Raw genomic sequence first — 57,671 nt, forward strand, 5'->3', positions numbered from 1 at the left:
AAAAATTATAAATGACCTGCTCTAATCTGAATTTATCCCCCTTGAAGTTTACAGCATCCGATTTGTGCAGGATAAAATGATGATTTGGCGCGATATGCTGCATACTGAGTACTGCTTCTTCCAGCATCTGTTCAAAAGCAAACTCAGTATAATCATAACTTAACTTTCCAGCATTGATTTTTGATACATCCAGTAAATTGGCAATCAGCGTTTCAAGTCTCAGTATATTGTTATTAGCTCTTTCCAGGAAATGATAGATTTTATCATCAGGAGTTATACTTCTGCCTATCAATTGAAAAAGCGCCTTAATACTTGTCAGCGGGGTTTTCAGTTCATGGCTTGCAATGCTCAGGAACTCATCTTTACGATCGGATAATTCCTGAACAGCTATCGTAGAATTCTCCTGATCTGTGATATCAATAATACTCCCGATATAGCCCATAAATGTGGTACCGGTATGATAGGCATTTGCCCTGGCCATTACCCAGCGGAGTTCTCCGGATACATTTTTGATCCGGAACTTTATTTCATAAGGCTGATGTCCTTTGATCATCTTCCACCACTCCTGTCTCCTGTGCTCGTTTTCCGGAATAGCCATTGGTTTTGCAAACCCAAAGCCCAGACTATCCTGATAGCTCATCCCTGTAAATTGTATCCACTTTTTATTGACGTAAATACATCTGCCATCCGGATCGGAACGCCAGACCATAAATGGGATCTGATCGGCGATAGTGATAAAGCCATTTTCATTTTCAGCAGCCTTGCTGACCACCTGCTCAACTCTATTGCCCGCTTGCTGTTCAACTACGCTACCCGCTTCCTGTTCAACTATACTGCCCGCTTGCTGTTCAATTGCAGCCAGTTTTTTAATTTTGTCTTCTTCGTTAACCTTTCCTTTGTTTTTCTCTTTCTCCTGAGCAGGAAAAACTACAAATAAAATCAGAACCGTAATTAGCAGAATAAGATGCAGGATTAAAATCACCTGTGTTGACAGGAAGTTAAACACGCCAGAAAGAATAACCAATAAAAGGAGCAGCAAAAGAAGGTATAGACACTTCTTAGCAGTTACATAGGTAGTGAATAATTTCATCAGCAGTATATCAAACGATATAATAGATACTTTGAATATAGGTAAAAAATTAATTTACTCAAAGAATTGACGAATTCATTACGTAAAGTCGCTTAGGCTATAACGTTGCTGAAGGATGCTCCATTTGTATTTCCCAGGTTTGTTCTGGAACATTGAATTCGGCACTTCTTAACTGCCTTCTTCTGGTCACTATATCATTTACGTTTACAAAACCATCAAACGGGACGTAGCTGTATTCATCCTGATTTTGTGATAACTCCTCAGAGTTTTGAGTGGGTTGAGGTTGCATGGGTTAATAATAATTTGGCTAGGGAATTTAAATATAAATATAGAATAATTATTAACCAAACACCTAAAGATGAATTAAATAAGTAAAAAATAATTGAAATAAAAAGATATGGCCCCGGGAACCACACCGAGGCCACTATCAACTTAAATCTGACTTTTGAAAAAATTTGGAGATTGTTCTTTCAGGTGAACAGATCTTATGCTTATAAACACCCGTTACAAGTGTATCCTTTCTTTTCTCTGATGGTGATCTTTTAATAGTTTAACTGCCGTTTTAAGTTTTGAAATATCTTTCATCACTATTGTGGCTTGTTTCAGATCTTTTCTCATCAGGTCTTCTTTTTTCAGAAACGCCGACTTATTTCTGATTTCATTTTCGAGTACGGTAATTGCTACTTCCATAATTTGTAAGTAAATACTATCAATAATATAAATGGTGAATTAGACATCACCTGTGTATTTAACGCAGTCCTGCTTTAAATCGCATAATATGCTGCTTTGCTTTTACAGAAAACGACAGCCAGACCTCTTGTTTAATACCAGTTATTTCACATTTCAACATTTAGACCTATTTAAATTATTAAATATGGTAATACAAATATACATAATTAGTTATATCAAATTCAATAGAGTAAGTAATATTTATTTACTTTTGTGCCGGAGAAGCTATAAAATGAAGAAAACCTATTCTGAGGAAAACTATCTGAAAACGATTTATCACATCAGTAAAAGTGAAAACAAGGTCAGTCTTAAGGCCATAGCTGATGCGCTGGAAAACAATCCTGCTTCAGTAATTGATATGCTGAGAAAATTAAAAGAGAAAGAATTAATTACTTATGATAAAACTCAGGGAGCAATTCTAACTGTTGCCGGAGAAACTGTTGCCCTTGATATTATCCGTAAACATAGATTATGGGAAGTCTTTTTAGTAGAAAAACTAAATTATGACTGGCACGAGGTTCATCATATCGCAGAACAGCTGGAGCATATCCATGATGAACAACTGGCAAAAAAATTAGATGATTTTTTAGGGAACCCGGCATTTGATCCGCATGGAGATCCTATTCCTGCTTCCAATGGCAAAATGCCAGTCTATGCAAATAAACGCCTAAGCGAGTTGGAGATTAACCAGGCAGGTAAAGTGGGTAGTGTAAGAGATACCTCCACTCCATTTTTGAAATACCTGAAACAGCTTAACTTAGGGCTGGGTTCGAAAATAGAAGTTGTGGATAAATTAGATTTCGATCAGTCTATGGTGATTGTCATTGATGGCAGTGCCCCAAAAACAGTATCCAGCAAGATGACTGATAATATCCTGCTGATTATTGATTAATAAAAATGATAAATTGATCAGAAGACTTATTAAATGAATCTCCTGATCAATTTAATATTACTTTTTCTCTCTTATTGCTTTAAATTCAGAACCATTTTTCCATTTCGGATAAGTTGTTTCATTACTTAGGCGATAGCCCATATCAAATAATAAACGCGCATCTTCCACCATTCCACTTCTGTCTGTAATCGCGTCAAAGTTATCACCAGGTGCATGGTATCGTGACTTCGTATATTCAGCTACCTGTTTTAATCCCCATGCCCTTCCATGCTGTATGTTATCTACTCCCGAACCTGTAAATAAGGACGGGATCCCCACTTTAGCGAAGTTAAAATGGTCAGAACGGTAATACAAACCAGATGAAGGAACAGGATCTTTTACAATCACCCTGCCTTGTTTCTTCGCAGACACTTCTGCATAGTCTTCTAAATCTGATTGTCCATAACCATAAACAACGATATCCTTTGTTTTCCCGGCAATTCCCATCATATCCATATTGATATCAGCAACCGTCTGGCTAACCGGATAAACCGGATGTTTAGCATAATATTCTGAACCGATCAAACCTTGTTCTTCTCCGGTAAAAGAGACAAATACAATAGAACGTTCAGGTTTGTGTGGTGACTTTTGAAAAGCTGACGCAATTTCCAGTAAAGCTGCCACACCTGTGGCATTATCGACCGCTCCGTTATAAATAGAATCACCATTCACTTTCTCACCAATACCTAAATGATCCCAGTGTGCAGAATAAATGATATTTTCCTTTGGTCTTTTAGTACCAGGAATGATAGCCACTACATTATTTGATATCGATTTTTTAATCGTATTCTTAATCGTCAATGAAGTACTCAATTTCAAATCTACCGCTGTAAAACCTGGCTTACCTGCTGCTTTAAAGATAGCTTCGGACTGTCCACCAAGCTTCAGTAAAGATTTGGCAATATCCATACTGATCCAGCCTTCCACAATAGCTCTTGACATATTGTTATCTTTTTCTTCTGCCTGCAACTTGGATTTTGACCAGCCACTACGCACTACAGACCATGGATAAGCCGCCGGCTCAGTATCATGAATAATCAATATACCCGCCGCTCCCTGACGGGCAGCTTCTTCAAATTTGTAAGTCCAGCGACCATAATAAGTCATGTTTTTTCCTCTGAACTGTGTTGAATCTGCAAATCCAGGATCATTGATCATCACGACTACAGTTTTCCCTTTCACATCCAGGCCTGCATAATCGTTCCATTTATACTCAGGGGCAACAATTCCATAACCTGCAAATACAAGACTTGAATTCGTCAGTTTTACTTCTGGCTGTACCCTTTTGGTCGCGGCAACGAAACCAGTCAGGTAATCTGCCGTCACTTCACCTCCTGCCCCCTTGAATACCATTTTACTTTCAGGAGCAGATTTAATCTCTACCATCGGTACTTCCTGAAAATAACTATCCTCGTTACCAGGTTTAAGTCCCAGCAAACTGAATTGTTCTTTCAGGTAATTGATAGATTTCGTTTCTCCGACAGTGAATGGCTTACGTCCCTGGAACTCATCCGAGGCTAAAACACGAATATGGGTGGCAAAGCTGGAATCATTAATCATTTTAATGGCTACAGAATCTGGAGAGGCTGATGCCTGGCTATTTTCACCTGATTTACAGGCAGCAAAGCAGGAACCGGCAACGGCTAAATAAAGGATAGTTTTCTTCATGCTGACAAATTTTGCTCAATTTATTACAAATAATCAAAATTGCAGCAAGCCATCCTGCATTATTCAGACCAGGGTGAACATAAAATACAGTCACAAAAGTTCTTCCGCTGGAAGTTTGGAATCATATAAGCACATACATCTGCTTTAATATTACCAAAAGTAGTTTCCGTTTTATGTTCAAAACCAGAGAAGAAAGCCGGAATGATTTTCTTTTTGAAGTCTGTTCTTGGAAAGACCGAAATGATCTCCTCTCTATGGGCAGTACTTAATTGTTCATACCCCTCGCCCATCACATCTAAACCAACACCAGAATACATCAAAGCAACTTCTGGCTCTTTGTATTCAGCAATGCCGATAGTGGTATGAAAAGCAATAGTATCCCAGACTAGTTGTAAAGAATCTTCCGGCAAACCATGGCCTTTCAGGAAATCACGTGCTGCATTCGCACCATCTACCTCAAAACGCTTATCCGCACTTGAATATTTTTTAGTCAGGCCCAGATCATGAAAAACAGAGCTCACATATAATAGCTCAGGATCATAGACAAATCTTTCTCTATTTCCTTTTAAAGCAGAGAAAAGAAAAACTCTTAAGGAATGGTTGTAGATAAATTCAGTACCATATTCACGAAGTAATCCGGTAGCCTGAGTTGCAATTTTACTGTCGGGAATCACAATTCCGGCAACAGATTTTGGTTGAATAACTGACATAAATGCTATTTTTTATACCTCCAAAATTAAGGGCTGCATCAACGGTATAAAATGTCAGAATGCGTAGATCACATGCCAAAACCGGTCACTTGTTTCCGGTACCTTTCTGGTGGGAAAGAAGTGTTTTTCTTAAAAAAGTGACTAAACTGGTAAGGATTGGAGAAATTCAGCATTGCAGCTATCTCCTTGATTGATCTGGAGCTGAATTGTAAAAATCGTTTTGCTTCTACAACCAATTGCAGTTGAATAATCTCTTTTGCTCCTTTATCAGCATGTTTCCTGCACAAAGCAGTCAGTTTTCTGTTGGAAATATTGAGTTTATCAGCAAAGAAAGTCACATCATGTGATACCTGGTAATTAGCAGCCAGCAACTCTATAAAATGCTGGTAAATTTTATGATCGTTCTGATCGGTAATCTTCGCCAGCAGCGCATGCAGATTAGCGGCCTTAATCATCAGAATTTTAAGAAAAGCAGCAAGGACATCTCCTTTATTTGTATAATCTGCCGATTCAAATTCCACCAGAATATCATTAAATAACCTGAAAAGATCTGCAGCATCTTCTTTTTGCAGTTGCAAAAATTGATGCGCTGAGGCATCATTGAATAAAGTGGCCTTACAATTATTTGCGCTGACCGGTGTTTTCTCCCAGAAACAATCTCCAAAACAAAGGCTATATGCTGCTAACCCCTGATTAGCCTGAAAAGAATAAACTTGATTTTTAGCCACCAAAATCAGGCTGTTCGCAGCAATGGTAAAATCTTCTCCGTCGATCTCTATTTTGCCTCTTCCCTTTTTAAAAAAAAGGAACTGATTGAAACTAATCTTGTAATCCTGATACAGCTCAAAAGATTCTGCAGGTAAATAAGCAGCCGAAAAAGAATCCGCTAAAGAAATATCAATATCTTTTGTAATTACAGTTGAATTTGTCATCTCTACCCCCTCAAATAAATTTTATCCTTTTAACTGATAAAACGCAATCGCATTTCCTCCAAAAAAAAGCTGTTGTTCTGCGGCAGAAAAAGAACTAAAATACGATTTCACCAATTCCAGCACCGCTTTATAATTTCCTGCAGCTAAACAGACCGGCCAATCTGACCCATACATGATCCTGTCTTTACCAAAAGCATTTACAACTACATCCAGGTAAGGAATAAAGTCTTCTTTTGTCCATGCTTTCAGATCTGCCTCTGTAACCAGGCCAGAAATTTTACAGGAAACATTCTCCTGCAAAGCAACCAATTCTATATCCTTTTTCCAATTCCTGATGTCTTTTTCTTTAATGCCCGGTTTTGCGATATGATCAATTACAAAACGCTGATCTGGAAAACGGGCTACAAATGCTGGAATAAATGGCAACTGATCCTGATGAATCAGAATATCATAAGTGAACCCATAGGGTGCCAATAAAGCAATTCCATCCTGAAAAGATTTTTCAAGACAAAGATCGCGCTGTTTTTCCCCCTGCAAAATATGTCTGAAGCCTTTCAGTTTTTTAAACTGACTATAATATTCAAGACTCGTTTGCAAATCGGCTGCCCGAAAATCAACCCAGCCAACTATTCCCTTGATAAAATCATGCGAAGCAGCTAACTGCAGCAAAAATTCCGTTTCTTCAACCGATTGATCTGCCTGAACAGCGATACATCCGTCTATGTCATTTTCCTGAAGTACACCAGCAAGATGCTCAGGTAAAAAGTCACGACGGATCACAGCCATTTCATCACTGATCCAGTCATGTTTCAGGGTATCATATTTCCAGAAATGCTGGTGTGCATCAATCTTCATCCTTTTCAACTTTAATGCGTAATAATCAAATTTTAATGTGTAATGGTTAAGTTTTCCGGTACAGTGTCGAAATCCCCTGTTACATTGGCCAAATTTTCTGGTACGGTAGTCAAGTTTTCTGGTACAGTAGTCAGACTTTAATGTGCTGTGCTCAACTTGATTTTCTTTACTTTAAGGTTAGTCAGTGCAAAATAGAAAACAACGGCAAAACACGCAGCTGGTACAATATAAGCGGTATGGATATTTGTCATGTCTGATACTTTACCCATAATCACAGGAAATACTGCCCCACCAACAATAGCCATAATAACTAAAGAAGAACCTTCTTTCATTCTGGAACCCAACCCACGGATACTTAATGAAAAGATAGTCGGGAACATAATAGACATAAAAAACTCCACTCCCAATAAGGAGTATACTGCGGTCATACCAGTAGTGGTTACCGCAGCAAAAATCAATGCTATGTTAATCACACTATAAATTGCCAGCAATTTAGAAGGAAAAATATACTGCATTAAGAAAGTTCCTATAAATCTGCCGGCCATAAATCCAAGTAAAGCCCCCGAAAGATACATTGCTGCAGATTTCTCTGCAATGCCGGCTACTTGTGAGGAGAACCTGATAAAAAAGCTTGCCACACACACCTGCGCTCCTACGTAGAAAAACTGGGCAGTTACCCCAAGCATCAAATTTTTCTCCTTCAATAAAGACCCTTCACTAGCTGAATCTCCCTCACGGTCTTCGATTTCGGGCAAGGGGGTTCTGATCAAAAAAACAGCAACCAGTAAAACCACGGCCCCTATAATTAAAAAAGGTATTTTAACAGAAGAAGCTTCATGGTTTAAATAAATATTCAGCTGTTCCGGACTCATGGCAGCTTCTGCTTTTGCATCCAGCGTTTGGCCAGACAGAATAAACATTCCTCCTAAAAATGGCGCCAGCGTAGACGCAAGTCCGTTGAAAGACTGCGCGAAGTTTAAGCGCTGAGTTGCTCCTTTTTCATCTCCCAGTACAGTGATATATGGATTGGCAGCAGTTTCCAGGAAAGCGAGCCCGCTGGCTATAATAAAAAGTGCAATTAAAAAGAAGACATAAGACCTGGTTACTGCTGCGGGATAAAAAAGAAAAGCCCCGGTAGCAAATAGCAATAAGCCCAATACAATCCCCCCTTTATAGCCAAACCTTTTCATGAATTTACCAGCAGGAATAGCCAGCAGGAAATAAGCGATATAAGAAGCTGAGTCTATAAATGCAGATTGTGTATCAGAAAGCTGGCACGCTTTCTTTAAATGAGGAATAAGGATAGGATTTAAATTGAGTGCAAAGCCCCACAAAAAAAACAGGGAGATGATCAGCACTACAGCAAATTGATTCTTTCTCATTCTTATCGTTTTATACGTTTTTAGTTTATATTGGTTAGGCTAAAGAAAGGATGTTTTCACCAAAAAAAGCAATACCTGTTTATCCAGTTATTAAGCTATTTTAACATCTGCATCAATCTGAAGGTAATAGTCTGAATTGATAAAGCTCATTCTGCTGAGTTAGTCCTGTTTCTAAATATAAAAAGAAAAGCCCCGGTATTTAAAATACCAGGGCCAGGAAAAAGCACTAATGAAAATTTTTATTGATTTTTGGAATCAGGGTTGTTCACCAGGTAAGGAAATAAAGATTCCAGTAACTGCACGTAAATATCCATGCCTTCTTTAATCTCTTCCAGGTAAATAAACTCATCTGCTGTATGAGAACGGGCAGATTCCCCAGGCCCCATTTTTACAGAAGGCATATCCAGCCAGCCTTGATCAGAACTTGTTGGAGAAATATAAGCTGCTCTTCCAATGGAAAGTCCGGTTTTAACAATCGGGTGCAGTTGATTGATACAAGAAGGTTTCAATACTCCCGGACGAACCGTAAACTCACAAAAGGTATGGTTCTGGATAATATGTAAAAGCTCTTTTTCAGTATAAGCATCCGTTAACCGGACATCTACGGTGAACTTACACTCTGCAGGCACAATATTATGTTGTATACCAGCATTCACCTCGGTTACGGTCATCTTAACAGGTCCCATCACCCTGGATTCAATAGGAAATACATAAGAAGAAAACCACTGAATATCTTTTAGGGCCCTGTAAATGGCATTATCACCCTCCTCACGTGCCGCATGTCCGGAGCGTCCAAAAGCTGTACAATCCAAAACCATTGAACCTTTCTCTGCAATGGCCATTTGCATATTGGTCGGTTCTCCAACAATCGCAAAAGAAACAGGCAACAGATCATCTAATATGGATTTAAGCCCTTTTTCACCAGAATTCTCTTCTTCGGCCGTTGCCGCTAAACAAATATTAAAAGGCAAATCTCTCCTTTTAAAGAAATGAAGAAAGGTTGCGATCAGTGACACCAATGCCCCGCCTGCATCATTACTTCCCAAACCATAAAGTTTACCATCACAAACCACCGGTTCAAAAGGGTTTTTCGTATAAGCAGCTGTAGGGCGAACCGTATCATGGTGCGAGTTCAGCAAAATGGTAGGCTTGGTATGGTCAAAATGAAGATTATAACACCATATATTATTGTGCTTTCTTAAAGTAAATACATAGTTATCCTGGAGAAATGATTCAATTAAATTTGCAGTCATTTCCTCCTGCCCGCTAAAGGAAGGTGCTGAAATTAATTTTTTTAATAATTCAAAGGATTCCACCTGATATGGAAAGAAAGAATCCTGATCAGTTTGATATTCAAAATCTGTTTTCATAAATACAAAGTTTAATTAGCTTCTGAAAAAATACATGGGAAAATGCCTTAACATTTCGGCAGGAGTAGTATCTGCCTGATCTTTCTCGGGATCGAACAACATCGCCGTACACAAACAGTTACATTTTTTCTTACCCTGTAAAATATCATAGTTGACGCAGCTTTTACAGCCTTCCCAAAAGAATTCATCGTGGGTAATTTCAGCGAAAGTAACTGGTTCAAAACCCAGGGCAGAATTCATTTTCATAATTGCTGCACCTGAGGTAATACTGATAATTTTCGCCTCCGGATACATTCTTCGGGATAGCTTAAACACTCTTTCTTTAATTGCTTTGGCTACCCCCGAGTTCCTGAATGCAGGAGAGACAATCAAACCAGAGTTAGAAACGAATTTATTGTTTTCATAGGATTGAAAATAAGCGAAACCTACCCATTGTCCACTGCTGGTCACCGCAATCACGGCTTTGCCATCACGCATTTTTTGTGCTATAGATTCAGGAGTACGTTTCGCAATTCCTGATCCCCTTACAATTGCTGAGGCTTCGGTCTCTTTAACTATTTCATCGGCATATCTGATATCATTTAATGTGGCAACACGCACAAATATCATTTGATTCTCCATTTTAGTCTAAATTTTTTAGAAACCTAAACCCAAATGATATGCCCGGCCGGACGATTTCAGATAAATACTTTTTAAAGCAATTTAAAGCAGGATTATATTTTTCGGGCTGAAGAAAGCAGTCCCCTTACCCTTCCGAAATGGAAAGGTTCATTTTCATTTTAACAAGGTAAAATCCCGCAGCAGACTATAATTTCCTTAACAATAAACCAAAAGGGATTTTCGGTTCTATCCAGGTAGATTTTGGAGGAAGAACAATACCTTGCTGGGCAATATCCATTAACTGATCTGCATTCATCACTGCCAGTGTAAAAGCAATAGCTGCAGGATTTTCTGCTACAATCTGCTGAATCTCACTCAAAGCATCAGCACCACCTATCGCAATTAACTGTTCATCGGTTTCCGGATTTTCAATATTAAATAAAGGTTCAAATACCTTTTGCTGTAACAGACAAGCATCCGGCATTACATTTTTATCAGCAAGTTTATAAACCATCCGGTACCATTTATCTTCCATAAACAACCCAAATTCACGTGGCACTGAAGGAATTACAGGTTCATTACGCGGTGATTTAGTGACCGAAAAGAGCTTTTTCAAAGATCTGAAAACCTGATCGATATAAACATCATCAGCAGGAATAATAACCCGGTGAGATCCTTTTATACTTAATTGATCGCTGGAAAGATAAAAAGAAGAGATATAATTAAAATTCCTTGTTTCCTGCGAAGTTTTAGATTCAATATTCCTGCATTTAGCGGCTGCAACCAGGCGATGATGCCCATCTGCAAGATAAACATGCTGCAATGCTGAAAAACATAAACTCAGCTCGCGGATTGCCTTTAGATCGTATACACGCCATATTCTGTGAAAAATCTTATTGGAATAATAAACAGAACTGGCTTCGGCCTGCTTAATTTGATTTAACAGTAAACTGATTGGCCGGTTTGGCCGGTACATTAACAGTAAAGGATCTCCTTCCAGCCCTACTTCATTCCGGTAGTTCATTAAACTATAGGAATTACAATTCATCGTAGATTCGTGAGTCTTGATATGTCCGCGGTCAAAATCATCCAGATCAGTTACCGCCCAAACCCCTGTTTGAGTATGGGTACCCTTTGTGATTTCATAAATAAAAATACAAGGATGCTCTTCCTGGTAAAAGTCACCTTTAAGCATCATTTTTTTCAGGTTCGCCAGCAAATGCGCGTTGGTCAGTTCTTTATTTTCAGGATGTCCATTATCCAGCAGCCTGGCAATGAACCCATTGCTTCCCCCATTACTGGGAGAAGCTTTGAGGGTTAACATTTTATCTAAATAAACTTCCTGTGGCCTTAAAGCGACGAAAGGTCTAATTGTTGCCATAGTTCTGTTTCTCGTAATCTTGCATACAAGCTACCAGTGCCTTTACAGAGTCCAGCCTCAACGCATTATAAAGCGAAGCTCTGAAACCTCCGGCTGTCCGGTAGCCTTTGATTCCTACCATTCCTCTTTCTGCGGCAAAAGACAGAAAGTCTTCTTCCTTAGCCTGGTCATGCATTTTAAAACAAACATTGACCCTGGAACGATGTTCCTGATCTGCCATCCCAAAAAACAGCGGATTTCTTTCTATCTCTGCATATAGCAAAGCAGCTTTAGCGATATTTTCTTTTTCAATCTCTGCAACCCCGCCATTAGCTTTTAACCATTGAAGATTTAACATCGCCACATAAATAGAATAAACAGGCGGTGTATTGAACATACTTTGGTTGTCGCGGTAAATGCGGTAATCAGACATCGAAGGAACCGGATGTTCCACCGTATCCAGCAATTCATTTTTCACCAAAACCAAGGTCATTCCCGCAGGGCCCATATTTTTCTGTGCACCGGCATAAACCAGATCAAACTGGCTGATCGGAATTACCCTGCTAAAAATATCTGAAGACATGTCACAGATCAGCGGTATACCTAAATCCGGAAAGCCGAACATTTCTGTGCCCTCAATAGTATTGTTGGACGTACAATGAAAATACGCAGTATCTTTGCTTACAGCTCCGATTTCGGGCACTCTTGAATAACTAGCACCGGCCGAAGAGCCAACAATATCTACTTCACCAAAATACTTTGCTTCTTTAATAGATTTATGTCCGAATAAGCCGGCATCCAGGTAAGCTGCTTTTTGATGTTTCTGTAAGAAATTTTGTGGGATCATCGAGAATTGCGTGCTTGCACCACCTTGTAAAAACAGGACTGCATAATCTTCTGGTACCTCCAGGAGTTCTCTTACCAATTCTTCTGTTTTGCGCATTACTTCTTCAAATTTTGGAGAGCGGTGAGAAACTTCAAGGATAGACAGGCCACTGTTATCCCAGTTTTTTACTGCTTCAGCAGCTTGTTCCAATACGCTGGCAGGAAGGATGCAGGGCCCCGCCCCAAAATTATGTTTAATCTGGATCGTCATCTTTAATTTATATTTGGTTAAGAAACTCATAAAGATGCAATAAAGATTGCCAGATATTGCGCATGAAGCACATTAAAGACAAATAAACTGATTAAAGGCAAATTTTCAGAATAATCAATTGCAAATTGGCAAAACGGCCTTTATACAACAGAATAATGTTTTATATACGATGGATATAGATTTAACAAAATAATAATAAACAAAGAATTGTATATTCAAGAATTAACGGTTGTTTTGTTCCAAATATAAGAATGGGTTAATGGTCACTTATGATTCGCTTTCAGACGATGAATTACTTGCGCTTTTAAAAGATCGCGATCATCATGCCTATGCCGAAATCTACAAAAGATACTGGAGCCTGTTGTACCGCTATTCCCGGAAAATCCTGCAAAATGAAGAAGAAGCCAGGGATGTCATTCAGGACGTCTTTGTGATGGTCTGGTCAAAATCCGGCACGCTGGACTTACACACTTCCTTATCCGCTTTCTTGTACGCATCAGTCAGGAACAGTATGCTTAAATTATTTGAGCGTGGAAAGGTAAAGGAGAAATATATGAATTCGCTGGAAAAATTCATTGATGAAGGCACAAATATTACAGACCACCTGGTGCGTAACCGCGAACTGGCAAATCATATTGAAAAGGAAATTGCAAAACTACCGGCTAAAATGCGGGAAGTCTTTGAATTAAGCCGGAAAGTAAATTTATCCCATAAAGAGATCGCCTTCCGAATGGACATCTCAGATAAAACAGTAAAAAAGCAGATGAACAACGCGATTAAAATTCTGCGTTTAAAATTAGGCACACTCACCGCGCTGCTGCTGTTTTTCCACTTTTAAGAGTTCGCTAAATTATTTTTTCATTTCCTCTACTACCTAGCTTTGAGCAAACGTTCTTAACCCTATATGAGCTGTTAAACCAGCGATACCATGGAAAACGAAAGAGCGAAAAAATTAATAGCGAAATACCTGAAGGGCGATTGTACAGCGGAAGAAAAAGCCCTTGTAGAAAGCTGGTATCTGAACGAGACTGCAAATGCGCAAGAAGAAATTGAAGAACCAGATTATCAGGAAATAGAACAGCATCTCTGGGCGGATATTACCAAAGAGAATCATAAAAAGCGCTTGTCCAGACAGCGCATCTGCAGTTATGCCGCTGCTGCAATCCTTATCCTGACTACTGCGCTATATTTTGGAACCAGATCAACCAGTTCTATATCACAAAATGGAACTGCAGATTTTGCCAAAACAGATATTAACCCCGGCAGTAACAAAGCGCTTTTAACCTTAGCAGACGGTTCAAAAATCGTACTGGATGATGCAGTTAATGGAGAGATTGCTAAACAATCAGGCTGCGTGATTACCAAGACTACCACTGGTCAGCTCATTTATACCATACAGGGCAGCCAGGTGGCAGCACTTAAAACGCAGTCTCTTTTGAATACAATTGAAACTCCTAAAGGCGGCCAGTACCAGGTTAATTTGCCTGATGGAACCAAGGTATGGCTCAATGCCGCTTCTTCTTTAAGTTTCCCGGCCAGATTCAGCGGTCTTCAACGTCAGGTAGTATTGAAAGGCGAAGCTTATTTCGAGGTTGCTAAAAACAAACATATGCCGTTTATCGTGAAAAGTGAACAGCAAAAAATAGAAGTGCTGGGTACTCATTTTAATGTCAGCGCCTACACAGATGAACACCAAATCAAAACAACACTCGCCGAGGGAAGTGTGAAAGTTACTTTATTGGCAAACCATCAGGAGCAGCTTTTAAAACCAGGTCAGCAAGCCATCACTACTAACCAAATTCAGGTAATCCCGGTAGATATAGAAGAAGCATTAGCCTGGAAAGACGGTCTTTTCATGTTTAATGATGAAAATCTCGAAAACATCATGAAGAAGGTAGAACGCTGGTATGACGTTGAGGTTGACTTTCAGCAGCAAGAACTGCGTCAAAAACACTTCAGTGGTACCGTATCCAGATTTGGGAAGGTTTCACAGGTTTTAAAAACATTGGAATTAACAGGATCAGTACACTTTAAAATAGAAGGGAGGAAGATTATAGCCGTTAGATAGACCACAACGAATATAATCTCAATTAAAAAAAAGTCAGTGATGCTGCAAACATCACTGACCGGAATGCGGCGTAAACCGCAGATTTATTGGGATTAATTAAATAAACCAGGATAGCGTATTCAAAACCCACAACAAACGATCAAATGTATACAATTTATACTATTTTTTTTCGCAGGTTAAGTCCCTGCATTGCCAAATTTTTACCAGTTAAGCTGCCCGGTATTCCCGGCCTTGACCAAGCGTTTAAAAGACAATTAATAATGAGCCTGAAACTTACTACAGTTTTAATGATTACGTTTCTGTTGCAGGCGGCAGCCAGCAGCAATGCCCAAAATCTCTCTTTAATACGAAAAAATGTGGCTATTAAGTATATTTTCAGGGAGATCCGGAAACAAACGGGCTACAATGTACTTTGGGAGCAAGACAAATTACAGGCTGATAAAATGATCAACGCAAGTTTTAAACAGGCTTCTATTGATGAGGTTATGAAAACTTGTCTTGCAGGTCAGCAATTGACCTATGCAATTGAAGCCAATACAATTGTGATTAAACCCCTATCAGTTTCCCTGATCAATAAGGTGATCAGTCTTTTTAAAGATATTGAGGTCAAAGGAAAGATCATAGATGAAAAAGGTTTGCCGTTACCCTCAGTTTCTATCCAGATCAAAGGCACAAAAACCTGGTATAAAACAGATGAAAATGGAAACTTCCAATTTAAGGTACCCAATGCAGATGCAACGCTGATTTTCACCTATTTAGGCTATAAATCTCAGGAAATGCCAGTGACGCAACCGGGCAGCATGAACATTACCTTATTGCCTGTACTGGCAGACTTAACCGAAGTCGTGGTGGTTGGTTATGGTAAGCAGAAAAAAGCAAACCTGACCGGAGCTGTAGACGCGATCACTTCTAAACAACTGGAAAACAGACCTATTGCCAATCTTGGACAAGGTTTACAAGGACTTATTCCCAACCTGAATATTTCCATTGCCAATGGAAAAGCAGGTACGGCACCCGAATTTAATATCAGGGGTTATACTTCTTTAAACGGAGGAAGTCCGCTGATCTTAGTAGACAATGTACCTTTCTCTGCTTCAGAACTCTTAATGCTAAATCCGTCTGATGTGGAAAGTATCTCTGTGTTGAAAGATGCAGCATCTGCGGCAATCTATGGTTCAAGAGCAGCATTTGGTGTCGTATTAATTACTACTAAATCGGCAAAAACCGGCAAACTGAATGTGAGCGTGAATAGCTATACAGGCATCAGAACAATCGGTAAATTACCTGAAGTAGTGACTGATCCTTATACTGTACTACAAATGAAAAATGAGGCCGCATTTCCATTATACAACCCAGCCTATAACGCAAAATTAGTTGAAGCAGCCCATTTGCGCTCCTTAGATCCTTCCTTACCTAATGTAATGCCCGATCCGGCAGACCCGACCAAATGGTTTTATATCGGCAATACAGACTGGTTAAGAGAAGGTTATAACAAAACTGCAGCTACCTATAATGCCGGAGTAACGATTTCTCAAAAAAACGACAAATTAAGTTACTACCTGTCTGCAGGTTACTTCAGCCAGAATGGAATCGCCCGTGATGCTAAAGAGAAAAACAACCTGTATAACATGCGCGGTAAAGTGGATATCAATGTTACGAAATGGCTGAACATTGCCAATAACACCCTATTTAGCGCAGGTACTTATCAAGCACCGACTATCCTGGACGATCAAACTTATTTCCAGGCGATTAACCGCAGCAATATTACGGACATTCCTAAAAACCCTGATGGCTCATGGACTTCTGCAGGAGCAGGTTCATTGGGTGCAGTCAAAGAAGGTGGCAGAAAAAACATTACCAACCACACTGTTCAAACAACTTTTTCTTTCGATGCTTCTTTAATTAAAGATATATGGAGTTTAAAAGGTGATGCAACCTTCAGAAGAGTGGATACCCTGGTGAGATCTTATGAGATTCCGGTGGCTTATAAAATAGGACCTGACTTAGCACCCCCGCTCAATTCTACTTCCAGTGCAGCCAACAGGAATATTAATATCAAATACGATGTAGTCAATTTATATACGGAAGCACATAAAAAACTGGGCAATCATTTCATTTCAGGTTTGGTCGGTTACAATCAGGAACATTATATCAACACCAATTTTTATGCTTCCCGGAAATTACTGATTTCCACTGCTATTCCTTCTGTAAATTTAGCTACTGGTGATCAAACCATTACCGAGAGAATCGGAGAATGGGCAGTACAGGGGATTTTTTACCGGCTGAATTATAATTTCAAAGAAAAATACCTGCTCGAATTTAATGGACGCTATGACGGCTCCTCCCGTTTTGCTCCTGGTCAAAGATGGGCTTTTGTGCCTTCTGCATCCGCAGGATGGTTAATTTCTGAAGAATCTTTTTTCAAACCAATAAAGGAGGCTATCGGGATGAATCAATTTAAAGTAAGAGGCTCTTACGGTGTATTGGGCAACCAGGCCTCTGTCAATGAATACGATTACCTGGCCTTAATGGAAAGCAAAAAGAACAGTCAGATCTTAGATGGCAAGCAACCTGATTATGTGAACCCGCCGGCAGCAATATCAAGTAATTTCACCTGGGAAAAGGTTTCGACTATTAACATCGGTGCAGATCTGAATTTTTTCAACAATAAATTGGAACTAAATCTGGATAAATATACCAGGTACACAAAAAACATGCTTGTTCCCGGAAAATTATTGCCAGGTGTGTTCGGTACAGCCTCCCCTACCGCTAACTCTGCAGATTTAAAGACCAAAGGCTGGGAGGTCAGGTTGAGCTGGAGAGATGCCGTGCAGGTTGGAGGCTCACCGTTTTCTTATAACGCGACCTTTGCCTTAAGTGATAGCCGCGCCTATATTACCCGCTTTGATAATCCAACTAAATCATTTGGAAAAAAAAGCGATGGTAAAAGTAATTATTATGAAGGAATGGAGATTGGTGAAATCTGGGGACTGGAGACTGAAGGATTCTTTCAGAATGCTGAAGAGTTGAAAAATCATGCAAACCAGACCGCTGTAGGTACAGACGATCAGCGCTATCAATATTTTGTAGGCGATATTAAATTCAAAGACCGCAATGGTGATGGAAAGGTAGATTTTGGAGATAAAACAGTGAATAATCCGGGGGATCTTTATAAGATTGGAAACAGCCAGATCCGTCTTCCTTATAGTGTTGACCTTTCCGCAGCATGGAAAGGATTTGATGTGAGAGTATTTATACAAGGCGTAGCCAAAAGAGATTGGTATGCTGAAGGAAGTAATATTTATTTCTGGGGTATTTATGCACAACCCTGGACAAATGTGACAACCCAGAATATGGATCACTGGTCACCTGAAACTCCAAACGCTTACTTCCCAAGAATCAAAGCTTATTCGGCCGAAGATACGGGCGAAGAATTGGGTATCCCTAACACCAGATATCTGCAGAACGCGGCTTATTTGAGAGTTAAAAACATAACTATTGGTTATACGCTTCCCAAAAGTATATTGAAGAAACTCAAATTAGACAATGTACATTTCTATGTGAGTGGAGAAAATCTTTTTGAATATTCTAAACTGAAGGTGAAACTGGATCCAGAAGGATTGCAGGGTAATATCTACCCTTTTCAGCGTACGTATTCGTTTGGTATGAACCTTAATTTTTAATCAGATGTTATCAAGATATTATACCCCGCTGGTTATTGCTGTACTTACAATAACTATACTCACAGGTTGTAAAAAGAACTTCCTGGAAAGAGAGCCGCAAACCTCTATTAACCCTAAGTATTTTTTCAAAACTACTGCCGATCTGGAAACCTATAGCAATGGTTTTTATGAAATGACTGGAATTACATCTCTGAATGATGTGATGGAGCGAAAAAACGATGTATTTTCAGACAACCTCTCCGTTTTCCTGGGAGGCAGTGAGATTGACAACATGATCAGAGGGAAAATCAGTGCAACCACAGTTGCCCCTAAATCCTGGGATTGGCAGAATCTGCGCAGAATAAACTATATGCTCAATAATCTTCAGGATGTTCAGGGAGATAAAGCAACCGTAGCACATTTTACTGGTATCGCCCGTTTTTACAGAGCTGATTTCTATTTTGAGATGTTGAAAAGATACGGTGATGTTCCTTATTACACGACCGTACTGGAAGCCACTGATGAAACTGCACTTTATAAAAAACAAGACCCGCGCGCACTCGTTGCAGATTCCATCCGTGCAGATCTTGAATATGCTGTTAGCCATGTGAAGGCTGACGGGACTAAATCAAGAGTTACGAAATGGGCTGCACTGGCTATGCTTTCCAGGTTTTGTCTTTACGAAGGTACTTTCCGGAAATACCATGACGAGCTCGGGCTTCAGGCTAGTGCAGCCCCATTTCTGGAAAGAGCGATAACTGCTTCCAAAGAAATCATGAATGGAGGATTTTCAATCTACAATACGGGTAAAAAAGGGGAAGATTATCAAAAGATATTTACCAGTGCAGATTTGAGTTCCAATAAGGAGATTCTTTTTTACCGCGATTTTGATCAGGCTTTGAACCGCGCTAACGAAACACATTATGTTTTTGACTGGCAGTGGTCTATTAGTAAATCGATGGCTGATACTTACCTGATGCTGGATGGTACGCCTTTTACTTCCAGTGCTGGATGGGACACCAAACCTTATACTGAAGTTTTCAAGAACCGTGATCCAAGAATGGCCGTGACGATCATGCCTCCAGGATTTTCTACAACTTTAGGCAGACCAAATCTGATCAGGCCTACTTTTGGGGGTTATCCGCAAATCAAATTCTATGCGATAGATCCTAATACCAAAGTATATACTGAGTATTCAGATTTACCAATTTTCAGGTATGCAGAAACCCTGCTGATCAATGCAGAAGCTAAAGCAGAATTGGGCACGATTACGCAAAGTGACCTGGACCAGACGATCAACCAGTTACGTAGCCGTGCTGGCATATCTCCTTTGAATATGAACCTGGCAAATGCAAACCCAGACCCCGTACTGGTGACCATGTATCCGCAGATTTCCAATGGAAATAAAGGCGTTTTACTGGAAATACGCCGTGAACGTAATGTGGAACTTGCTTGTGAAGGCTTTAGATATACTGATTTATTGAGATGGAAAGCTGGTCAGTTGTTAGCAAAACCTACCCAGGGAATTTATGTCGCCAAATTAGGTGCAATGGATGTTACTGGTGATGGTGTGGAAGACATTGCAATTCTGGAAACTCCGGAAAAAACGGATCCGCTTGCTGGTATTCCTGCTGCTGTGCGGGCAAATCTGGTGTTGTATTACTTGAACAGTAACAGTTTTTACCTGAGTAATCAGACTTCAGGTTTTATCATGTTTCCAGAAAACATCAGTACGCCAAGATCATTTAACGAGGCGAAGTATTACTATTTCCCTATCCCCTTCCAGCAAGTATTACTAAACCCAAAACTGGTACAACCTAAGGGCTGGTAATCATTTGACAACAATCATTATTATTTGACAACAATCATTTAAGATCATCGGGCCTGTTTAAGCTAAACAGGCCCCTATAAAAAATCACCAGATCATGAAAAGAAGAAGCTTACTAAAAACTATCCCGCTTGCTGCTTTGGGATTGGCTTTCGGAAAGGCTGCTGAAGCAGCCACCGCCACAATTGAAACCTCAAGTGCCCCAAAAAGAAAATTGGTATTGACTGTGGCACACATTACTGATGTACATATCAGGCAATTCGAAGACGCAACCAGCAGATTCGAAAAATGCCTTCAGGAAATCAAAAATTTAAAAGTAGATTTCTTCCTCAATGGTGGCGATAGTATACATGCTGCCGATTATGATAATATCAAACGTGAGCAAGTGATAGAACAGTGGGCAGTTTGGGATAAATGTATCAGTCAGATATCTGGTTACGAATTACATAGTTGTATTGGAAACCATGATACCTGGTGGGCAGCTCCATCCAAAGAAGATGAGATGTATGGAAAAGACTATGTGGTTAAAAGATTAAAAATTCCAAATCGATATTATAGTTTTTCCAAAAACGGATGGCATTTTATTATACTGGATGGCAACAATAAAAACACATCACTCGATGAACAACAGTTCAAATGGCTGGAAAATGAACTGGAACAACTTGCACCAAATACCCCGGTTTTATTGATGTCTCATTATCCGGTATTAACAGTGACCAATACCTGGGAAGGCGGACAGCACGGTGATCATAAAGAACTTAAAAAGTTATTTTACAAGTACAAAGATAAAGTTAAAGTATGCTTAAGCGGACATCAGCATTTGCTGGACAGAGCTTGGTATAATGGTGTCGAATACTATTGCAATGGTGCAATGAGTGGTTTCTGGTGGGGTAAAGGCGATGAAAAATCTGCACAACCTTATTATTATCAGGAAACGCCTCCGGGATATGCCATTATCAAGTTATATGATGACGGTACTTTGGAGAATAAATATATCACTACAAAGATCTAATTAAATGGTGTTGAATACGCAGTTGTTTAGTACCGGACAGCTGCGTATTTCCCGGGTTTTTTAGCCGGGAATAAACCGATATTCAAAGAGAAAGATACCCCTGCCGATTTTAAACTTGCATCTCCATACCCGATCCCTGTCAATGGCAATTTTGCAAAAGGTTGCACCCCTACACTAACCGATGGCGTGAGCTGATGGTCAAAACTAACTGACACATTTGCGATTCCGAAAAGATGCTGATTCTGATTGTCAATTTCCAGATTGGTCACCTTCTCTGCTGCTCCTTGTCCTGTTGTAAACTGATACTTTTCTTTCAGCATAAAATAACTGGAAAGTCCTGTATTTAAACTTACTGATAGTTTTTTCTGATTAAATATTTTATAATTTACATTCAATGGGATATCCAGTACATTACAATCTGCACTCACCTGCCAGTCTGAACCTGGTACATAACCAGTGTTGCCCCATGGTGCTCCCCCACCCGAATTATAGAATTTTCGTGAATAAATAGCACCTGATGTCATACTGAATTTAGTGCCAAAAGCATAAGTAGCCAGCACGCCCACATTAGAACTTACTTTAGATGGTTTACTGGATTTTGCAAAAGACATGTCAGGCGCAGCCATTGCACTTAATATTAAATCATTTTGTGGCTGTAAAGCTTTCTCCATTTTATTTTTCACACTACGTGCAATTTCTGAACCTTCCACTCTTTCAAATGGATCTTTACTATGCGCTAAAGCATTGGCCTTTCTGGCCAGGATAGCACTGTCAGTTTCCAAAGCTGGGACAGCTGATTTTGATTTAGTATTCGCTGCAATAGTCGTCGCAGACGTTATAACAGGAGAAATAGTCGTTATTACAGGGGAAACGGGGTTTAATAGAGGCGATACAGTTGTTAATCCAGGATTTAATACCGTTGATGAAACATTCAATATTGGAGCCGTTGTTCCATTAGAAGTCTTAATCCCCATAGGAGATCCAATCCTTAAAGGAGATCCAATTCCTGATTCAGCTAATGAAGAAGCAATTATCTGTTTGGTATTTTCAGCGATATATCCGTTTTGCACACCTGCAGACTTTCCAGCAGCTAATACACCTGAAATCGGTTCCTCCACATCTGGTTTTTTCATACCAGGCTTTTCCATACCTGGTACTTTCACACTTGTCTCTCCCGTACCTGTTACCTTCAATGAATCCTCAGTAGTTAAAGGAAAAACTTCTTTTCCTGGTTTCACCACGCGATTCGTAAGTGGATTCTTAACCTGCTGCTGATCTGAACTTACAGCAGCAAAGAAAATCCAGTATAAAGAAATCATCAATACAGCGGCAATACCACCCGCAGCATAGATCCACAGTGGAATTACTCTCTTTTTCTTCCCCCCGTCAAGCTTGCGCTCCATCTTTTCCCAATTCATTTCATCGAAAGGGATCTCAGGATCACTTAATCTATCTTTAAATAGCTGATCTATCTCGTTATCTTCATTCATCAGTATTTATTATTTTCTTTGCATTTCATTGTTAAAACCAGATTTATTTTCCATTATACCCAATGACCCTTCGCTCAACCTGTTGTAAATCGGCAGTTCCTTCTGCTGGCTTGTTTACATTCAAGACCATGAGTTTTTCTCTTAACTGTTGTCGTGCTTTAAATAGATTAGATTTAGATGTTCCTGTCGATATTTTTAAGAGACTGGCTATTTCTTCATGCGAATAACCATCAATAGCATATAAGTTAAATACAGTACGATAAGCCGGGGAAAGTGTTTGAACTAAAACCAGTAAATCTTTATAAGCCAGCTGTTCATAAATCGAAGCAGCCTGCCCTATTTCCTCATGATCATCTACATCATCGTGGTCTGAAAACTTCAGATTCATCCGGTAATGATCAATCGCTGTGTTTGTAATAATGCGCGCAAGCCATGGTTTAAAGGGTTTTTCAGGATCATATTTTCCAATATGAGTAAAAACCTTCAGAAACCCATCATTTAATACTTCGGCAGCATCAAAGTCATTTAAAGCGTACCGACGGCATATAGCCATGCAATAACTATAAAATTCTTTATAGAGCAGATACTGACTTGATCTTTCCTTATTGATGCACCCGCTAATGATACTTTGCACCTATTCTTATAATTTAACCTGCGCCATTTTCCTACCAATACGTTGCTTATAGACGAAAGGTTGCCAAACCTAATAAGAAAATTTGTTTTAACACCTAAAAACCTGTAGGACAGCTAATTATTTTTATCAACAATATTTTATTGCAACACCACACAACCTTTAGCTCTGTATCGCCGTAACCGCAATAATTAAAAACATTATTCACATTTATCCTCAACAACCATGAATTTATCTTTAAGAAAAAGTATGGCCTTTTGCAGCTTGACACTAATTGTTATGCTCTCGGCCTGTTCAAAAAACAACGACTCTACACCTGGTGGACAAGATCCTTACGGTAACCCACCCGTTACTGCGCCAGCCACAGCTAACCTTGCGCTCACAACCAATGCAAAATTTGGGAGTATACTGACTGATGCCAATGGAAAACCCCTGTATGCTTTTGCCATTGACGCCAATGGTACTTCAGGCTGTTCAGGTGCTTGTGCCATTACCTGGATGCCTTATTATGCAGGCAACGAAACTGCTCCTACAGGAATTACAGCAACAGATATCAGTACAATTACCCGCGCTGATGGCAAAAAACAAACCGTTTATAAAGGATGGCCGCTATACTATTTCTCTGGTGACTCCAATAAAGGAGATGTCAATGGAGATGGCTCAGGCGGAACCTGGTTTGTCGCTAAACCAGATTATGCAGTGATGTTCGCAAACAATCAGCTGGTAGGTGTCGATGGTAAAAATTATACCGCTGACGAAAAAGAAGGTACAGGAATTACCCAATACCTAACAGACGCAGCTGGCAGAACTTTATACGCATTTGCACCTGATAAGTTCAACCTGAATACTTATACCAAAGCAGACCTGAGTAACAATGGAACCTGGCCAATCTATGAATCAGATATCTTAAACGTACCCTCAGTAATTAAAAAAGATATGTTCGTACAGATTACAGCTGCGGGTAAAAAACAATTAACCTATAAAGGCCATCCACTCTATTATTTCGGACCAGATGCCAAACGTGGTGACACTAAAGGCGTCAGCGTAGGCGCAGGTCTGTGGCCAATTCTTACTGTAAATACAATTGCATTAACACCTTAATCTAAATACGATGTCAAAATTCACCTATCCTGTGATTACAATCATGATGACCCTTCTCATTTTATCGGCCTGTTCAAAAAATCAGGCTGATGAACCCAAGCCTGTGGTACCGGAAAAACCCGGTACCAAGGTTTCTTATGCCGAAGTACTGCAACCCCTTTTTCAGGCCAGATGTGCTGGATGCCATGCTCCGGGTAAAAGAGCATCCGCTGCCTGGAGTTTTAATGGCTATACCTCCGTTACTGGCAGCGCAGACAAAATTAAACAAGCTGTTTTAGTCAGCAAAACCATGCCGATCGGAGGGACGCTTTCTGCGGCAGAACTCCAATCTATCAAAGACTGGTTTGACCAGGGTATGCTCCAATAATTTTTTAATCATCGCCATATGAGAACATACTATCAAATGAAAACAAACTATATCATGAAAAGGGTATCACTCTTTATTTGCATCTGCCTGTCCGCAATTCATGCCCGCAGTCAGGATATTTTAATCAGTAAAAACGCATCGGTTTCTTTCTTTTCCAGTACGGTTATGGAAGACATAGAAGGAAAAAGCAATACGGCGAGTTCCGTAATCAACGCTAAAACGAAAGAGCTCATTTTTAAGGTCAGCAACACCTCTTTTCAATTCCAAAAGAAACTGATGCAAGAGCACTTTAATGAGAACTATATGGAAAGTGACAAATTTCCATTTTCTAAATTCAGTGGAAAAATCACAGATGATATTGACCTCAGCAAAGACGGAAATTATACGGTTTCTGTAGCAGGCAATCTGGATATCCACGGTGTGGTCAAACCTTACCAGGGCAAAGTAACCCTGGCTATTGTTCAGGGAGTAATTACTGCGAAAACCACCTTTAAAGTGAAAATCGAAGATCACCATATCAAAGTACCTACCCTGGTTTTCAAGAACATTGCAGAATTCGTAGAAGTACGCTTATCTGCAGTGTACCAGGCCAAAAATCCATCTTAATTCTCCTCAACCGACCATTTACGAAAACATTATAAAATGATACAAAGACAATTAACGCTATTCCGGAAAAAACTACTGCTGATAGCTTTGCTTTTCAGCGCCTTGCATAGTTTTGGACAGCAGGACCTGGAGAAAGAACTGACCAATACGAACCCGGTCCATGAAAAGGTATTTGCCACCTTCAAAGATACCAAATTAATTAACGGGCATACCAATGAAACGATCCATAAAAATGAGCTGGAATTTAAAGTGGATCATCGCTTTGGAGATATCGCAGGCAGCAACGGCGGGTTAAAACAGTTTTTTGGACTGGACAATTCCACTGATGTACGGATTGGTTTTGACTATGGACTGACCGACCGGCTGAGCATTGGTCTGGCCAGGGCAAAAGGTGCAACCGATGTACAACAGCTTTATGAAGGAAGCATAAAATACAGGTTACTGGAACAGACCACAGACGATTATATTCCTTTTGCGGTTACCTTATTTGGGAGCAATACGATTGCCGCTGTTAAAGCCAGTGATGATCCTGCCGCAGCTACTGCTTACCATAAGTTCAGTGACCGGATGAATTTTGTCAGCCAGGTTATTCTCGCCAGGAAGTTTAATTCAAACTTCTCCTTTAGCCTGACACCAACTTACCTGCATAAAAACTTTACCGCCTTCAGAGATCAGAATGATCTCTTTGCTGTTGGTGCAGGAGCCAGAGCTAAAATCAGTAAGCGAATGGCTATTGTGGTTGATTATTTTATTCCGTTCCGGAACAAAGACGACAAGGCTTATCTGGAACAAACCAGTGGGGTGAAATTTTATAATCCCTTAGGTGCAGGCTTGGAAATTGAAACAGGCGGACACGTTTTTCACCTGAATTTCACCAATGCAGCAGCCATAGAAGAGATGCAGTATATATCTCAAACAACCAGTTCCTGGCTAAAAGGCCAGTACCGCTGGGGTTTCAGTATTGCCAGAAGGTTTTCTTTTAATAAGAAAAAAGAGAAAATATAGGCTTTATTTTTTCAGATGTTGATGTGGCTCTCATTAATAGCCACATCAACATCTATTTTAACTGGAGATCTTTTCTTCATTAACTGGAGATCTTTTCTTCCAGATTTGCTTTTACAAAATCAAACCACTCTTTTCTCAAAATACTGAGAATCGCACTATCTCTTCTGCCACCATGTCCATCGGGCATGTGGTTACGCAGCACACCTTCAATTTTGCAGCCTATACTTTTCATCGCAGCTATACTTCTGTGGTTGCTGTTGTCTGCTCTGAATTCAACCCTTTCCATCCCCAACTCTTCGAAAGCATATTTTAATAAAAGATATTTACAGTTTTTATTAAGCCCGGTTCCCTGGAAATCACCACCATACCAGGTATAGCCAAAAAGCAGGGTTTTATAGGTTGGCTGTATATCATAATATCTTGTAGAACCAGCATAACTATTAGTTAGCTTATCAAAAATAATAAATGGATAAGAGTTTCCTTTTTCCTTATCCTCCATCGCTGCCTGCAGATAAGCTGTCAGACTTTCAGCACTATCCGGACGCGTTAATGAATAGTGCCATATTTCAGGCTCATTCAATGAAAAAGGCAATAAATGTTCATGGTCAGCTGGACTAAGCGGACGGATTAAAGCGCGTTCATTCTCTAATATAATCGTAGTTTCTTTCAGTAATTCGCTCATACCTTAAGGTAATAATTTTTCACTAAGATGCTATAAACAATTTAAAAACCTAATAAATTACATGCTGTAAATTGTTGATAAGTCCTGTTTCCAATTCAAATTCAGCTTAGGCTTAATATCGGAAACTTAAAGAGATATAAGGATACCAGCCCTCTTCAGAATGCCCGGCAACAAGACGTACAACTGTCATAGAAGCAGGAGCAAAATATAGTCCGCCACCTACACCATTGTGCCATTTAGTTGATTCTTCCCCTTTTTTCCAGACCCTGCCTATATCATGAAAACCAAGCAAGCCCAATTGCCCCGGTAATACATAACTCACAAAATCTGCCAGTTTAACCCGCATTTCAAGGTTATTATAAAAACTATGATCACCTGCAAACCTGAATTGACGGAAGCCCAGTAAAGTCCCTTCTCCACCTAAAAATGCAGATTGATAGAAGGGTTGTTTACCGACAGTTATTGCACCACCAAAGCGCTCTGCGATTACAAAATCAGACCTGCTATCGAGGTTTTTATATAAAGCAACACTTCCCAGGAACTGACCAAAGGTGTTAGCATATTTATTCAGACCGGTATAGCCCTGCAACTTCAAATTGATATAACTTCCTAAAGAAGGCAGGATTTCATTGTTACGGGTATTGTTGATAAAATTAACCACAACACCTGTATATAATTTATCTTTTGCAATGGTCAGGCTATCTGAAGAATGCAGGTTTGCACTATTGTTGATAAATCTTCCCGTATTGTCATCCTTATTGTAGCTATAATATTGAAAAGATGGCCCTACACTAAACGAAGACTTTGGCCGCTTCCAGCGCAATGCCGGATCAAACTGATATAAACTAAATCTTGCCCGGTAATAGCTGATCCCATCAATTGATTTATCAAAAGAAGTTTCATTCCCTGCTCCAAAGAAATTCTGTGTATTGTGCGGCGCATATGCACTGGCCTGCAGAATCAGATCTGCTTTTCCGAAAGTGTGCATCCATTCTCCACGGTAATCAAACTTAAAGGCCTTGGTACTAAAAGAGTGGATAAAAGAGAACTGCTGTGTATTTCCGTAAGGGAATTTTCTAAATCCAGGATTCATAAATTTAACAGAGAAGCCTAATGATAATCCATCATCATTGTTAAATCCGCCATTCAGCAAATACATACTTCTGTGGTATAAATCTGTTTGCTTGTAAGAAACATTGCCCGTATCATTTGACAATATTTTAGTAAACCTGCCAGCATCACCAGTAAACACAGCACTATCAATTTTATCATATAGTTTTACTTTGTGATAAGAATTCTCTACATGATAAGCTTTAACTCCATGCCCGCCGATAATACGCAATTTAATATCAGTTGATTTATTATTTAAAACAAGACTATCATTTCCATTGTGGGTATATAACCTGATTTCTTTTGTAATTTTCGGATCAAAAGTCTTGACGAACATTTGCGTTTTCACCTTTTTATTTTTTGATAACTGATGGATGTCCACAGTTAATCCGCCACCAGCAGCATCCGAAATTTCTATCAGTTCGCCTTTATCACTTGCTTGTATGTCTACGATTTTATTAAAGAAATGATAATATTCATTCATCATTTCAGGCAATTTTGCTCTTCTCTCTTTCAATTGTGCCAGCAGCTGATCATGGCGTAAAGAATAACCTGGCTCCGGCAATTTCCTTAATGCTTTTTCCAGCACTTCATCTGTTAAATCAGTACAGAAAGTATGAATGATATCCATCCACTGTTTTTCTGATAATTGGCTTAATAAACGGGTAGCCATTGCTCTGCTTTCCCAAACGAACCAGTTTACATCTTTCACATTTCTTTCATATCCCTGGATCATTGGCAACAGATAAGAAGACTGTGCATATCTGGGAATCAATCCCTGACTCAGATAAAACACCTGGTCACGGTCACGTGGAACGGGTTGATAAACGTCTCTTTCTCCCGATTTATCCAGTGTCCATCTCCACTGATCAAAATGTCTGTCCCAGTCCCCGATCAAAATATCCAGTGCTTTCGCTTTCAGGTATTGGGGCCCATCATAAGTATAGTCATTGTCCCTGGCCAGTTTCTTATACATTTTATAGGTATTGTCAGACTTGCCAGTCGGCTCCCTTTCTTCCAAAAGACAAAGCGTATTTTCGAATACCCTTCCGTATTTACCCAGGTTAGCATCCGGAGAAATCCACCCGATAATTGGATTGGCATGAGCCACACCTACAGCTTCAGCGATATCCGGTACAATTAATGCCGAAAACGGATGCTGTGCAGACATGTTATCTTTTAAAATATCCTTCGCAAAAGTCTCTCTCAGATTCTCTGGCAACAGGGATTCCGGATATTTCTCTACACTTCTCAATACCCACTCTTTTCCTTGCTTATCCACCATACGCAAAGAGTGCGACTGGAAACCACCACCGCGCTGCAGCGGAGTCAGCCCACCCTTAATTTCAGAAAGCCGGATTACTGGTACTTTAGTTTCCAATGCATATTCTTTCCGGTAATTTTCTCCGAAAAAGAAACGGTGAACTTTACTTACACTATCATATTTCGGATATATTTTGATAGAAATACTATCTTCTGTAATCACTTTCACTGTATTTCCAGATTCACGGGCAACAGGTACAAAGGGTTTAGTATAACTATAGACCTTTTTGACACCACGCTCTGTATACACATAAAAGTCATAACGCATATCATTATTCATCAGCAAATCGGCAATTACATAGCCTTGTTCTGATTCCTGGAAAATAGAGTTTTTACCTTTCTTATTGGCAGAATGTTTAGCCCCACCACCACTCAAGACCTGCAGGTTCAGTTGTTCACTTTTGATCAGCTGCAGGCCATGATCATGTCCCGAAAAATAAGTAAGGTTCGGATAAGCACCGAAAACACCGTTTATCTTTTTAATCATATCCTTATAAAAAGGATGCTTCAAATCTTCAGGACTCAAAAAAGAAGACCGCAGCAAAGGATACAACGAACCGATAATGGGTAAAGGGATATATAGATTTTTATTTAGTGAGGTTAAAGGGAAAATATGATTTTTCAAGGTGAAATATCCACCGTGTGCACCGTAACTCTGAAGCGGGTGATGATCGGCGAATAAAATAATTTTTCCCCGGTTAGCTTCCAGCAATTCCTGCATGCGGGCAATCACATCATCTTTAGTCTTGCAGCTGCATTCAGATTCAGGATTTTGTTTAGCGTAAGGATATAACCACCATTCGCTGTCAAAAGCGATAATCGTTAAATTGTCTGTCAATTGGATCGCAGTCGGATCAGGACATCCGTTCGGTGGGATCATTTTAAGTAAGGAGTCATTTTGCTCAGCCAGGTATTCTCCCTGACGGATAATTTTAGCTAAACCATCAGGCCCCATTTTATCCCAATCGTGGTTTCCGGGAATAAAATAAACAGCAGCACCCATTTGCCGCATCGGCTGAAATTGAGATTGCAAAATCTGCCTGGTGGTCTCTTCTTCTTTACTTCCAGGCAAGCCCATTCCTGCTGGATAAATATTATCTCCCAGGTACATCACTGTTGTTTTTCCAGCGATGACATGTTTCGCTGCATTTTTCAAAGACTCTCTTTGTGCAGTATTCATTTCACCGGCATCTCCAATAAAGATCACCCTGTATTTTAAAGAATCCTGTGCTTTAACAAAAGAAGAACTGAGTAAAAAGAAGAGTAAGAGCGTAACGTTTCTCATGGGATATATTTGTTTTTTTTATCTTTTATGAAGCTATCATGGTTTGATTTTCATCCGTTATGTCATTTGAAAAGCCAGGATCATTTCCTATGCGGATAGCATTTATATGATGTTATAAAATTACAGCATTTCTAATAAAATAAAAGACTAAAACACAATGGTTTTTAAAGCTTGTTTAAACAGACATCAACTACTCCCAATTAAAAATCAGATTAATTTTTAATTTAAAATAACAGTAGATAACTTGCACTTCAATTTCGCCAGAATATGTATCGCTTTAATTTTCTTTTCTTCGGTTTGTGCTGCGTTTTTTTAACCGCGTCCGCACAACGCAGAAACACTTATTTTATCAAAAACAATGGAGCCCGCGTTACCGAACGTGACAGTGCTGATTTTATCCGTCACGTCATAGAACCAGATCCGGGCAGTGAATTGTACAAGGTTAAAGAATACTACCTGGATGGTACAGTAAAAAGCACCGGGTTTTCCAGCAGAATTTATCCTCCGGTTTATGAAGGGCCGCGCTCTGCATTTTATCCGAACGGTAATCTGGAGGAAACATCTCATTTTATCAAAGGTCATGAAATAGACACGACAACCAGTTATTATCCGGATGGCAAATTATACAGTGTACGGGTATACAGCATTACTCCTGAACAGGCTAAACAATTGCTTTGGGTGTCACCTGATGAAAAGATACTAACCGTTAAAGACATGACTGGTAAAGATCTGACAGTCAGCGGAAATGGCGAATACATCGCTTATGACAATGATTTTAAAGAAATTCTGGAAAGAGGTCAGCTTAAGGATGGTCTGCACGAAGGGGTCTGGACAGGAAAAACAAAAGATTCTTCCACTAATTATACAGAGACTTATGTTCATGGTAAACTAATTTCCGGAGAAAGTATAAATGCCCGGCATATCACCTATAAATATACTGAAGCCTATATTCAGCCCGTATTTAAAGGTGGAATGAAGAGATTCTACAGTTATCTGGCCAACCATATTAAATATCCGCCCAGTTGTTATAAAGCAGGTATTCAAGGGGTGGCACAAATGAAATTTACCATAGAAAAAGATGGCACCCTCACCGACATCAAAGTCTTGAATGCCATACATCCGGATATTGCAGCAGAAGCAACCAGAGTGATGAGTGAATCTCCAAAATGGGAACCTGGAAAAATGAGAGGTGAGCCCGTAAGAGTGGCTTACAATATCCCGCTATCTTTTCATTTTTAACCGGGCTGGCTTTATCAAGTAGCTGTGCTGTTTTTTTACAGTTGCGTTTCCTTTGATATTGTTCGAAATTAGTCATACCTTTTTGTCGTCAATCCACAAGACCAGACTAAAACAAACTACACTATGGAATATTCAGTGCTTCAACCACGAAAACCTGAACATATTGCATTAAGCTTTTCAGGGGGTGGTTTTCGGGCAGCATCTTACTCGCTGGGCTGTTTGTCCTATATGGAAACTGTTTATATTGATGGTAAAAAACTGACTTCGCTTGTTCATTTTATCTCTTCCGCATCGGGTGGAACCATTACAAATTTAGCCTATACTGCCAGTCAGCGGAAGGGACAACCTTTTGATGAGTTTTATGACAGTATGACTAAACATATTCTGCACGGAACTAAACTAATCGACCGGGTTTTTAAAATCCTCAATGCAGAAAGCGCCTGGAAAAAACGCCCCGATAAATCAAGAAATATCATCAATGCATTTGCCATTGCTTACGATGAACTGCTTTTTAAAGAAGAAGTATTTGGTATTTACTGGAAACCTGTAAAAAACGGTGTTAAAGAAGTTTGTGCCAATGCAACTGAATTTGATAACGGTATGCTATTCCGATTTCAGAATGCCGGCCTGCCTGGCAATAAATTCCTCAGATTTAAAGGAGAGAAATATGCATTGGAAATCTTGAAGAAAATTAAGCTGGCTGATATATTAGCCTGTTCCTCTTGTTTCCCTGTAGGCTTTGAGCCTTTCGTTTTCCCAAATGATTTCACTTATAATCAGTTAAGTAAAAGCGATCTGGAAGCTGCGATAAAAACAGATCCGCGCTTTTCACCTGATAAGGGGGAACAATCCATTATCCCTCCACCCCATTTTGTATTAATGGATGGCGGAATTGATGACAACCAGGGGATTGACTCCTTTACAAAAGCGGAAGAAAGGCTTCAGAACAAAAATGTATTTGGTTATGACCTGTATATTACTTGTGATGTGAGCAGTAACTATACCAGTGGCTATAATTTCCCTGAGGAGAATAAAAAGAGCTGGCTGCAAAGACTTAACCTCCTTCAATGCTTGCTTATTTTAATCCTGTTTACCGGAATATGTATCACCGGTGTACTGACTAAAACTTTTGCCGGGCTATCATTTTCACTTTTAGGAATAAGTTCTGCTTTACTTTTGACAATCCTCTATTTTTCAGTCAGCGGTTTTTTTGCCTATCAAAAAGTACAGGAAAAAAAACAGACTTATGGCATCGTTATTCTTGGGCGTATCTCCTATTTCTTACGTTTGCGGCTCAGTGTCCTTTTGCAATTGATAGTTTCACGCGCTACCTCTGTAGCTTACCTTTCTGCAATTGTATTTCTCAAAAAGATAAGAAGAGTATCTTATGATAGATTATTTGAGAAGATTTCTGAACGGAAACTCAAAGCTGATGGCACTTTGCTGAAAAAAGGCGAAAAAGAAGACTTAGTTCAGCAAATAGAATTGAAACATTGGCGCCAGTTCAGCCTGATGAATGCCATCTATTCTCTGAGTCCAAAAAATGATTGTCAGCGGACCGCAGACCTTAAAGGAGAGCCCTGGTATAAAAAGAACCTGACTGTACTGGTCAACGGAAAAAAAATGAGTCTGACAGAGCTGATGAAACCCACTCCGGCTTTACAGCAAGTAGCTGAACTGGCAACAGAAATGGATACCTCACTTTGGTTCGACAAAAACCATCTGGCAGAAAACAGACCTGCTGCATTAATTGCCACCGGGCAGTTTACAACCTGCTATAGTTTGCTGCGTTATGCCTTCAGGTTTGATCAGAATGATCCTTACTGGGCTGACCTTCAAAACAGGCTGGCACAAGACTGGTGGGATTTTAATCAATCACCATTTCAGCAATACACTAAACCCTGATTTAATTCACATACCTGCTTTTCAAGTTAAGGATACCATTGTATTGTCAACTCCTGCAGGAGTACATATCCGCCGTACCTCAATTTATCATTTACTTAAAGGATGCTGCAAATAAATAATAACAAGAGAAAGTGCAAGAAAAGGAAGTTCAATAGCAAAACCTTGAAGATATAAAAAGCCAGTTAACCACTGGCTTTTTGAATAAAAAATGATATTTACCGTGTAGTATAACCGCCATTTGCAAAAATAGTCTGGCCTGTAATCCACCAGCCTTTAGTCACCAGAAATTCCACAACAGGTGCGATATCTTTAATATTCGTTAGCCCGCCTAATGCCGAAGCCGATTTATGATAAGCAACAGCATCCTCATTTTCCTGTCCGTAAAAGAATGGGGTATCCATAGGGCCGGGGCCTACTGCAGTAACCGAAATTCCACGCTCTCCAAGCTCTTTGGAGGCCGCTCTGGTGAAATGTTCCACCGGAGCCTTTCCACCTGCATAGGTAGAATAATAACCGGTATAAGCAGCCAGCAACGAGGTCACTATCGTACATATTTTCCCATGATCATTTAATTGCTTGCCTGCCTCCTGGATGAAGAAATAAGCCACTTTGGAATTGATAGCAAACATGCTGTCATATTCAGCTTCTGAAGTTTCTCCAAAAGGTTTTTTCAAGACCTGACCAATCGTGTTAATGGCAATATCGATACCGCCATACTTCGCTTTAGTTTCAGTGAAAAATTTACTGATATTTTCAACGTTTGTAAAATCGGCTTTAAATAAAAAGGCTTCTCCTCCTTTGGCCTGGATATCTGCCAATGTTTGCTCAGCAGCATCTTTAGTATTGTCACTATTATAGTGAATGGCAACCTTTGCACCTTTTTCAGCGAAATTACGACTTAACAGCCCTCCTAGATTTTTAGCCCCACCGGCAATTAATACCACTTTACCTTTCAATTCATTTACTGACATAAACTTTCGATTAGATGATTAATTCATACAATAATCAAAGGTTCGCATTAATATCAAGTACAACGTGGTGAGCTTTTCGGAAGTTTTAATCCGGAGTCATTTTAGCTTTATTTCTGATTTTTCCTGAATTGTCCAGGGCTCATGCCAACATATTTCTTAAAGAATTTTGAAAAATTAGAAGGATCGTAAGTTAGTTTACGCGCAATTTCAGCAATAGACAAAGAGGTTTCCAGCATCATCTTTTTTGCTTCTGCAAGTATTCTCTGATCATAAAAATAACAGGGATGATGACCTTGGGTGAGCTGTACCGTTTCGCTTAAGTGTTTTGCAGAAATAAAAAGATGGGCTGCAATTTCATTAATTTCCAGCATTTCTATAGCATTACCGGCAATCAGGTTAGCCAGATGCTGATCCAGAAAAGCAAAATATTCAGTAGTGATTTCTTCGTTTCTGGTTATTTTCTTCGGTATGTTCATCCTGCCCCCCTTACTGATCAAGCCATCTTTTAAAAGCTTCTGCTCTTTCTTCGCTGACAACGACCTCCACATTTTCTGGTTTTGGAGATAAATGTATTCTGACCCGGTTGCGGGAAAGTTTGTACATTTCCTTAATTGCATTGATATGAATGATAAACTTGCGGTTGATCCGGAAGAAATTATCCTGATCGAGTTTGGGTTCCAAACTGCCGATCGTTTCTTCAATGATATAGTTCTGCTGATCTTTAGTAACCAGGAAAAGATACTTATCATCGGCCATAAAGTAAGCTACCTGATCGGCAGGTACTGTTTTAATCAGCTTGCCTACTTTCACCATAAACCGGTTACGCGTTCTCCCTAATACTTCTTCTACCTTTTGTACCAGCTGAGGAGTGTTGATAGTGGTCTGGCGGATATTACTCAACTTAGTTAATGCACTGCGCACATCTTCTTCGTCAAAGGGTTTAAGCAGGTAATCTATTCCCTGGTTCTTAAAAGCTTTTAAAGTATATTGATCGTATGCTGTGGTGAAGATAACCGGACTGCTCACTTCAACCCTTTGGAAGATCTGGAAACTCTCTCCGTCACCTAAATGGATATCCATAAACAGCAAATCTGCCTGGTGGTTTTGCAGCCAGTTTACCGCAGCTTCTACCGTCCCGACTATCGCATGTACCTGTATTTCAGGATTGATGTGCACGAGCATATTCTGCAGGGTAACTGCAGCCAGTTCTTCGTCCTCAATAATCAGTACAGTCATGCTTGAATTGCTTAACTGTAAATGTAAAAAAAAACTCCGGCCTGCAGAAACAGACCGGAGTTAAATCATCTTTAATCTATCATTTGATAGTTCAACTCAAACTCTATAATAGATTTGGGTTATTCACGACTGCTTCCTTAGGGAATCTCAGCGTATATCTTGGATCATTTAGCTGTAAAGTATAACTTGTTCCAGCTATAGTATGCGTTAAAGCAGGTTGTCCGTATCTTCTTAAATCATACCAACGGTGACCTTCTAAAGCTAATTCTCTTTCGCGCTCTGCATAAATCTCTTTTAAAAGATCTGTTTTCGCAAATGCCTGAATTCTTGTTTTCTCCGTTTCGAAGTAAGCTGGTTTTAAACGCTTCGCTTTTAGTGCCAGTAAGCTTTCTGTTGCCAATGCTGTATTACCAGTTTGCAAGGCTGCTTCAGCCTGGATCAGGTATAATTCTCCGTTGCGGAAAGAAATCTTAGATTCGTTGCCTGTCGTTTTCTGCGAAACATATCCATCGCTTGATTTACTAAAATACATTGGAAAACGAAGATCATTCGCCTGATTGTAAACACTCAATAAATGTGAAGAGATAAAGAACGACTGCGCTACAGAGATTACCAGTGTTTTCTCCATCGACAGAATATTCTCTTTGGCCTGAAAATGATTTGGCAATTTACTCCCTGTAACATTCAGATCTTCTAATTGATTATTTAGTGCTAAAGCTTGTTGCGCTGCTGCTAATGAATTGTTCCAGTCTCCTTTAAATTCATAGACTCTGGCTTTCAGCGCCAATGCCGCACGTGTGGTAAACCGATAGTTCTTTCCAGCTTCGAAGGTAGCCACATTTAATAATTTCTGACCTTCATTAATATCGTCAATTACCTGATTATAGACAGCCTCAACGGTGGCAGGAGCATATTTTTGTTCCAGATCCATTTGGAGTGACAAAGGTACCCCGCGGTCAGTTCCAGCAGTAGCTGCCTGGTAAGGTTTCGCATATACGTTCAATAATTCAAAGTGACTGTAAGCTCTTAACAAGTAAGCCTCCCCTTTCAATTGATCTGTTTCCGCATTTTTACCTGCTTTATCCTGTACTTCTGCAATTACTTCATTGGCATAAAATATAGTTTTATAAAATTCCAGGTATTGGAAAGAGGTGGTTACAGGATCTGGAGATGCATCGTTCCATTTAAAAATATCACGATAAAATGCAATGTCAACACCAGATTCATCGATAGCCAATTCATCTGTACGTATAGCCAAAAGTGATTTATTTGTGGAGAACCCAGCATAAGCGGTATTCAATAAATCCCTGAAATCGGCCGCAGTTTTAGGGACAACTTTTCCTACGGGTTCTATATCTAAATATTTTTTACAACTGCCCAAGGTGAGTAACACCAATAGTACAGCAGATAATTTTATAATTTTCTTCATTTTGAATCTATTTTTAAGTCTAAAATGTTGCGTTCAAACCAACTGAGATACTTCTTGAAATAGGCTGAGCGTAAATATTACCGTAAGTTTCAGGATCAGAATATCCTTTGTAGCCTGTACTTAATACGAATAAATTCCTGCCTTCAACGCTAAATCTCAATGAATTTGCTTTGATCTTCGATGAAATTTTTGCTGGTAAAGTATAACCTGCACGAATACTGTTTACACGCAGGTAGCTCATTCTTTTAGCGAAAACATCTAAAGATTTGTAAGAGTTTCCAGGATCAGTATTGTTATACCAGTTATAAGCCATCCAGCGGCTACCATCACCAGTTGCACTATCAAAAATCTGAGGCTGATTGGTGTTGGTATTGGCAGGTGTCCATGCATTTAAAATATCTTTAGAGAAATTCATTCCACGGTCAACGGCTGCTGGATTATAAGCAGGTGTAGCAGTCATTAGCTGACTGATGTTAAAGATCGCCGAAATAGACAGATCAATATTTCCAAAACGGAAACGGTTAATCAAACCTCCTGTATATTTAGGGTCTCTATCACCTGCATAAGTAAATAGTCCCTGGTATTCTTTATTAGTTAAAGAAGAAGCTGTAGCATTTCCAGGGAAGAAATCTGCATATGGATCATATAATTTATAGAAGTTTTCTACGGATACCACTTTACCGTCCTGGATGAATTGTGGAATTCCATTAGCATCCAATCCTGCTGTTTTCAAAACGAATAACGCATTTACAGGATAACCTTCTCTTGATGGCGTGAATTGATTAGCTCTGGCCATTTCACGGGTAACTTTACTTTTATTATGGGCGATGTTGAAATCAGTCCACCATTGGAATCCTTTAGTACTGATATTTCTTGTAGAAATAGTCAGCTCCAATCCTTTATTTTTAACCTGTGCAAAGTTAGAGTTGGTAAATTCAAATCCATTCTCTAATGGTAAAGATTGTAAGCCGATCAGGTCTTTACTGTTCCTGTTGTAATAATCAAAAGTAATCTGGAAAGCATTGTTGAATAATCCCAGATCTACCCCCGCATTAAACGTAGTTGTTTTTTCCCAGCGAAGTTTATTGTTAGGCGGGCTTTCTACGTTAATTGTTTCTTGTGTGCCACCTGGTAATATATCAGCACTACCGTATCTGCCGACAATTTGCGGCGTAGTGTTTTTGTCAATATTCCCTTGTATACCATATGAAGTACGGAAACGCAGATTCGATATCCATTTTGCTTTCTTGATAAAATCTTCTTCATTCGCATTCCATGCACCCGAGATAGAGTAAATTGGCAGGTACCTGTATTTAGGGTCTACACCAAATAAATCTGATCCGTCGTAACGAATACTTCCGTAAGCGGTATATTTCCGATCATAAGTATAAGAAAGTGTACCATAGAAAGAAGCATAGGCATTACTCAGTTTTGATTTTCTGTAAGCACGATAAATTTCATCATTTATCCTGTCTGAATTTGGGAATAGAATATTCTGGTTGGTTAAAGTACGTTCATTATAACCGAAAGCTTTAGTGGCCAGGTCATCGCTGTTATTTTTCCTGAATTCAGTACCCGCAAGTGCTTCGATTTCATGTTTCTGGTTGATTACTTTTTTATATTCCAGTAAAGTTTTCCAGTTGTATTGGAAGAAAGAAGTCTGCTGATTTTGCATAATTCCACCGGCAGGCAAAAAGTATTCGTACTGCTTGGTTTTAGAGTTGTAATAACTTGTACCTTGTTTGAATTTACGGGTAAAATAAGATTCTTCACCTGCATATTTTTCAATGCCTGTCTCTTCAAACTGCAAACCCAGTTCAGAATGTAATTTCAAATCTTTAATGATTTGATAGTCCATATCAATAATACTCTTTACACTCTTATTTCCTAAAGTATAACGGGTGTTATTTCTTTCTTCAATAATATTGAAAGGGACATAAATATCACCACGCAGGTTATTTGTACCAAAAATATCTCTGTCATAGGAATAACTTCCATCAGCATTTCTAACCTGCTGATATGGATTGACATTTCTGGAATATCTTGCAGGATTGGTAAAACCATCTATGTCTGCCAGGTAATTTTTACGATCTGATTTGGAACCGAAAATCGCAACGCCAAGCTTTAACTTCTGAGAGATATTAAAATCGGTTTTCAAAGTCATGTTATATCTTTTCAGCCCGGTACCTATGGTTGTTCCTTTTTCGTCGTAATAGCCACCTGAAAAATAATAATTGGCCTGGTCATTTCCACCAGAAAGACTTAAACTGTATTGTTGATTAATAGCAGTCTGATAAAGTTCTTTACCCCAGTCTGTATTGTTTCCGCGCAGTGCATTAATTGCTTGCTGTGTAGCCGGGCTCAAAGCTGAAAAACCATTGGTCTGGTAATTTTCCAATTCTTTATTCTGATTAAGAATTCTGGCCACCCCGCCCTGACTGTTCCGGTAAAGAAGATCTGGTCTTGCTGCAAGTCCTAATTCAAAGTCAACTTTTTCAGTTGAGTTCATCAGGTTCAGTTTATCCAGGTTGGGACGTTCCGAGATAAAAGTATTGGCATTAAAGTTTATTGAGACTGGTCCTTTTTTCCCTTTTTTAGTCGTGATCACAATAACTCCGTTTGCAGCTCTGGCTCCATAAATAGAGGTTGCTGCTGCATCCTTTAAAATTGTAATATCAGCGATATCATCAGGGTTTAAACCTGCGATTGGCAAGTTACGCAACTGGTCAATGTTATCTTTATCTGTCAGGTTATTTGGTAAGTTTGTTCCTTCTAATGGAATCCCGTCTAATACCCATAAAGGATCTTGTCCGCCATTCAATGAAACTGTACCACGGATACGGATTTTTGGTGCTCCTGATGGGCCACCACCCAATGAAGTAACTGCTACACCGGCAATCTGACCTTCCAGCATCTGATCAATTCCTGAAACACCAGACTGGCGAACTTTGTCATAGTCCAGCACAGTTGTTGCAGTGGTATTCTTACGTTTTGAAATCGCAGTATACCCGTTCACAACTACTTCGCCAAGGTTATTATCACTACTGGCCATAGAGATGGTAAGCTTAGTCTTATTGATAATATTGACCAATACAGAACTATACCCCATATAACTTACGCGAATGGCTGGTGTGCCTTCTGGAACAGCTAATGTAAATTTACCTTCAGCGTTAGTCACGGTACCTATCGCTGTATTCTGGATTACTCCTGTAACATTGGTCTGTTCACCTATCGTGGATTTGTCCACATAGACAGATGCACCTGGTATTGGCAATCCTTCCGGATCCAAAACCTGCCCACTGATAGTGGTTTGTTTCTGACTGTATCCTGAAAGACTAAGGCCAATCAGGAAGAGTATTAACAGTAGATTTTTAATCATAGTTTGTTGTTTAGGTGTGTTTGATAATGTGTGAATTGTGTGTGTGTGGTGTGTTTATATGTGTGTGTGTTCTTGTGTGTGTTTATTTAGTTTGAAGACTTTGACGAATACGGAGGATCAAATCCATATAATGCCCCTTAGTCGCCTCATCACCTCTGTTTTTATTATTTTCCAATAGGTTTAAGATTTGTAAAAGTTCTCCTCTTTTAGCCGCTGCAACTTCCGACGTCCGGCTCATTGCTGTGACATAAATATTTCTCAGGTTTGACGCAGGATTGATACCGTTTTCCATCGCATGGTTTAAGTCAGTTTCCTCTTTATTTAAACCTAAATCACAGGTTTGCGGCAAGTTATTCAGACTGGTCTGGAACAATGATTTCTTAGTAATCTTCTCCAGCATTTTATCGGTACTCACCAATAATACATCTACATAATTTTGCTGTAACATGCGGTCTGTGATAGACAATGTTTTTCCTTTTAAGGTTTTTGCGAAAATTGCAGGGCGGATATCTTTAAACAATTCGCCAACAGTGAATACGTTTTCTTTGCCAAACTGAACTTCCATTTCCAGCATTCTCAATAGACGGTCTTCGCCTAATAAACTGTAAAGCAAACCATACTGATATTCACGTCTCAGGTTTAATGGTGCATATTCCATCGGGCCTACTGGTGTATCTTTTATAGGGAAGGTCTTTTTAAGTAATTCTTTGTTGAACAACCATTCGGGCATAGTAAACACCTGGTCTTTGAAATATTCCAATGCACCTTTCTGAATCTTAACAGGTACCGGGGTATAAGCATCTTTACCGTCTCCGCTCACTGGGTTTTCCAGATAATAACCTCCGATGTTTGCAGTTACATGCTCTGCATAGGTTTGCCATTGCCAGATTGCAGCCAGGTAAAGTTTACCGGCCTGGTAATAATTATCACCTTCTGGTGCAGACCAGGTTAAGATTTGCGGGATCAGACGTTTTAAATTCGCCAGTCCGTAACGGCTTGCTTTTACGGCATCATCACCAAGATCTTCGGATTGTGCTCTTGGATCTACGATGTTTTTCATTTGCTGCTGCTCCCCGTAGTGGTACAGCGCATCATTTGCATGTACTTTAATCCATTCTTTAAGGATTGGTAGTTCCTGGTGCGGATCTTCTACTGGTAACCAGCGGTATCCCCAGGCAATAGCATATTTATCATAAACACCGATTTGAGGAGTGATATTAGTGACTTTATCTTCTGGTTGTGCTACATAATTAAAACGTGCATAATCCATAATGGAAGAAGCTGTTCCGCCCATACGATTGGTAAAAGCCGGGGAACGCAAAGAGTCAACCGGGAAAGATGCCGAAGAAGACATATTGTGTTTCAGCCCTAAAGTATGGCCGATTTCATGAGAAGAAACGAAACGGATCGCATGTCCCATTCTTTGATCAGACACGTCATTATTTCTTACTTCAGGATCAATGATTCCGGTTTGCACACGCATCCAGTATTGAACTGAAGTCATTACATTGTGCCACCATACCACATCAGATTCCAGAATTTCTCCTGATCTTGGGTCTACTACTGCCGGGCCCATTGCATTTGATTTAGGCGAAGCGGCATAAGTAATTTCTGAGTAGCGTACATCGTCACCATCGTAATCGGTAGTATCTGTAACTTCACGAGCCTGAATTGCATTTTTGAAACCTGCTTGCTCAAAGGCTTTCTGCCAGTCATATACGCCGGCAATAATTTCTTTTCTCCATTTTGGCGGAGTAGCAGGGTCTATATAAAAGATAATTGGTTTAACTGGTTCTACCAATTCACCTTTAAGATATCTTGCGCGGTCTTCTGGTTTAGGTTCCATTCTCCAGCGGGTAACCAGTTCTCTGGTTTCCAGCTTATGCTGTGCATCTGAAAAATACCATCTTGGTGTACTGAAGAAACCGACTCTGTTATCTGCAAAACGAGGTTTCATTGGTTTTTCAGGTAATAAAAGAATATTAGTGGTCACCGTAATACTAATAGGTACACTGATTCCCGCATCCATTACCCTGGTACTCATTAATGCACGAACGACAATATTCTGAGGGAAACTTTTAATCTTTTCAATAGCTGAAAGGGAAGTTTTAGGTGTTGCGCCTAATCCCATATCATTAAATACATCATTGAAACTTTTCTCCGTTCCATCAAAAACCTTGTTCATCTTTACCACAACGGCCGACGAATCAGGCGAGTAGGCTTCGATTTTAAATGACTCGATCACAGAACCGGTAAAGTTATCTTTCACTGAGCGCGTAATGGCATCGCCCGCAGGAGATTCTACCTGCGGTACGATAACCTTAACCCATACTGTTTTAGCTGCTTTATTTCTTGAGAAACGAATGACTCTGTTATCAAAGTTCATTCCTTTATTGACACCTGATTCGTTAAGTGCCAACGGTACTGATGATATTTTATTGACTACTAAAAAGTCTTTTTCCATCAGGTTCAGCGGAATTTCGAAATAGTAATCGTTTTCCACCTGGTGTACTTTAAACAAACCTTTTAGTGTAGTTGCCTTCTTTAATAATTCGGCATAACTTTTCTCTTCCTTTTTACTGGTGCTATCTGTTTTCTTTTTAAGCGTGTCTGTAACTGCTTTTTTGCTGGTAATCTTACCTTTATGCACAGGTAATTTCTTAGGCTGCACAGGTAGTTTTTTAGGTATCTGGGTAAAACCGTTTACATTGCATAAGAATAAAAAGAGCGCTGTAAAAGACAATTTCAAAAGTTTTTTAGTCAAAATCATGCTACAAAATCCCCCTTAGTTGGGAGATTATGAAATTATTAAAAGTGAAAGTCCTGTTATGTGAAGTGAAAGCGCAGTTTTAAGGAGTGGAAGGTTTTTTAATCAGTGGCAAAAAGCATTGATACGTCCCATGTTCAATTCCATAGCTCAGCTGGAAGTCTCCAAAGTGCGCATAAATACCCTGCAGATATTTCAAACCTTGTTTCCCTGAATCTTTCACATCGGTGCGTAGCTGTAAGTTGTTGGTGACCACTATACCTTCTCCCTCACTCCTGATACTGATATGCAGGGGTTGAAGTTTAGAAACGATATTGTGTTTTACCGCATTCTCGACCAAAGTCTGCACACTCATAAATGGAATGTAAGCAGAAGAGTGTTGTGGATTAATATCAATTTCTAAAGATGCCAATGCTTCACCAAACCGTATTTTTAACAGGAAAAAGTATTCACTGGCAAAACGTACTTCTCTGGAAACTTCTTCCAATCCATTCTGCGTAGGATCTAAAACATAACGGTATACCCTGGAAAGCTTAACGACAAATGCCTTAGCCAAATCAGGTTGTTCTTCAATTAAACCATTCAGCGAGCTCAGTGAATTAAAAAGAAAATGCGGGTCGAGCTTTTCCTTGAGCTTATCGAGTTGCAGGATTGCATTCTCTTTTTCCTGTTGTGCAGCGAGTATTTCGGCTTGCTGTCTCAGCATAAATTGCTTCTGCCATTTAGCTTGCGACCATTCTATTAAAACCAGGATAATCAGGGTGGCAGCAATCAGCATCAGAAACACATACTTTTCGATCGCTTTCACGTCTTCATCTATCACAAAAACCGGTGTTTCCAATACCATAGTCCATTTCATCCGGCTGATCCCAAACGGGGTATAAAAACGAAAAACAGGCATTCCCAGGTAAGAAGATGTAGCTATTTCATAGAAACTTATACTATCAGCAAGCTTTTCAAGACCAGCTGTTCTGATTCCACCTGGCATTTGTTTTCCGATCTGCTTCTCCTCTGGACTCAGGACGTAATCGCCTTGTTCGTCAACGATATAGATAGATGCGCGACTTTTACTATCTACCCCCCACAAATAACGTTGTAATTCTTTGAAATTGATATCCAGCCCCAGAATAAGCGTAGAGGAATCTGCAAGGCGATGCCGGGTAGCCAGCAAGCCATGAATGGAATCTTTTACATTAATAATAGTCCCTATTCTTGTGATGGTATCTGTTGAAAGAAGTTGATTACGAATCCAGTTCTTCTGATAAGATAATATCTCACCATGCTGATAAAGAGTTCCATTTTCATTGATCGTCCTGTAAACAGTATCCCGCCCACTGATCATAGCATACCAACCATGTTTTATTTTAGAGTGGCTTAACAGCAGTGCATTGACCAGTTTTTCCCCTTTCAGGAAATCACTGGCAGATTTGAATTGAGGCAGGATGAGTTCAGCATTGTTCAATCCTCCGACAAAACCTCTGAACTCATTATTGATAACATTGGATTTCAGCTGATAAATGCTGGTTGCCATATCCATGCTGATCCGTTCTGTGCGCTTATTGAATTTACTGGTTATAAAAAAACCAATCCCACTAAAACACAGTAAGATAAATACTCCGATGGCAATAAAGTACCTGGAGTTATATACTGAAGTTTTCATTCCGGCAAATATAGTCAAAATGCCTAAAACCTATTTTACAGGTCAGAGTTCCATCTTGGCATCCGTTGAAAGAGCTGATAATGCCTTTCAAACAGTATATTTTCCACTTTTCCGGGACTATCTGTATACTTCTCACTATGAGTTACATACCAATAAACATCCAGCGCTTCAATATTTTCTTTCTCCATTTGAGCGGGCCAGGATATTTCTCTGGATACGTCGGTAAACTGCATTCCGTTGATCAGCTGGTCTTTCAGTCCTCCGATCCCCGTATTTTGAATAGCGTTTAGTTCTTTTTTGGTCACCTCACCTGTCCCCCCTATAAATACCAGTTCAACCCTCCCGTTTTTCAGGGCATAGGTGAGGAATACACCTATTTGTTTTTCAGGTGCGTTACAAACATCCTGTAATTTATCTTCTGATGTCAAAAAGAAATGTCCATTCTTTTTGTATTTGTTCAATTCGTTAAACATATGCTGATTGTTTCAAATACTAGTTAACAACTTATAAATCAATATTCTCCACGGTAGAATATAAATATATAAAAACCAATTAATAACAGGATCATCAATAGCTATATCTTTGAGGGATTAAAAAGAAAAAACAGATAAACTTCAGATGAAAATATTACGCTTACTCACTTATCTGTCTCTCGCTTCCGTAAATTTTACGCTGATGGCACAATCCAGAACTGCTCCTGATATGGAACAATTATATACCCAGGCAAGTTCAGCTTATCGGGAATTCGAAAGTAAACATGGAGGTTATGTCCAGACGGATAATGTATTGATGCACTATTTATGCTGGGGAAATCCAAAAAACACGCCTTTAATCTGGTCACACGGAAGCTTCAGTCACAGTTATGAACTGGCTGATCTGGCCAGACTCCTGACTGATGGGGGATATTATTTAATTGCTGTTGATTATTATGGACATGGTCAGACACCGATTCCGGAAAAAGAAGTATCACTTTATAATTCTGCGGATGACATCCGGGTCTTAATGGATTCTTTAAAGATTAATCAGGCTATCATTGGAGGATTTTCCAGGGGAGGCTATATTGCCGCTGCTTTTTATCAAAGTTATCCTGAAAGAGTTAAAGCCTTAATATTGGAAGATGGAGGTTCTGTAGCTTTTAATACTTTTAATCATCAGATGAGTGAAAAAGCGCTGAATATTAAAATCAAATCTATGGCACCTGAACAAGGAGCCGGTAGTATTTACGAGGCTTCTTTTGATTCACCTGCCGCGGCTTATCAAAGTTTATACGATAAGCATGTGGGTGGACTTCAGTTTGAATTGTTAAATATCGTCAAACCCAAAGGCGATCAATGGATTACTTATGCAGGATTAAATGACTTTTTCTGTATGAAAGACGATCAGCAATTTAAAAGCCTGGTATTAAAACCAAATAATTCTCCGTTGTATGGGGCTTCGATCACCATGGTACAGCCGAAAATTATCTTTAGAAATCTGCATGTTCCTTTATTAATACTTGATCCGGTAGCTGAGCATGATCCAATGCCATTTGAAAAAGATAATATTGCTTTAGCGAATCAATTTCCACGGTTGATAACCCGGGTTGAATTTACAGGGGTTGAACACAATATTCATTATGAAAAACCGGCACAATTTAGCCAGGAACTAATCAAATTCTTAGGTGTTGTCCAAAAACAGCGGTTTTCGTTTTCACAAAAGAAATGACTGATAAGCGAATAGATGCCCTTATCTTTGTTTTTTATAACTTATCTTAATATTTCACAGCAGAAACCATGATCAGATTGAACAATGACACGCCTACCGATGTATTGCAGGAGGTTAAGAAAGGTAGTTTAGTAACGGATACTTTTAGTAAAACAGGTTTAGTAGAAACGATTGATATCAGCGATGACGGACTCTACCGTATTTACACTTTTAACCTGGTTACCGGCAGAAGTATTGTAGTGAAGAGATAATAGCACGATCAACAAAATCAGAATTGGGAATATAACCGGAAAACTCATCGTTTTAAAATATAACATCACGAATACTACTATACTGGCCAGTAAAATTACTGATAAAGATTTACTGATTTTTTTATAGAAAACCAGCAGATAAAAGGGGTGACACCACAGCAGGTTTAAATTATACTTCACTAATTCAAGACTGGAAAACAGCGACAGGTAAAGCAGTAAAAAACCCAACAAACTGGCCATTGTAAAAACGGCTATAGTTACCCACATCATCAATTTATTTGCTCCGTTCACCTGCTCTATAAATGGGCTGATCAATAGGAGGATTAGTAAAAAACTATAGAGACAGCTGGTTAAAACATTTGGGGAAACATGCTCCTCCTTGCCAGATTTGAATAAAAAAGCAGCAGGGTCAGCCATTTTACGCTTCCGCAATTGAATCTGGTCTAGTCTTTTTTGTAAAGTATCGGGCAGAAATAAGTTGACAGCCTTGCTGGAAGTTATATCTGCCTTGCTTCCTAATAAGACATTCATTCCGATCATATACAGGGCATCATTTGTCAGATAATTACTTACCAGTGTTCTAACCGGATTACCTGTACCCCGGTTAGCGACAGCAAGTGAATAGTCAAAATCAGGGCCTATGGTCTGTGCTAGCAGGTCAACTATTTTTGTTGCACAATTATTCTTTATAAAATCATAATAGTAATATTTGTTGCTTGGTTTGAGTTGTTCATTCAGCAATGAAAAGAGTTTATTTTTCTCTTTTAGCGTCAGGTTAAGTTTTTGAGTAGAAACCGTTTGCTGATCTGTTATATATCCTTGTAAAAAGGAATGATAAGTGGAAACAGATAAAGAATATCTCATTTTTCCGTTAATAAAATTGATATAGAAGTTGGGATCATCAGTATCAAATGTTCCGTAGTTATAGACCAGATCCAGCTGCCTTTCCTGATCTGTGATCCTGACTGCGCTATGGCCAAATAACGCATAAATATACTTACTGGTTTTACTACAGGTGAGGACGCTTACAGTAGATCTTTCTGAAAGTAAAAAAGTGTTTTCTGATGGTAAAGCGGCAACAGCAATCCTGATACATCCCAGAACAAAGACGAGCAAAAGAAATATAAGTTTTCGCATGAGCTGGTCTGTAAGCCTAAATTCCAAGGCAATTTGCATTTATACTGTTAACTCAATGCAAAATATTCATAATTAATTGACATTTTACACCCATGATGTCCTCTCAGAAATATAGTTGGAAAGCTATACTAAGTTATTTTTTCCTGGCTACAAGTATCTCCTTAATTTTCAGGACTTATACTCCCGGTTGGTTAGATTTCCTGAAACTTCCTTATGGATTTGGTTTGAATTTATTAGTTGGTTCTGGCCCTTTATTGGCAGCTGTATGCTTCAGATTCCTTTTAAAAAAAGAGATTACAGTTAAAAAACTCCCTTTATTCGGTACCTCTGTCTGGAAAAGTATCGCATTTGTAGTGGCACCAATACTTGTTTTGACCGTGATCGGCATTGTGAATGACAAGGGATTGAATTTGCACGTTTTAGGATTAAAAACAGGCCTGTTATGGTTGGTCTATATTTACGGAGAGGAATTTGGCTGGAGAGGTTATTTACAACAAATTTTACCAGAAAAACCATTCGTTAATTCATTTGTCATAGGTATAATATGGTATCTATGGCACTTATCATTCATATTTGATGGCTATAATCTTTCGAAGGAACTTATATTTTTACTGGTTTTAATCACCGGCAGTTATATCGCCTTATTAATTACGAAAAGAACCCAGAGTTTATTAACAGCCGTAGCTTTCCATATCTCTTTTAGTGTGATGACAAATATTCCTTTCACAACTGGTTATCTGTATGGAGTGATCACTATGTTGATGGTTTGGGCTGTATTGTTGTTGTTTTGGAAAAGCAAACCCTTAAAACCTTTAAATTCCATATTTATTTAATTTCGTACAAGTCTAACATATTCAACTGATTAATCACCATTATAGCTATGACTATGGAGATAAGCCACAATATTTTCATTATTTAATTTGCATCCCATTCAAATTTAATTACTTTTGCCACCCCGGGGGATTAGCTCAGTTGGCTAGAGCGCTTGCCTGGCAGGCAAGAGGTCAGCGGTTCGACTCCGCTATTCTCCACAGAGAATCAAAGTAATCGGGGGGATACCAGAGTGGCCAAATGGGACAGACTGTAACTCTGTTGTCGCGAGACTTCGAAGGTTCGAATCCTTCTCCCCCCACCACTATTAGTTAAAAAAAGTCTTTCAGTTAACGCTGAAAGACTTTTTTTTTTGCTTCGTAAATCTTAAAAACCCTTTCAATTGTTATGTATCAAGTCCTAAACTTGTGGAACAGGGATTAAATTTATGGTTTTGGATTTGATATTTTTTTGTTCATGCAAGATGGTTACGATTCTTTAATGAGTTTTTTACTTCCTGATTTTATACTTAATTTTTTTTGAACTGAAAGGCGTTCGTAAGGAGGATAATATTTTAGATCTGGGTCCCGAAGAGGTCAATGTTTTATCTAAGGTATTTAGCAAAGGCAAACTGACTGATCCAATTCCTGGAGGAAGGAAAAATTATATTTCCCACACAATGCCGATTTACTTGCGTACACTTCAGATGGTTGTTTTCCTTTACAAGCAGCAGGAACTGCTCTTTGGCGGGAAGATCCTGACTGCTCCACTGTGCCGGGTACATTTTTTTTGAAACGATCTTTGCGCTATCTACTACTTTAAAAATGAAACCGCCCAGGATTCCCTTTAAAAATTTACCATTGAAAATTACCATAACTAGTTGCTTTTCCATAAATGTAAATTATTACCATTAAAGTGCATCATCAGGAGCAGACAATGTCCGTAATTGTCCGCAACTGTCTGCAATTGTCTGTAGTTGTCCAGGCGTTGGTCAAAGTAAAAAATTATAAAGTTTATGAATCTTCAGCTGGTTGTGCTTTGGTTGTGCCTGAGTGATGGTCGGCGTAACACCAGGCTGAAAACAGCCTGGGAGTATGGCAACTCTAAGTCATTTTAACTAGTTGTTTTGACTTGGAGTTGCCATGCTCTCGCGTTACTTCAGCACTGCTCTTACCCTAACGAGTACTCAGGCAGTACTCAGGCAGTACCCGGCCAACACTATAGATGAACACCATGATCTAAATAAAAAATGGTTAAAAAAAATGTACCAGGATATTAAGCTCAACTAAGATGAAGCCCGCCTTTTTTAATGCTCCCCCGGTCTGAAAAAAGCTTACTTTCCAAGTATAGACTTTAACAACATCTATGAAAAAAACCAGAGAAAATTATAATCCGGAAAGACTGGCCAGGTGGAAAACCATCCTTCCCTAACTCCTTTGAGAAGAGATCGGCTAACGCTTCAGCGAATCCTTCAACGCTAAAATTAAAGCTTTGAGAAATTAGTTTAGCGGGCTAAAAAACATTGAATTCTTCCTGTATAGGCTTACTCAATTATGCCTAAAAGCCTAAAACGGAGCCTTGCTCCACAAGTTTTGGCTTTGATCCTTTGTTATCACCGGATACAGTTTACTCTCAACAAATTAATTGTATTAAACTGAACACAAATTACATTTCTAAAAAGGACGATTGAATAAAAAATCAGACAAAAACCATAGCTTACCAGGTTAATCTTTGAAAGAAAAATAAATTTATTTATTTAAAAAAAACAAACTAAAATAAGAATGGTTATCAGTAGTGATAAATTTCAAAAAAATATCATAAAACCGGAATTCCAACGTTTGTTTTCTTCCATTTAAAAACCCAGACCATGTTACCCTTAAATGGAATAATTCGGGGTTTAAAACAGCTGTGCGAAAAAAACAGTTTTTTTTATCGGCTTAACTAAATGTAAAAAACAAGATAAATCACAAGATATTATCAGTTCTTAGCCGACAAAATCAATCATTAGCTAAATCGTTAAATCAATTCTAAAGAAATTAAAAGATTGGGTTTTATCCTGTTTAACTTTATCTACCAATAAGATAAACACTTGCATTTCAGCCTCGTAGCGGCACAATTCTTGATTCGACAATCAATAGACAAGTATTTTGTATAAAAAAAAGTACACAAATAAACGTACTTTTTAAAAAAGATGCTTTTTAACTAATATTTATCTAACCGAATATAATTACCTATTACCATTTCTTTTTTTACACATCTACCGATCGCCTAAAAAAAGCAGGAATCCTTTGAATGCTTCATCGCATCCTAAGCCATTACGAACCATAACGTATCTAAAGCTATTAAAGTATGAAAAAAATCTACATTCAATCTCCCCTCTTCTCTTTCCCGAAAATTCTGACTAAGGATATACACATTAATCAGATACGATTTTAGGATAAACCCTGAAATAAACTTCTGTTAATATCATTTTCCAAAGTATAATGCCATATAACCGGGCAATCGGTTTCGTATTGGTTAATCTAATCTACTACAAGTCAAAAGTTTTACTATGAAACTAATCTACCCTCGAAGACCCTCTTTTTTGAAAATCCGTAATTCACAATGCATAGCTCTTTTTAAGGAAGCGCCACGATATATCCAGAGAAAAACCAGTGTTTATCATCAATTCCAGAAGATTGGATTTCTTTTGTTATTGCTGCTGATCAGCATACAGGCAAATGCACAGTTTACGATTACGGAAAACTTTAAAGGGAGTTCTGCTGCCGGAATAACAATTGGTGGAGATGCAATATTAACTTCTGGTGGTGTAGATCCGGCAAACAATGGCTGGTTAAGGCTTACTCCTGCCGCTTTAACTAAAGCTGGATATGCCTATATCAATCAGTCTTTTCCTTCTACATTAGGAGTTCTGGCTGATTTTGAATATAAAACATGGCGTTCAGATAATCCAACATTCGGAGGTGCAGATGGAATCGGAGTATTCCTTTTTGATGCCACCACATCACCTTTTAAATTAGGTCCTAACGGAGGATCGTTGGGTTATACTGCAACTGCTGCTGGCAATGGTTTAAGTGGTGGTTATATTGGTGTCGGTTTAGATGAGTTTGGAAACTTCTCTTCCACACAGGGAGGGCCGGGACAAACTCCGAATGCAGTTGTATTAAGGGGGCCTACAACAGCAGCATTAGCTACCTCAAATACTTACCGCTCCGGGACTTCTGTTGGACAGATTGGCTACGGTACACTTACGCCAACCCGGCCAACCGATGCACAATTTTACAGAAGGGTTCAGATAGAAATTACACCTACAGGCGTTTTAAATACATTTTCAATAGTCGTAAGATGGACTACGACTCCAAATGGCGCTTTTACTCAACTTTTTCAGTATACTTTAACAACTGCAACCGCTGTACCTCCTAAACTTAAAATAGGTTTTGCCTCTTCAACAGGAGGTGGCTATAACAATCACGAGATCAGAAATCTTATTGTAACTACACCTGGTGGTGTACGTGTGCAGAAAACGGTAGACAAACCCACTGCAAATGTTGGCGATCAGTTAACCTATAGCATCTTTCTAACCAATCAGACAAATGCAAATTTAACAGGCCTGGCATTCACTGATGCGCTGAATCAGCTTCCCGCTAATTTTCAGATCAACTCCGTAGCTTTTAATGCAAATGGTAATGCAAATAGTTCAGCGACCGGATTCACCTCTACCAGCCTCTCATCCGCAACAGTAAGTTTAGGGGCTAACGCTACCGGAACATTTACAGTTACCGGTACGATCAATAATTATCCAACAGGCGGAGTAATCACGAATACAGCAAACTTCAATGTAGGTACTTCTGGCGTCAGTGATCCGGATCAGACAAATGATGTTTCAACAGTGAGTACTACTGTACCACAAAATGATCTTTCCATCACTAAAGCAGTTGACAATGCGACACCGAGAGTAAATACAAATGTTGCATTTACGCTTTCCGTAAAAAATAATGGAACAAATCCGGCAACGGCAGTTAAAGTCACCGACCTGCTGCCTAATGGTTATACCTTTATTTCGAGTAACGGGACTTATAATTCCACCACCGGCATATGGACAGTTGGTAATCTTGCTGCCGGAGCTACAACTACGTTAACGATCAATGCAAAAGTACTTGGAACAGGTAATTATGCAAATACAGCTACAGTATCAGCAGCAGAATTTGACCAGAATACAGCGAATAATACAGCAACGAATACCCCTGTACCGATTGCTCCTTATGACCTGGCCATAGTTAAAACAGCAACGCCAGCAACAGCTGTAGCAGGACAAACTTTAGTTTACACCCTCAAACTAACCAATAACGGGCCAAGCCCGATATTGGCCACAGATGTAATCAATGTAACAGATAATCTGCCTGCCGGGTTCACGCCGGTTTCTTATGTTGCTCAAAATGGAACTTATACCAGCAGCAGCGGAGACTGGACAGGATTAACACTAGCCAGTGGAGCAAGCAGTAATTTAACTATTACAGGTACGGTAAGCCCTACCGCAACTGCGGCTTTAAGTAATACCGCCACAGTGAGAACGCCTACAGGTATAACTGATCCGGTACCAGGCAATAATACTTCTACAATTTCAACTCCTATGAGCCGTGTGTTAGATCTGGGTGTCACCAAGACTTCCAATCCAACAACAGTAGTTGCCGGCCAGGCACTGACCTATACGATCACGCTGACAAATAATGGTCCATCAGGTTTGCTTGCCGCCGATATTGTAAACGTAACAGATAATTTGCCTGCTGGATTCACACCAACTACCTATACCCCTGCCAATGGAACTTATACCAGCACCAATGGAAACTGGACGGGCTTAACTTTAGCTAGCGGCCAATCCACTACATTAAGTATAGCGGGTACTGCCTCACCATCGGCTTCAGGGACATTAAACAACACGGTTACAGTAACACCGCCAACCGGAACTACAGATCCGGTTCCCGGCAACAATACAGCAACAACACCAACTACGGTAACCAGACAAATTGATTTTAGTTTAACCAAAACTGCCAGCCCAAAACCAGCAGTAGCGGGACAGGCTTTAATGTATACACTAACCTTAAAAAACAACGGTGTAAGTAGTTTGTTAGCCAGTGATATTGTAAATGTAACCGACAACTTACCTGCCGGATTTACTGCAACAAGTTATACTCCTGCCGCAGGTACTTATACCAGCGCAAATGGAAATTGGACAGGCTTAACTTTAGCTGGTGGTCAAAGTACAACTTTAACTATCGCCGGAACATTAAGCGCAGGTGCTCCAGCAGGAAACTTAACAAACACTGCAACTGTTACTCCTCCAACCGGAATAACTGATCCGACACCAGGTAACAATACGGCAACCGATATTACTGCGGCCACCAGGGTTATAGATTTGGGAATCGCCAAGACAGCTTTACCAAACCCGGCTGTGACCGGTAATTCGCTAACCTATACCATTACTTTAACGAATAATGGGCCAGGTACATTAGCTGCTGCCGATGTAATCCAGGTTATTGATAATTTACCAGTTGGGTTTACAGCCACAACCTATACGCCTGGCGCAGGAACTTATACCAGTGCCAACGGTAACTGGACAGGTTTAACACTGGCCAGCGGCCAGACTATAACACTGACCATTACAGGAACTTTAGCTGCTAATGCAACGGGTTCTCTGAGTAATACAGCCACAGTGACCGTACCCGCAGATATAACTGATCCGACACCGGGTAACAATATTTCAACGATTACCACGCCAATCAGCCGTGTAATTGATTTGACCGTAGCTAAAACCGCAGCACCAAAACCTGCAATAGCCGGACAACCTTTAACTTATACCATCACTTTAACTAATGCCGGCCCGGGTACTTTACTGGCTTCCGATGTTGTTAAGGTTACAGAAACATTGCCTGCCGGATTTACTGCGACGACATTTACACCTGCCGCAGGAACCTATACCAGTGCCAATGGAAACTGGACAGGATTAACGCTGGCTAGTGGACAAAGCACAACTTTAACAATTACGGGTACTGTATCTCCTGCCGCAAGTGGTTCATTAACGAATACGGTTACAATTACTCCACCTACCGGAGTTACAGATCCTACTCCAGGAAATACCACCACTGATGTTACTCCAATTAACCGTGTTATAGACTTTGGAATTAATAAAACGGCAAACCCTGCTACAGGTGTACCGGGAGAAACTTTGACTTATACCATCACTTTAACCAATAATGGCCCAAGTACTTTACAGGCTGCTGATGTAATCAGCCTGACAGATAATTTACCCGCCGGGTTCACTGCGGATACTTACGCAGCTGGCTCCGGGACTTATACCAGTTCGAATGGAAACTGGACCGGCTTAACTTTAGCCAGTGGGCAAGCTACGACATTAACCATTACTGGAAAAATAGCTGCGGCGGCAACTGGTTCACTCAGCAATACCGCGACCGTGACGCCTCCGGCTGGCATAACCGATCCGACACCGGGTAACAATACTTCAACCACTACAACTAACTTAACAGCGAAACCTGTATTAACGATTACCAAACTGGGTGCCGCAGGCTTAACAGCTGGTAATACGGCAACCTATACGTTGAATATCTCCAATACAGGAAGCAGTAATGCTGTAGGCGCAAGCATCACAGATATTATACCGGCAGTATTAACAGGTGTTAGCTGGACAAGTACTGTGGCTGGTGCAGCTACCATTACGAATGGGGCAACTGGTACAGGAAATAACTTAAGTATCGCTGCGAATATTCCTGCCGGTGCAGCCAACACCATATCGGTAACGATTACCGGCACTGTAAATCCCGCAGCTACGGGAAATGTGAGCAATACCGCTACCGTAACACCTGCTGAACCTACAGGAACAGGAAGTAACTCTACGGTGAACGCTAATGTGACCAGTACTTCCGGAATCGTAATTACTAAAACAGGGCCTTCGGCTGCTACCGCAGGAAACCAGATTACTTACCAGGTAGAGGTTTCAAACAATGGTCCGAGTAATGCAACCGGTACGCAAATTTCGGATATCGTTCCCGCTTCATTAAGTAATGTAAGCTGGACAACACAGTTAACAGGTACTGCAACAATTACCACAGGTGCAACTGGAACTGGCAATACAATAAATGTTACGTCCAATATTGCAGCTGGTACTTCCAATAAAGCAGTCATTATTATCAAAGGTACTATAGACCCTGCTTTTGCCGGGAACATTACGAATACCGCAACCGCTACTCCTGCCGAACCAGGTAGTATACCTGTCAATGCGCAGGCAGTAACAACTGTTAAAAAATTACCTGTATTTACGGTAACCAAAAGCGGACCTGCAACTGCAACTGCCGGTAATGTGATCGTGTATACCATCAATGTTAAAAATACAGGTCCTTCAAATAGTTTAAATACACAAATTACGGATGCGGTTCCTGCTGCAATTATTGGCGTAAGCTGGACGGCCACCGTAACAGGAGGCACGGCTACAATTAATTCGGGAGCTTCTGGAACTGGTAACGCCATTGCTGTTTCGGGTGATTTTGCTGCAAACAGTACCATACAGTTAGTCGTTTCAGGAACAATAACTTCCAATGCATCGGGTACAATTGTCAATACCGCTACAGCTACTCCATCAGAATCAGGCACGGTACCGGTAACTTCAACACCAGTAAATACAGCATTGAGTGCTAAATCAGGACTGACAATCGTGAAAAGTGTTACACCAACAGTCAATTCCGGAAGCAGTATTACTTATACAGTTGAGGTTGGTAATGCCGGCCCAAGTGATGCTTTAAATGCACATGTACAGGATGCTATTCCTGCCAGTATTTTAAATACGGCATGGACTTCAGTAGTACATGGCACTGCTTCTATTGCTGCTGGCGCGACCGGAACAGGAAATACATTAGATGCCACAGCTAACATCCCGGCAGGCGCAGGAAATAAAATCATCTTCACCATTACAGGTAAAGCTAATCCTGCTTTTAATGGTTCGATCTCCAATACGGCTTCGGTAACAGCAACAGAACCGAACAGCCCTTCACCTACTTCTACCGTAAACACAATTGCCAGCAGAACACCGGTACTGTCAATTACCAAAAGCGGCCCTTCATCTATCAATGCAGGAGAAACAATTACCTATACTATCATCGTCTCCAACAACAGTGCATCGGATGCACTTAATTTGACGATCAGTGACCTGGTACCGGCAACAGTAAGTGGAGTCAGCTGGACTGCCTCCGCTACTGGTAATGCACAGGTTATTGGCGCTTTA

41 protein-coding genes and 2 tRNA genes (2 of these 43 running past the window's edge) are annotated in these 57,671 nt (G+C 39.7%); 17 read left to right on the forward strand and 26 right to left on the reverse strand.

All coding sequences use genetic code 11. The annotated features are described in order from the left end of the window. From ABIB30_RS14385 to ABIB30_RS14395, 3 genes are all read right to left on the reverse strand, one after another. Positions 1-1,090: the 5' portion of a PAS domain-containing sensor histidine kinase gene (locus tag ABIB30_RS14385; protein ID WP_354303129.1), read on the reverse strand. It extends 722 nt beyond the left edge of the window; the window shows 1,090 of its 1,812 coding nt (coding positions 1-1,090); it begins with the start codon at positions 1,088-1,090; its stop codon lies off the left edge, out of view. A gap of 97 nt (positions 1,091-1,187) precedes the next feature. Continuing rightward, a complete protein-coding gene (locus ABIB30_RS14390; protein WP_354303131.1) occupies positions 1,188-1,379 on the reverse strand; it encodes a hypothetical protein in 192 nt (63 codons plus the stop codon). A 215-nt stretch (positions 1,380-1,594) separates the two neighbouring features. Further along, on the reverse strand, positions 1,595-1,780 hold the full coding sequence (locus ABIB30_RS14395; RefSeq protein ID WP_068406483.1) for a hypothetical protein: 186 nt from the start codon (positions 1,778-1,780) through the stop codon (positions 1,595-1,597). Positions 1,781-2,051: 271 nt separating this feature from the next. Here ABIB30_RS14395 and ABIB30_RS14400 point away from each other — a divergent pair, with 271 nt between their 5' ends. Further along, positions 2,052-2,711, forward strand: a complete 660-nt coding sequence (locus tag ABIB30_RS14400) for a metal-dependent transcriptional regulator (RefSeq protein WP_354303133.1) — start codon at positions 2,052-2,054, stop codon at positions 2,709-2,711. 57 nt (positions 2,712-2,768) lie between these two features. Here the strand turns inward: ABIB30_RS14400 and ABIB30_RS14405 are convergent, their stop codons facing one another. The 9 genes from ABIB30_RS14405 to serC form a co-directional block, all read right to left on the reverse strand. Continuing rightward, entirely contained in the window at positions 2,769-4,418 is a 1,650-nt protein-coding gene (locus ABIB30_RS14405) for a M28 family metallopeptidase (protein WP_354303135.1), read from the reverse strand. 59 nt (positions 4,419-4,477) lie between these two features. After that, complete coding sequence (locus ABIB30_RS14410) at positions 4,478-5,128, reverse strand: HD domain-containing protein (protein ID WP_354303137.1); 651 nt, start codon at positions 5,126-5,128, stop codon at positions 4,478-4,480. Positions 5,129-5,196: 68 nt separating this feature from the next. Beyond that, positions 5,197-6,060 carry an AraC family transcriptional regulator gene (locus tag ABIB30_RS14415; RefSeq protein WP_354303139.1) on the reverse strand — a complete coding sequence of 288 codons (864 nt, stop codon included), beginning with the start codon at positions 6,058-6,060 and terminating at the stop codon, positions 5,197-5,199. A gap of 21 nt (positions 6,061-6,081) precedes the next feature. Beyond that, positions 6,082-6,915, reverse strand: coding sequence for an amidohydrolase family protein (locus tag ABIB30_RS14420; protein WP_354303141.1), 834 nt, complete (start codon positions 6,913-6,915; stop codon positions 6,082-6,084). Between the two features lie 137 nt (positions 6,916-7,052). After that, positions 7,053-8,297: an L-fucose:H+ symporter permease gene (fucP, locus tag ABIB30_RS14425; protein ID WP_354303143.1), complete on the reverse strand. Its 1,245-nt coding sequence runs from the start codon at positions 8,295-8,297 to the stop codon at positions 7,053-7,055. Positions 8,298-8,536: 239 nt separating this feature from the next. Continuing rightward, positions 8,537-9,667 (reverse strand): M20 family metallo-hydrolase, encoded by a 1,131-nt coding sequence (locus ABIB30_RS14430; protein ID WP_354303145.1) that lies wholly within the window; start codon positions 9,665-9,667, stop codon positions 8,537-8,539. A gap of 15 nt (positions 9,668-9,682) precedes the next feature. Continuing rightward, positions 9,683-10,288 (reverse strand): GNAT family N-acetyltransferase, encoded by a 606-nt coding sequence (locus tag ABIB30_RS14435; protein ID WP_354303147.1) that lies wholly within the window; start codon positions 10,286-10,288, stop codon positions 9,683-9,685. Between the two features lie 184 nt (positions 10,289-10,472). Beyond that, positions 10,473-11,648, reverse strand: a complete 1,176-nt coding sequence (locus ABIB30_RS14440; RefSeq protein WP_354303149.1) for a DUF1015 family protein — start codon at positions 11,646-11,648, stop codon at positions 10,473-10,475. Next, complete coding sequence (gene serC, locus ABIB30_RS14445) at positions 11,635-12,753, reverse strand: 3-phosphoserine/phosphohydroxythreonine transaminase (protein ID WP_354303151.1); 1,119 nt, start codon at positions 12,751-12,753, stop codon at positions 11,635-11,637. The genes ABIB30_RS14440 and serC overlap by 14 nt, the downstream gene beginning before the upstream one ends. A gap of 229 nt (positions 12,754-12,982) precedes the next feature. Here serC and ABIB30_RS14450 point away from each other — a divergent pair, with 229 nt between their 5' ends. From ABIB30_RS14450 to ABIB30_RS14470, 5 genes are all read left to right on the forward strand, one after another. Next, a complete protein-coding gene (locus ABIB30_RS14450) occupies positions 12,983-13,561 on the forward strand; it encodes an RNA polymerase sigma factor (protein ID WP_354303153.1) in 579 nt (192 codons plus the stop codon). Positions 13,562-13,651: 90 nt separating this feature from the next. Then, on the forward strand, positions 13,652-14,791 hold the full coding sequence (locus tag ABIB30_RS14455; RefSeq protein ID WP_354303155.1) for a FecR family protein: 1,140 nt from the start codon (positions 13,652-13,654) through the stop codon (positions 14,789-14,791). Between the two features lie 260 nt (positions 14,792-15,051). Continuing rightward, positions 15,052-18,474, forward strand: a complete 3,423-nt coding sequence (locus ABIB30_RS14460) for a TonB-dependent receptor (RefSeq protein WP_354303157.1) — start codon at positions 15,052-15,054, stop codon at positions 18,472-18,474. A 4-nt stretch (positions 18,475-18,478) separates the two neighbouring features. Continuing rightward, entirely contained in the window at positions 18,479-20,284 is a 1,806-nt protein-coding gene (locus ABIB30_RS14465) for a RagB/SusD family nutrient uptake outer membrane protein (protein ID WP_354303159.1), read from the forward strand. A 94-nt stretch (positions 20,285-20,378) separates the two neighbouring features. Continuing rightward, on the forward strand, positions 20,379-21,293 hold the full coding sequence (locus tag ABIB30_RS14470; protein WP_354303161.1) for a metallophosphoesterase family protein: 915 nt from the start codon (positions 20,379-20,381) through the stop codon (positions 21,291-21,293). Positions 21,294-21,319: 26 nt separating this feature from the next. On the opposite strand, the gene ABIB30_RS14475 is transcribed toward ABIB30_RS14470, so the two are convergent. Both ABIB30_RS14475 and ABIB30_RS14480 read right to left on the reverse strand, forming a co-directional pair. Continuing rightward, entirely contained in the window at positions 21,320-22,783 is a 1,464-nt protein-coding gene (locus tag ABIB30_RS14475; protein ID WP_354303163.1) for an outer membrane beta-barrel protein, read from the reverse strand. Positions 22,784-22,826: 43 nt separating this feature from the next. Further along, positions 22,827-23,417, reverse strand: a complete 591-nt coding sequence (locus ABIB30_RS14480; RefSeq protein WP_354303165.1) for an RNA polymerase sigma factor — start codon at positions 23,415-23,417, stop codon at positions 22,827-22,829. A gap of 222 nt (positions 23,418-23,639) precedes the next feature. Between ABIB30_RS14480 and ABIB30_RS14485 the strand changes: the two genes are divergently transcribed. The 4 genes from ABIB30_RS14485 to ABIB30_RS14500 are packed head-to-tail and all read left to right on the forward strand — an operon-like array spanning position 23,640 to position 26,493. Then, positions 23,640-24,515, forward strand: coding sequence for a hypothetical protein (locus tag ABIB30_RS14485; protein ID WP_354303167.1), 876 nt, complete (start codon positions 23,640-23,642; stop codon positions 24,513-24,515). A gap of 10 nt (positions 24,516-24,525) precedes the next feature. Then, entirely contained in the window at positions 24,526-24,882 is a 357-nt protein-coding gene (locus ABIB30_RS14490) for a cytochrome c (protein ID WP_354303168.1), read from the forward strand. An 18-nt stretch (positions 24,883-24,900) separates the two neighbouring features. Further along, entirely contained in the window at positions 24,901-25,488 is a 588-nt protein-coding gene (locus ABIB30_RS14495; protein ID WP_354303170.1) for a YceI family protein, read from the forward strand. 36 nt (positions 25,489-25,524) lie between these two features. Further along, entirely contained in the window at positions 25,525-26,493 is a 969-nt protein-coding gene (locus tag ABIB30_RS14500; protein WP_354303172.1) for a DUF5777 family beta-barrel protein, read from the forward strand. A gap of 79 nt (positions 26,494-26,572) precedes the next feature. Here ABIB30_RS14500 and ABIB30_RS14505 read toward each other — a convergent pair whose 3' ends face one another. Together ABIB30_RS14505 and ABIB30_RS14510 are read right to left on the reverse strand one after the other, a co-directional pair. After that, positions 26,573-27,175 carry a GNAT family N-acetyltransferase gene (locus ABIB30_RS14505; protein ID WP_354303174.1) on the reverse strand — a complete coding sequence of 201 codons (603 nt, stop codon included), beginning with the start codon at positions 27,173-27,175 and terminating at the stop codon, positions 26,573-26,575. 112 nt (positions 27,176-27,287) lie between these two features. Beyond that, the gene (locus tag ABIB30_RS14510; protein WP_354303176.1) at positions 27,288-30,893 is read right to left on the reverse strand and encodes a BamA/TamA family outer membrane protein; all 3,606 of its coding nucleotides are present in this window, start codon (positions 30,891-30,893) and stop codon (positions 27,288-27,290) included. Positions 30,894-31,160: 267 nt separating this feature from the next. On the opposite strand from ABIB30_RS14510, the gene ABIB30_RS14515 reads away from it, so the two are divergent. Together ABIB30_RS14515 and ABIB30_RS14520 are read left to right on the forward strand one after the other, a co-directional pair. Then, entirely contained in the window at positions 31,161-32,132 is a 972-nt protein-coding gene (locus ABIB30_RS14515; RefSeq protein ID WP_354303178.1) for an energy transducer TonB, read from the forward strand. A 123-nt stretch (positions 32,133-32,255) separates the two neighbouring features. Next, positions 32,256-34,037, forward strand: a complete 1,782-nt coding sequence (locus tag ABIB30_RS14520; protein ID WP_354303180.1) for a patatin-like phospholipase family protein — start codon at positions 32,256-32,258, stop codon at positions 34,035-34,037. A 215-nt stretch (positions 34,038-34,252) separates the two neighbouring features. Here ABIB30_RS14520 and ABIB30_RS14525 read toward each other — a convergent pair whose 3' ends face one another. The 8 genes from ABIB30_RS14525 to ABIB30_RS14560 form a co-directional block, all read right to left on the reverse strand. Continuing rightward, entirely contained in the window at positions 34,253-35,008 is a 756-nt protein-coding gene (locus ABIB30_RS14525) for an SDR family oxidoreductase (RefSeq protein WP_354303182.1), read from the reverse strand. Positions 35,009-35,115: 107 nt separating this feature from the next. Further along, complete coding sequence (locus ABIB30_RS14530) at positions 35,116-35,484, reverse strand: helix-turn-helix domain-containing protein (protein ID WP_354303184.1); 369 nt, start codon at positions 35,482-35,484, stop codon at positions 35,116-35,118. 10 nt (positions 35,485-35,494) lie between these two features. Further along, positions 35,495-36,244 (reverse strand): LytR/AlgR family response regulator transcription factor, encoded by a 750-nt coding sequence (locus tag ABIB30_RS14535; protein WP_354303186.1) that lies wholly within the window; start codon positions 36,242-36,244, stop codon positions 35,495-35,497. Between the two features lie 103 nt (positions 36,245-36,347). Beyond that, on the reverse strand, positions 36,348-37,673 hold the full coding sequence (locus tag ABIB30_RS14540) for a RagB/SusD family nutrient uptake outer membrane protein (protein ID WP_354303188.1): 1,326 nt from the start codon (positions 37,671-37,673) through the stop codon (positions 36,348-36,350). A gap of 19 nt (positions 37,674-37,692) precedes the next feature. Next, the gene (locus ABIB30_RS14545; RefSeq protein WP_354303190.1) at positions 37,693-41,052 is read right to left on the reverse strand and encodes a SusC/RagA family TonB-linked outer membrane protein; all 3,360 of its coding nucleotides are present in this window, start codon (positions 41,050-41,052) and stop codon (positions 37,693-37,695) included. Between the two features lie 82 nt (positions 41,053-41,134). Continuing rightward, on the reverse strand, positions 41,135-43,723 hold the full coding sequence (locus ABIB30_RS14550; RefSeq protein WP_354303192.1) for a zinc-dependent metalloprotease: 2,589 nt from the start codon (positions 43,721-43,723) through the stop codon (positions 41,135-41,137). Positions 43,724-43,901: 178 nt separating this feature from the next. Beyond that, positions 43,902-45,479: a sensor histidine kinase gene (locus ABIB30_RS14555; protein ID WP_354303194.1), complete on the reverse strand. Its 1,578-nt coding sequence runs from the start codon at positions 45,477-45,479 to the stop codon at positions 43,902-43,904. A 35-nt stretch (positions 45,480-45,514) separates the two neighbouring features. Continuing rightward, positions 45,515-45,952: a hypothetical protein gene (locus ABIB30_RS14560; RefSeq protein WP_354303196.1), complete on the reverse strand. Its 438-nt coding sequence runs from the start codon at positions 45,950-45,952 to the stop codon at positions 45,515-45,517. Between the two features lie 145 nt (positions 45,953-46,097). Between ABIB30_RS14560 and ABIB30_RS14565 the strand changes: the two genes are divergently transcribed. Beyond that, positions 46,098-47,183, forward strand: a complete 1,086-nt coding sequence (locus ABIB30_RS14565) for an alpha/beta fold hydrolase (protein WP_354303197.1) — start codon at positions 46,098-46,100, stop codon at positions 47,181-47,183. A 158-nt stretch (positions 47,184-47,341) separates the two neighbouring features. On the opposite strand, the gene ABIB30_RS14570 is transcribed toward ABIB30_RS14565, so the two are convergent. Further along, positions 47,342-48,571, reverse strand: a complete 1,230-nt coding sequence (locus tag ABIB30_RS14570; RefSeq protein ID WP_354303199.1) for a lipoprotein N-acyltransferase Lnb domain-containing protein — start codon at positions 48,569-48,571, stop codon at positions 47,342-47,344. Positions 48,572-48,663: 92 nt separating this feature from the next. Between ABIB30_RS14570 and ABIB30_RS14575 the strand changes: the two genes are divergently transcribed. The 3 genes from ABIB30_RS14575 (at position 48,664) to ABIB30_RS14585 (ending at position 49,706) form a co-directional block, all read left to right on the forward strand. Next, a complete protein-coding gene (locus ABIB30_RS14575) occupies positions 48,664-49,404 on the forward strand; it encodes a CPBP family glutamic-type intramembrane protease (protein WP_354303201.1) in 741 nt (246 codons plus the stop codon). A gap of 124 nt (positions 49,405-49,528) precedes the next feature. Next, positions 49,529-49,602: transfer RNA gene (locus tag ABIB30_RS14580), tRNA-Ala, on the forward strand. A gap of 18 nt (positions 49,603-49,620) precedes the next feature. Then, positions 49,621-49,706, forward strand: a tRNA-Tyr gene (locus tag ABIB30_RS14585). 279 nt (positions 49,707-49,985) lie between these two features. Here ABIB30_RS14585 and ABIB30_RS14590 read toward each other — a convergent pair. Further along, a complete protein-coding gene (locus ABIB30_RS14590; protein WP_354303203.1) occupies positions 49,986-50,273 on the reverse strand; it encodes a hypothetical protein in 288 nt (95 codons plus the stop codon). 1,659 nt (positions 50,274-51,932) lie between these two features. Between ABIB30_RS14590 and ABIB30_RS14595 the strand changes: the two genes are divergently transcribed. Continuing rightward, positions 51,933-57,671, forward strand: the start of a protein-coding gene (locus ABIB30_RS14595; RefSeq protein ID WP_354303205.1) for a CLIPPER-2 domain-containing protein. Its footprint extends 7,560 nt past the window's final position; the window shows 5,739 of its 13,299 coding nt (coding positions 1-5,739); it begins with the start codon at positions 51,933-51,935; its stop codon lies beyond the right edge, outside the window.

The organism is Pedobacter sp. UYP1, assembly GCF_040547305.1.
Taxonomy (GTDB): Bacteria; Bacteroidota; Bacteroidia; order Sphingobacteriales; family Sphingobacteriaceae; genus Pedobacter.

What these genes read in the sequence shown, in the direction of transcription:
- serC (WP_354303151.1), bottom strand. Translation starts at nt 12,753, where the DNA reads ATGAGTTTCTTAACCAAATATAAATTAAAGATGACGATCCAGATTAAA.
- ABIB30_RS14450 (WP_354303153.1), top strand. Translation starts at nt 12,983, where the DNA reads ATGGTCACTTATGATTCGCTTTCAGACGATGAATTACTTGCGCTTTTA.
- ABIB30_RS14430 (WP_354303145.1), bottom strand. Translation starts at nt 9,667, where the DNA reads ATGAAAACAGATTTTGAATATCAAACTGATCAGGATTCTTTCTTTCCA.
- ABIB30_RS14400 (WP_354303133.1), top strand. Translation starts at nt 2,052, where the DNA reads ATGAAGAAAACCTATTCTGAGGAAAACTATCTGAAAACGATTTATCAC.
- fucP (WP_354303143.1), bottom strand. Translation starts at nt 8,297, where the DNA reads ATGAGAAAGAATCAATTTGCTGTAGTGCTGATCATCTCCCTGTTTTTT.
- ABIB30_RS14495 (WP_354303170.1), top strand. Translation starts at nt 24,901, where the DNA reads ATGAGAACATACTATCAAATGAAAACAAACTATATCATGAAAAGGGTA.
- ABIB30_RS14555 (WP_354303194.1), bottom strand. Translation starts at nt 45,479, where the DNA reads ATGAAAACTTCAGTATATAACTCCAGGTACTTTATTGCCATCGGAGTA.
- ABIB30_RS14470 (WP_354303161.1), top strand. Translation starts at nt 20,379, where the DNA reads ATGAAAAGAAGAAGCTTACTAAAAACTATCCCGCTTGCTGCTTTGGGA.
- ABIB30_RS14510 (WP_354303176.1), bottom strand. Translation starts at nt 30,893, where the DNA reads ATGAGAAACGTTACGCTCTTACTCTTCTTTTTACTCAGTTCTTCTTTT.
- ABIB30_RS14505 (WP_354303174.1), bottom strand. Translation starts at nt 27,175, where the DNA reads ATGAGCGAATTACTGAAAGAAACTACGATTATATTAGAGAATGAACGC.
- ABIB30_RS14435 (WP_354303147.1), bottom strand. Translation starts at nt 10,288, where the DNA reads ATGGAGAATCAAATGATATTTGTGCGTGTTGCCACATTAAATGATATC.
- ABIB30_RS14390 (WP_354303131.1), bottom strand. Translation starts at nt 1,379, where the DNA reads ATGCAACCTCAACCCACTCAAAACTCTGAGGAGTTATCACAAAATCAG.
- ABIB30_RS14440 (WP_354303149.1), bottom strand. Translation starts at nt 11,648, where the DNA reads ATGGCAACAATTAGACCTTTCGTCGCTTTAAGGCCACAGGAAGTTTAT.
- ABIB30_RS14405 (WP_354303135.1), bottom strand. Translation starts at nt 4,418, where the DNA reads ATGAAGAAAACTATCCTTTATTTAGCCGTTGCCGGTTCCTGCTTTGCT.
- ABIB30_RS14460 (WP_354303157.1), top strand. Translation starts at nt 15,052, where the DNA reads ATGAGCCTGAAACTTACTACAGTTTTAATGATTACGTTTCTGTTGCAG.
- ABIB30_RS14575 (WP_354303201.1), top strand. Translation starts at nt 48,664, where the DNA reads ATGATGTCCTCTCAGAAATATAGTTGGAAAGCTATACTAAGTTATTTT.
- ABIB30_RS14530 (WP_354303184.1), bottom strand. Translation starts at nt 35,484, where the DNA reads ATGAACATACCGAAGAAAATAACCAGAAACGAAGAAATCACTACTGAA.
- ABIB30_RS14590 (WP_354303203.1), bottom strand. Translation starts at nt 50,273, where the DNA reads ATGGAAAAGCAACTAGTTATGGTAATTTTCAATGGTAAATTTTTAAAG.
- ABIB30_RS14520 (WP_354303180.1), top strand. Translation starts at nt 32,256, where the DNA reads ATGGAATATTCAGTGCTTCAACCACGAAAACCTGAACATATTGCATTA.
- ABIB30_RS14485 (WP_354303167.1), top strand. Translation starts at nt 23,640, where the DNA reads ATGAATTTATCTTTAAGAAAAAGTATGGCCTTTTGCAGCTTGACACTA.
- ABIB30_RS14560 (WP_354303196.1), bottom strand. Translation starts at nt 45,952, where the DNA reads ATGTTTAACGAATTGAACAAATACAAAAAGAATGGACATTTCTTTTTG.
- ABIB30_RS14475 (WP_354303163.1), bottom strand. Translation starts at nt 22,783, where the DNA reads ATGAATGAAGATAACGAGATAGATCAGCTATTTAAAGATAGATTAAGT.
- ABIB30_RS14540 (WP_354303188.1), bottom strand. Translation starts at nt 37,673, where the DNA reads ATGAAGAAAATTATAAAATTATCTGCTGTACTATTGGTGTTACTCACC.
- ABIB30_RS14420 (WP_354303141.1), bottom strand. Translation starts at nt 6,915, where the DNA reads ATGAAGATTGATGCACACCAGCATTTCTGGAAATATGATACCCTGAAA.
- ABIB30_RS14570 (WP_354303199.1), bottom strand. Translation starts at nt 48,571, where the DNA reads ATGCGAAAACTTATATTTCTTTTGCTCGTCTTTGTTCTGGGATGTATC.
- ABIB30_RS14565 (WP_354303197.1), top strand. Translation starts at nt 46,098, where the DNA reads ATGAAAATATTACGCTTACTCACTTATCTGTCTCTCGCTTCCGTAAAT.
- ABIB30_RS14415 (WP_354303139.1), bottom strand. Translation starts at nt 6,060, where the DNA reads ATGACAAATTCAACTGTAATTACAAAAGATATTGATATTTCTTTAGCG.
- ABIB30_RS14455 (WP_354303155.1), top strand. Translation starts at nt 13,652, where the DNA reads ATGGAAAACGAAAGAGCGAAAAAATTAATAGCGAAATACCTGAAGGGC.
- ABIB30_RS14490 (WP_354303168.1), top strand. Translation starts at nt 24,526, where the DNA reads ATGTCAAAATTCACCTATCCTGTGATTACAATCATGATGACCCTTCTC.
- ABIB30_RS14535 (WP_354303186.1), bottom strand. Translation starts at nt 36,244, where the DNA reads ATGACTGTACTGATTATTGAGGACGAAGAACTGGCTGCAGTTACCCTG.
- ABIB30_RS14515 (WP_354303178.1), top strand. Translation starts at nt 31,161, where the DNA reads ATGTATCGCTTTAATTTTCTTTTCTTCGGTTTGTGCTGCGTTTTTTTA.
- ABIB30_RS14545 (WP_354303190.1), bottom strand. Translation starts at nt 41,052, where the DNA reads ATGATTAAAAATCTACTGTTAATACTCTTCCTGATTGGCCTTAGTCTT.
- ABIB30_RS14500 (WP_354303172.1), top strand. Translation starts at nt 25,525, where the DNA reads ATGATACAAAGACAATTAACGCTATTCCGGAAAAAACTACTGCTGATA.
- ABIB30_RS14525 (WP_354303182.1), bottom strand. Translation starts at nt 35,008, where the DNA reads ATGTCAGTAAATGAATTGAAAGGTAAAGTGGTATTAATTGCCGGTGGG.
- ABIB30_RS14395 (WP_068406483.1), bottom strand. Translation starts at nt 1,780, where the DNA reads ATGGAAGTAGCAATTACCGTACTCGAAAATGAAATCAGAAATAAGTCG.
- ABIB30_RS14410 (WP_354303137.1), bottom strand. Translation starts at nt 5,128, where the DNA reads ATGTCAGTTATTCAACCAAAATCTGTTGCCGGAATTGTGATTCCCGAC.
- ABIB30_RS14465 (WP_354303159.1), top strand. Translation starts at nt 18,479, where the DNA reads ATGTTATCAAGATATTATACCCCGCTGGTTATTGCTGTACTTACAATA.